This window comes from Pseudonocardia sp. EV170527-09 (assembly GCF_008369905.1).
Classification (GTDB): domain Bacteria; phylum Actinomycetota; class Actinomycetes; order Mycobacteriales; family Pseudonocardiaceae; genus Pseudonocardia.
The window spans coordinates 1-57102 of the sequence record NZ_VRMC01000026.1; the positions used below are offsets into that span (position 1 = coordinate 1).

51 protein-coding genes, 1 tRNA gene and 2 pseudogenes are annotated in these 57102 nt (G+C 74.6%); 33 read left to right on the plus strand and 21 right to left on the minus strand.

Features of this window, described 5'->3' with window-relative positions; translation table 11 throughout:
* Positions 1-170: integrase core domain-containing protein (locus FVA95_RS10420; RefSeq protein ID WP_149664027.1), on the plus strand; the 170-nt coding region annotated here is incomplete at its 5' end.
* Here the strand turns inward: FVA95_RS10420 and FVA95_RS10425 are convergent.
* Entirely contained in the window at positions 167-853 is a 687-nt protein-coding gene (locus tag FVA95_RS10425) for an SGNH/GDSL hydrolase family protein (protein ID WP_075308440.1), read from the minus strand. The genes FVA95_RS10420 and FVA95_RS10425 overlap by 4 nt on opposite strands.
* Positions 854-925: 72 nt before the next feature.
* Here FVA95_RS10425 and FVA95_RS10430 point away from each other — a divergent pair, with 72 nt between their 5' ends.
* The 5 genes from FVA95_RS10430 (at position 926) to FVA95_RS10450 (ending at position 6469) form a co-directional block, all read left to right on the plus strand.
* Complete coding sequence (locus FVA95_RS10430) at positions 926-1783, plus strand: NAD(P)-dependent oxidoreductase (protein ID WP_149664028.1); 858 nt, start codon at positions 926-928, stop codon at positions 1781-1783.
* A gap of 77 nt (positions 1784-1860) precedes the next feature.
* Positions 1861-2556: a response regulator transcription factor gene (locus tag FVA95_RS10435; RefSeq protein WP_149664029.1), complete on the plus strand. Its 696-nt coding sequence runs from the start codon at positions 1861-1863 to the stop codon at positions 2554-2556.
* Positions 2553-4010 (plus strand): cell wall metabolism sensor histidine kinase WalK, encoded by a 1458-nt coding sequence (locus tag FVA95_RS10440; RefSeq protein WP_149664030.1) that lies wholly within the window; start codon positions 2553-2555, stop codon positions 4008-4010. The genes FVA95_RS10435 and FVA95_RS10440 overlap by 4 nt, the downstream gene beginning before the upstream one ends.
* 58 nt (positions 4011-4068) lie before the next feature.
* The gene (locus tag FVA95_RS10445) at positions 4069-5754 is read left to right on the plus strand and encodes a trypsin-like peptidase domain-containing protein (protein WP_149664031.1); all 1686 of its coding nucleotides are present in this window, start codon (positions 4069-4071) and stop codon (positions 5752-5754) included.
* Between the two features lie 223 nt (positions 5755-5977).
* Entirely contained in the window at positions 5978-6469 is a 492-nt protein-coding gene (locus FVA95_RS10450; RefSeq protein WP_370460853.1) for a molybdenum cofactor biosynthesis protein B, read from the plus strand.
* A 69-nt stretch (positions 6470-6538) separates the two neighbouring features.
* Here FVA95_RS10450 and FVA95_RS10455 read toward each other — a convergent pair whose 3' ends face one another.
* Positions 6539-6958, minus strand: a complete 420-nt coding sequence (locus FVA95_RS10455; protein WP_075332959.1) for an antitoxin — start codon at positions 6956-6958, stop codon at positions 6539-6541.
* A 167-nt stretch (positions 6959-7125) separates the two neighbouring features.
* Here FVA95_RS10455 and FVA95_RS31490 point away from each other — a divergent pair, with 167 nt between their 5' ends.
* The gene (locus FVA95_RS31490) at positions 7126-7293 is read left to right on the plus strand and encodes a hypothetical protein (RefSeq protein ID WP_164514850.1); all 168 of its coding nucleotides are present in this window, start codon (positions 7126-7128) and stop codon (positions 7291-7293) included.
* A 19-nt stretch (positions 7294-7312) separates the two neighbouring features.
* Here the strand turns inward: FVA95_RS31490 and FVA95_RS10460 are convergent, their stop codons facing one another.
* The 3 genes from FVA95_RS10460 to FVA95_RS10470 are packed head-to-tail and all read right to left on the minus strand — an operon-like array spanning position 7313 to position 10474.
* Positions 7313-8677 carry a DNA-binding protein gene (locus FVA95_RS10460; protein WP_149664033.1) on the minus strand — a complete coding sequence of 455 codons (1365 nt, stop codon included), beginning with the start codon at positions 8675-8677 and terminating at the stop codon, positions 7313-7315.
* Positions 8677-9981 (minus strand): acyl-CoA dehydrogenase family protein, encoded by a 1305-nt coding sequence (locus tag FVA95_RS10465; RefSeq protein ID WP_149664034.1) that lies wholly within the window; start codon positions 9979-9981, stop codon positions 8677-8679. The genes FVA95_RS10460 and FVA95_RS10465 overlap by 1 nt, the downstream gene beginning before the upstream one ends.
* A 22-nt stretch (positions 9982-10003) precedes the next feature.
* Entirely contained in the window at positions 10004-10474 is a 471-nt protein-coding gene (locus tag FVA95_RS10470) for an Rrf2 family transcriptional regulator (RefSeq protein WP_149664035.1), read from the minus strand.
* Positions 10475-10787: 313 nt separating this feature from the next.
* Here FVA95_RS10470 and FVA95_RS10475 point away from each other — a divergent pair, with 313 nt between their 5' ends.
* Positions 10788-12098, plus strand: a complete 1311-nt coding sequence (locus FVA95_RS10475; RefSeq protein WP_149664036.1) for an acyl-CoA dehydrogenase family protein — start codon at positions 10788-10790, stop codon at positions 12096-12098.
* A gap of 63 nt (positions 12099-12161) precedes the next feature.
* On the opposite strand, the gene FVA95_RS32810 is transcribed toward FVA95_RS10475, so the two are convergent.
* The 4 genes and pseudogenes from FVA95_RS32810 to FVA95_RS10490 all read right to left on the minus strand — a co-directional run bounded on the left by FVA95_RS32810 (position 12162) and on the right by FVA95_RS10490 (position 14011).
* The gene (locus tag FVA95_RS32810) at positions 12162-12422 is read right to left on the minus strand and encodes a hypothetical protein (RefSeq protein ID WP_240051404.1); all 261 of its coding nucleotides are present in this window, start codon (positions 12420-12422) and stop codon (positions 12162-12164) included.
* 122 nt (positions 12423-12544) lie between these two features.
* Positions 12545-12811, minus strand: a pseudogene (locus tag FVA95_RS32815) (SAF domain-containing protein); the annotation flags it as partial.
* A gap of 100 nt (positions 12812-12911) precedes the next feature.
* Positions 12912-13256 (minus strand): FmdB family zinc ribbon protein, encoded by a 345-nt coding sequence (locus tag FVA95_RS10485; protein WP_149664037.1) that lies wholly within the window; start codon positions 13254-13256, stop codon positions 12912-12914.
* 107 nt (positions 13257-13363) lie between these two features.
* Positions 13364-14011, minus strand: coding sequence for a 5-formyltetrahydrofolate cyclo-ligase (locus tag FVA95_RS10490; RefSeq protein WP_149664038.1), 648 nt, complete (start codon positions 14009-14011; stop codon positions 13364-13366).
* 36 nt (positions 14012-14047) lie between these two features.
* Between FVA95_RS10490 and FVA95_RS10495 the strand changes: the two genes are divergently transcribed.
* The 10 genes and pseudogenes from FVA95_RS10495 (at position 14048) to FVA95_RS10540 (ending at position 22382) form a co-directional block, all read left to right on the plus strand.
* Positions 14048-14950: a UTP--glucose-1-phosphate uridylyltransferase gene (locus FVA95_RS10495; RefSeq protein WP_149664039.1), complete on the plus strand. Its 903-nt coding sequence runs from the start codon at positions 14048-14050 to the stop codon at positions 14948-14950.
* A 2-nt stretch (positions 14951-14952) separates the two neighbouring features.
* Positions 14953-16173, plus strand: a complete 1221-nt coding sequence (gene glp / locus FVA95_RS10500) for a gephyrin-like molybdotransferase Glp (RefSeq protein WP_149664040.1) — start codon at positions 14953-14955, stop codon at positions 16171-16173.
* A gap of 5 nt (positions 16174-16178) precedes the next feature.
* Positions 16179-16836, plus strand: a pseudogene (locus FVA95_RS10505) (GNAT family N-acetyltransferase).
* Positions 16837-17038: 202 nt separating this feature from the next.
* A complete protein-coding gene (glpR, locus tag FVA95_RS33900) occupies positions 17039-18289 on the plus strand; it encodes a gephyrin-like molybdotransferase receptor GlpR (RefSeq protein WP_149664041.1) in 1251 nt (416 codons plus the stop codon).
* 52 nt (positions 18290-18341) lie between these two features.
* Positions 18342-18417, plus strand: a tRNA-Ala gene (locus FVA95_RS10515).
* Positions 18418-18806: 389 nt separating this feature from the next.
* The gene (locus FVA95_RS10520; RefSeq protein WP_149664042.1) at positions 18807-19766 is read left to right on the plus strand and encodes a ketopantoate reductase family protein; all 960 of its coding nucleotides are present in this window, start codon (positions 18807-18809) and stop codon (positions 19764-19766) included.
* A 45-nt stretch (positions 19767-19811) separates the two neighbouring features.
* Positions 19812-21011 carry a cytochrome P450 gene (locus tag FVA95_RS10525; protein WP_149664043.1) on the plus strand — a complete coding sequence of 400 codons (1200 nt, stop codon included), beginning with the start codon at positions 19812-19814 and terminating at the stop codon, positions 21009-21011.
* Positions 21008-21199 carry a ferredoxin gene (locus FVA95_RS10530; RefSeq protein WP_149664044.1) on the plus strand — a complete coding sequence of 64 codons (192 nt, stop codon included), beginning with the start codon at positions 21008-21010 and terminating at the stop codon, positions 21197-21199. Before FVA95_RS10525 ends, FVA95_RS10530 begins: the two co-directional genes overlap by 4 nt.
* A 51-nt stretch (positions 21200-21250) precedes the next feature.
* Positions 21251-21832: a TetR/AcrR family transcriptional regulator gene (locus FVA95_RS10535; RefSeq protein ID WP_149664045.1), complete on the plus strand. Its 582-nt coding sequence runs from the start codon at positions 21251-21253 to the stop codon at positions 21830-21832.
* Positions 21833-21836: 4 nt separating this feature from the next.
* Positions 21837-22382, plus strand: coding sequence for an N-acetyltransferase (locus tag FVA95_RS10540; RefSeq protein WP_161992262.1), 546 nt, complete (start codon positions 21837-21839; stop codon positions 22380-22382).
* 76 nt (positions 22383-22458) lie between these two features.
* Here the strand turns inward: FVA95_RS10540 and FVA95_RS10545 are convergent, their stop codons facing one another.
* From FVA95_RS10545 to FVA95_RS10555, 3 genes are all read right to left on the minus strand, one after another.
* Positions 22459-23514 (minus strand): CopD family protein, encoded by a 1056-nt coding sequence (locus tag FVA95_RS10545; protein ID WP_149664047.1) that lies wholly within the window; start codon positions 23512-23514, stop codon positions 22459-22461.
* Positions 23445-24011, minus strand: coding sequence for a copper resistance CopC family protein (locus FVA95_RS10550; protein WP_240051399.1), 567 nt, complete (start codon positions 24009-24011; stop codon positions 23445-23447). Before FVA95_RS10550 ends, FVA95_RS10545 begins: the two co-directional genes overlap by 70 nt.
* Positions 24012-24074: 63 nt before the next feature.
* On the minus strand, positions 24075-25670 hold the full coding sequence (locus FVA95_RS10555) for a dolichyl-phosphate-mannose--protein mannosyltransferase (RefSeq protein WP_149664048.1): 1596 nt from the start codon (positions 25668-25670) through the stop codon (positions 24075-24077).
* 25 nt (positions 25671-25695) lie between these two features.
* Between FVA95_RS10555 and rsmI the strand changes: the two genes are divergently transcribed.
* On the plus strand, positions 25696-26571 hold the full coding sequence (rsmI, locus tag FVA95_RS10560; protein WP_164514851.1) for a 16S rRNA (cytidine(1402)-2'-O)-methyltransferase: 876 nt from the start codon (positions 25696-25698) through the stop codon (positions 26569-26571).
* Positions 26572-26666: 95 nt separating this feature from the next.
* Here rsmI and FVA95_RS10565 read toward each other — a convergent pair whose 3' ends face one another.
* Together FVA95_RS10565 and FVA95_RS10570 are read right to left on the minus strand one after the other, a co-directional pair.
* The gene (locus tag FVA95_RS10565; RefSeq protein WP_149664050.1) at positions 26667-27842 is read right to left on the minus strand and encodes a cation:proton antiporter; all 1176 of its coding nucleotides are present in this window, start codon (positions 27840-27842) and stop codon (positions 26667-26669) included.
* Between the two features lie 16 nt (positions 27843-27858).
* Entirely contained in the window at positions 27859-28341 is a 483-nt protein-coding gene (locus FVA95_RS10570) for a cation:proton antiporter regulatory subunit (protein WP_020627555.1), read from the minus strand.
* Between the two features lie 94 nt (positions 28342-28435).
* On the opposite strand from FVA95_RS10570, the gene zwf reads away from it, so the two are divergent.
* A complete protein-coding gene (gene zwf, locus FVA95_RS10575) occupies positions 28436-29851 on the plus strand; it encodes a glucose-6-phosphate dehydrogenase (RefSeq protein WP_149664051.1) in 1416 nt (471 codons plus the stop codon).
* Positions 29848-31677, plus strand: a complete 1830-nt coding sequence (locus FVA95_RS10580; RefSeq protein WP_149664052.1) for a glycoside hydrolase family 15 protein — start codon at positions 29848-29850, stop codon at positions 31675-31677. The genes zwf and FVA95_RS10580 overlap by 4 nt, the downstream gene beginning before the upstream one ends.
* A gap of 3 nt (positions 31678-31680) precedes the next feature.
* On the opposite strand, the gene FVA95_RS10585 is transcribed toward FVA95_RS10580, so the two are convergent.
* Entirely contained in the window at positions 31681-32253 is a 573-nt protein-coding gene (locus FVA95_RS10585) for a TetR/AcrR family transcriptional regulator (protein WP_149664053.1), read from the minus strand.
* A gap of 113 nt (positions 32254-32366) precedes the next feature.
* On the opposite strand from FVA95_RS10585, the gene metG reads away from it, so the two are divergent.
* The 9 genes from metG to FVA95_RS10630 all read left to right on the plus strand — a co-directional run bounded on the left by metG (position 32367) and on the right by FVA95_RS10630 (position 43902).
* Positions 32367-34157, plus strand: coding sequence for a methionine--tRNA ligase (gene metG / locus FVA95_RS10590; protein WP_149664054.1), 1791 nt, complete (start codon positions 32367-32369; stop codon positions 34155-34157).
* A complete protein-coding gene (locus FVA95_RS10595; RefSeq protein WP_149664055.1) occupies positions 34154-35017 on the plus strand; it encodes a TatD family hydrolase in 864 nt (287 codons plus the stop codon). Before metG ends, FVA95_RS10595 begins: the two co-directional genes overlap by 4 nt.
* Positions 35018-35282: 265 nt before the next feature.
* Positions 35283-36194, plus strand: coding sequence for a resuscitation-promoting factor (locus FVA95_RS33685; RefSeq protein WP_149664056.1), 912 nt, complete (start codon positions 35283-35285; stop codon positions 36192-36194).
* Positions 36195-36321: 127 nt separating this feature from the next.
* Positions 36322-37194 carry a 16S rRNA (adenine(1518)-N(6)/adenine(1519)-N(6))-dimethyltransferase RsmA gene (gene rsmA, locus FVA95_RS10605; protein ID WP_217695651.1) on the plus strand — a complete coding sequence of 291 codons (873 nt, stop codon included), beginning with the start codon at positions 36322-36324 and terminating at the stop codon, positions 37192-37194.
* Between the two features lie 34 nt (positions 37195-37228).
* Positions 37229-38752 (plus strand): DHA2 family efflux MFS transporter permease subunit, encoded by a 1524-nt coding sequence (locus FVA95_RS10610; protein ID WP_149664057.1) that lies wholly within the window; start codon positions 37229-37231, stop codon positions 38750-38752.
* A 264-nt stretch (positions 38753-39016) separates the two neighbouring features.
* Complete coding sequence (locus tag FVA95_RS10615; RefSeq protein WP_149664058.1) at positions 39017-40006, plus strand: 4-(cytidine 5'-diphospho)-2-C-methyl-D-erythritol kinase; 990 nt, start codon at positions 39017-39019, stop codon at positions 40004-40006.
* A 23-nt stretch (positions 40007-40029) separates the two neighbouring features.
* Positions 40030-41829 (plus strand): ABC-F family ATP-binding cassette domain-containing protein, encoded by a 1800-nt coding sequence (locus tag FVA95_RS10620; protein ID WP_149664059.1) that lies wholly within the window; start codon positions 40030-40032, stop codon positions 41827-41829.
* A 289-nt stretch (positions 41830-42118) separates the two neighbouring features.
* Positions 42119-43078 (plus strand): ATP-binding cassette domain-containing protein, encoded by a 960-nt coding sequence (locus tag FVA95_RS10625; RefSeq protein WP_149664060.1) that lies wholly within the window; start codon positions 42119-42121, stop codon positions 43076-43078.
* The gene (locus tag FVA95_RS10630; protein WP_149664061.1) at positions 43075-43902 is read left to right on the plus strand and encodes an ABC transporter permease; all 828 of its coding nucleotides are present in this window, start codon (positions 43075-43077) and stop codon (positions 43900-43902) included. Before FVA95_RS10625 ends, FVA95_RS10630 begins: the two co-directional genes overlap by 4 nt.
* Before the next feature lie 4 nt (positions 43903-43906).
* On the opposite strand, the gene FVA95_RS10635 is transcribed toward FVA95_RS10630, so the two are convergent.
* The 3 genes from FVA95_RS10635 to FVA95_RS10645 are packed head-to-tail and all read right to left on the minus strand — an operon-like array spanning position 43907 to position 48708.
* Positions 43907-46984 carry a BTAD domain-containing putative transcriptional regulator gene (locus FVA95_RS10635; RefSeq protein ID WP_149664062.1) on the minus strand — a complete coding sequence of 1026 codons (3078 nt, stop codon included), beginning with the start codon at positions 46982-46984 and terminating at the stop codon, positions 43907-43909.
* 49 nt (positions 46985-47033) lie between these two features.
* A complete protein-coding gene (locus FVA95_RS10640) occupies positions 47034-47858 on the minus strand; it encodes an LLM class F420-dependent oxidoreductase (protein WP_149664063.1) in 825 nt (274 codons plus the stop codon).
* 46 nt (positions 47859-47904) lie between these two features.
* Positions 47905-48708 (minus strand): IclR family transcriptional regulator, encoded by an 804-nt coding sequence (locus FVA95_RS10645; RefSeq protein ID WP_149664064.1) that lies wholly within the window; start codon positions 48706-48708, stop codon positions 47905-47907.
* A gap of 105 nt (positions 48709-48813) precedes the next feature.
* Between FVA95_RS10645 and FVA95_RS10650 the strand changes: the two genes are divergently transcribed.
* A complete protein-coding gene (locus FVA95_RS10650) occupies positions 48814-50376 on the plus strand; it encodes a DASS family sodium-coupled anion symporter (protein WP_149664065.1) in 1563 nt (520 codons plus the stop codon).
* 41 nt (positions 50377-50417) lie between these two features.
* Positions 50418-52454, plus strand: coding sequence for an MmgE/PrpD family protein (locus FVA95_RS10655; protein ID WP_161992263.1), 2037 nt, complete (start codon positions 50418-50420; stop codon positions 52452-52454).
* Between the two features lie 18 nt (positions 52455-52472).
* Here FVA95_RS10655 and FVA95_RS10660 read toward each other — a convergent pair whose 3' ends face one another.
* Positions 52473-53840, minus strand: coding sequence for a dipeptidase (locus FVA95_RS10660; protein WP_149664067.1), 1368 nt, complete (start codon positions 53838-53840; stop codon positions 52473-52475).
* 89 nt (positions 53841-53929) lie between these two features.
* Here FVA95_RS10660 and FVA95_RS10665 point away from each other — a divergent pair, with 89 nt between their 5' ends.
* Positions 53930-55612 carry a fatty acyl-AMP ligase gene (locus FVA95_RS10665; protein WP_149664068.1) on the plus strand — a complete coding sequence of 561 codons (1683 nt, stop codon included), beginning with the start codon at positions 53930-53932 and terminating at the stop codon, positions 55610-55612.
* A gap of 57 nt (positions 55613-55669) precedes the next feature.
* On the opposite strand, the gene pth is transcribed toward FVA95_RS10665, so the two are convergent.
* Complete coding sequence (pth, locus tag FVA95_RS10670) at positions 55670-56263, minus strand: aminoacyl-tRNA hydrolase (protein ID WP_149664069.1); 594 nt, start codon at positions 56261-56263, stop codon at positions 55670-55672.
* Positions 56260-56952, minus strand: a complete 693-nt coding sequence (locus FVA95_RS10675; RefSeq protein WP_149664070.1) for a 50S ribosomal protein L25/general stress protein Ctc — start codon at positions 56950-56952, stop codon at positions 56260-56262. Before FVA95_RS10675 ends, pth begins: the two co-directional genes overlap by 4 nt.
* Positions 56953-57102: the final 150 nt, after the last annotated feature.

A 57102-nucleotide genomic window follows, 5' to 3' on the forward strand; every position in this document is an offset into this window, starting at 1 on the left:
GGACCCTGGCCGACGGCTGGGCCTACGCCCGACTCTATGAGTCGACCCGCCAACGCAACGACGCCCTACCCGGCTGGATGCACTTCTACAATCACCACCGCGCTCACTCCGCCATCGGCGGCCAGCCACCAGTCACCAGGCTGACCAACCTCCCTGGACATCACACCTAGCGACCCGCTCGGCGCAGTGCCTCGGAGAACACCTCGGCGATGGCGGCGTAGCCGCGGTCGTTGGGGTGGAACCGGTCGGAGGCCAGCTTGCCGCGCCAGTGCCGGGTCCGCGGGTCCCGCAGCTCGGCCAGAACGAGCCCGCGGTGCCGCACGGCGTCGTCGATCAGGCCGTTGACCTGCAGCGCCGCCGCGAACGTGCCCGGTTGGTTCCCGATGACGGTGCCCGGGGGAAGCCGGTCGACCAGCGCCGCGTACCGGTGTCCGACACCGTCCTGGTGCCGTGGCTGCATCAGGTCGTTGGACCCGACCAGGCACAGCAGCAGCTCGGGGTGCAGTCCCTCGGCGACGGGGAGCTGGGCGTCGAGGACGTCGTCGACGCGGGCGCCGTACTGCGACAGGTTCACCAGCCGCCACCCGGGCAGCCGCCCGATCAGCTGCCCGGCCCACCCGCGCTCGGGGTGCGAGGCGCCGATGCCCTGGGCCATCGAGTCGCCGAGGACGACGCAGAGCGGGCCGGTCCGGGACAGCTCGGTGCGGTTGCGTTCCTCCCAGTGCGCCGCGTACGGCTCGATCTGCTGCTGCACGCGGCGGATCCCGGGCACGAACCGGGACACCGCGGTGATGATCCGGCCCGGCGGGCGCCCGGTCCGGTTGGAGAAGACGGGCTCACCCGTGTCGGCCACGGCCCCAGTGAAGCAGGTTCCGCGGCGCCGGTGACCCGGCGGGACCACGGGCGCGGATCTACCGTGGACGTCATGACGACCGTTGCACTGCTGGGGACCGGGATCATGGGCGCCGGGATGGGGCACAACATCCTCGCTGCCGGTCTGGACCTGCGGGTCTGGAACCGGACCGCGGCCAAGGCGCAGCCGCTCGCCGACGCGGGCGCGGCCCTGTACACCGACCCGTCCGACGCCGTCCGCGGCGCCGACGTCGTCGTGACGATGCTCGGGAACGCCGACGACGTGACCGCCGTCCTGGAGCAGGCCGCCGACGGTCTCGCGCCGGGCCAGGTGTGGCTGCAGACCACCACCGTCGGCGTCGAGCCGTTCGACGGGCTCCGTGCGATCGCCGAGCGCCACGACCTGACCCTGCTCGACGCGCCGGTGCTCGGCACCCGCGCGCCCGCCGAGGCCGGGCAGCTGACCGTGTTCGTCGCCGGCGACCCCGCGGCACGCCCGGTCGTCGACCCGGTGCTCGACGCCGTCGGCCGGCAGACCGTCTGGGTGGCCGAGGACTGCAAGTCCGCGCAGGCGAGCCGGCTCAAGCTCGTCGCGAACAGCTGGGTGCTGGCGATCACCGCCGCGACCGGGGAGTCCGTCGCGCTCGCCCAGGGGCTCGGGGTGGACCCGCAGGCCTTCCTCGCCGCCGTCGCCGGCGGCCCGCTGGACCTGCCCTACCTGCAGAACAAGGCGAGGGCGATCCTCGACGACGACTTCACCCCCAGCTTCACCGTGGACAACGCGGCCAAGGACGCGGGACTGATCGTCGCCGCGGCCCAGGCCTCGGGCACCCGGCTCGACGTCGCGCCCGCGGTGCGGGACCGGCTGCTGCGGGCGTCGGAGCGCGGCCACGGCGGCGAGGACATGGCCGCCGCCTACAAGGCGTCCTGACCGCCGGGCCCTGATCACCATCCGTCGATCAGGGCCTGCTCAGGTTCCTCTCAGAGCCGTCGGCGAGACTGGTGCCCATGCGCATTCTGGTCGTCGACGACGACAAGGCGGTCCGGGACTCGCTGCGTCGTTCGCTGGCCTTCAACGGCTACCAGGTCGACCTCGCCGAGGACGGCCAGGTCGCGCTGGACAAGATGCTCACCGACCGGCCGGACGCGCTCGTCCTGGACGTGATGATGCCGCGCGTCGACGGTCTGGAGGTGTGCCGGCGGCTGCGCAGCGCCGGTGACGCGCTCCCGATCCTCGTGCTGACCGCCCGCGACGCGGTGTCCGACCGGGTCGCCGGGCTCGACGCCGGCGCCGACGACTACCTGCCCAAGCCGTTCGCGCTGGAGGAGCTGCTGGCCCGGCTGCGCGCGCTGCTGCGCCGCCGCACCCCCGACACCGACGACGACGCCGGTACCAGCCCCGCGCTCACCTTCGCCGACCTGACGCTGGACCCCGACACCCGCGAGGTGTCCCGCGGCGGACGGCCGATCAGCCTCACCCGCACCGAGTTCTCCCTGCTGGAGCTGCTGCTCGCGCACCCGCGCCGGGTGCTGACCCGCGCCCAGATCCTCGAGCAGGTGTGGGGTTACGACTTCCCGACCAGTGGCAACGCCCTGGAGGTCTACGTCGGCTACCTGCGCCGCAAGACCGAGGCCGAGGGCGAGCCGCGGCTGATCCACACGGTGCGCGGTGTCGGCTACGTCCTGCGGGACACCCCGCCGTGACCCAGCCGCTCCCGCTCGACGAGGAGCGGGCCGAGCGCTGGTCGCGCCGCGGGCCCGCGGCCGAGCCGGACCGCGAGCGGTTCACGCTGCGCGCCCGGATCGGGGTGCTGGCCGCACTCGTCGCCGCCGCGATGGTGCTGCTCGTGTCCGCCGCCGCGTTCCTCGTGGTGCGACAGAACCTCACCAGCTCGCTGGACGAGACGCTGCGCCAGCGTGCCTACGCCGCCGCGCAGAGCGACCTGATCGACCCGCGGCTGCTCGCCGCGCTCCCGCCCGACGTGCTCGGCGCCGCCGACCTGCACATCGCGCTCGTCTACTCCTCGGGCATCGCGACCTCGGCCGACGAGTCGTCGCGGCCGCCGCTGGGGGAGCCGGAGGTCGCCGTCGCCCAGGGCGGGCCGACCCAGCCGGGACGCACCGCCGATCTCGACGGCGTGCCGTACCGGATCGTCGCCGTCCGGGCCGGGGACGGCCGTGCGCTGGTGCTGGCCCAGCGGCTCGACACGATGACCCGGGTGGTGACCCGGATGGGCACCGCGCTGCCGATCGTCGGGCTCGGCGGTGTCGTCCTGGCCGCACTCGCCGGGGTCGCGGTCGCCCGGACCGGGCTGCGGCCGGTGCTGCGGCTCACCGCGGCGACCGAACGCGTCGCCAAGACCGGTGACCTGCGCCCGATCCCGGTCTCCGGGTCCGACGAGCTCGCCCGGCTCACCCAGTCGTTCAACACGATGCTCGGCGCGCTGGCCGCGTCGCGGGAACAGCAGCGCCGGCTCGTCGCCGACGCCGGGCACGAGCTGCGCACCCCGCTGACCTCGCTGCGCACCAACCTGGAGCTGCTCGCCTCCGCCGACCGGCCGGACACCCCCGACCTGCCGGCCCAGGACCGCACCGAGCTGCTCGACGACGTCCGCGCCCAGGTCGAGGAGCTGTCCCACCTCGTCGGGGACCTCGTCGAGCTCGCCCGCGACGACGCCCCGACCATGACGAGCGAGGCACTGGAGCTCACCGAGATCGTCGACCGCGCCCTGGACCGGGTGAAGCGACGGGCGGGTGAGGTCGAGTTCGAGGTCCACCGCACCCCGTGGATCCTCGACGGCGACGCCAGCGCGCTCGAACGTGCCGTGCTCAACCTGCTCGACAACGCCGTGAAGTGGAGCCCGCCCGGCGGCACCGTCCGGCTGTCGATGGTGCCGATCTCGCCGGAGTGGCTGGTGATCGAGGTCGCCGACGAGGGTGACGGGATCGCCGCCGAGGACCTGCCGCACGTGTTCGACCGCTTCTACCGGGCGGACACCTCGCGGACCATGCCCGGCTCCGGGCTGGGGCTGTCCATCGTCGCGCAGGCGGCGGCGCGGCACGGGGGAGAGGTGCGGGCGGGGCGCGCCCCGGAGGGCGGCGCGCTGCTCTCGATGGCCCTGCCGGGCCGGTACGTGGCGAACCCGGACAGCCCATAACCTGGTGCGACACCCCGTGACGGGGTGGTGCTCCTGTGAGACGACGGACGGTGGACGCATGACTCAGGACAACCCGCCCGACGAGCCCACCCGCACCGGAGCGGGGACGTCCGGCGGGGACTCCGGGGACGTGGCCGCGAAGGACGGGTCCGCCGACGCTCCGGCCACCGGCTCACCGGGCGCTGCCGGGGACGGTGTCGACGCGGGCCCGGCCGATGGCACCGCCGCGGCCGGTCCGGGTGGGGAGTCCGCGACCGCACCTGCGGCCCCCGACGGCGGCGCGTCCACCGGATCCGGGGCGACCGCTGCGTCGACGGCCGGCGCGACCGGCGTCTCCGGAACGGCCCCCGCGTCACCCGGCACCCCGGCCGACGAGGACGCCGCCCCGCAGCCCGACCACGGCATCGACCACGGCCCCGACACCGAGGCCGTTTCCACCCAGGACCCGCCCACCGACCGCTGGGCCGTGCCCGCCAACCCGTGGGCCCGCCCCGGCTCCACCGCCGCCGACGCGCCCGCCGCGGGCTCCGGCGGCGCCGCGCCCGACGCGGACCCCCGGGACAGCCCGACGGACACGACGCCGGTGCCGGCGGACGGCACCCGGGAGCTCCCGGCGCACCCGGACGCGACCGGCGCACCGGCCCCCGCCGAGGCCACCCCGCCCCCGTGGGCGGTCGGCGCCCCACCCGCTCCGCCGCGTCCGCCCGGCCGCGGACGCCGGGGAGTCGTCCTGGTCGCGGCCGGTCTGCTCATCGCACTGGTCGCGGGTGCCCTCGGCGGTCTGGTCGGCGCGCGCCTCGCAGGTGGGTCCGGGGGTACGGCAGCGGCCGGATCGATCGAGGCCGTCGCCGAGAAGGTGCTGCCCGCCGTCGTCCAGATCAGGGTCGACGGCGGCGCGGGCAACGTCGGTGACCGCGGCGAGGGTTCGGGCATGATCGTCGGCAGCGACGGCCTGATCCTCACCAACAACCACGTCGTCGCCCCGGCGGCGCAGGGCGGGACGCTGCGTGTGGTGCTGCAGGACGGCCGCTCCGCCATCGGGTCGATCGTCGGGCAGGATCCGCAGTCCGACATCGCGCTCGTGCGCACCGACCTGCCGGGCCTGAACACGGTCGAGCTCGGCGACTCCGACCGCGTCCGGGTCGGTCAGCAGGTCACCGCGTTCGGGTCGCCGCTCGGGCTCGGCGGTTCGGTCACCACCGGCATCGTCTCGGCCGTCGACCGGGCCGTCGGCATCCCCGCCGACTCCGGTGCGCCGGGGGCGAGCGACACGGTGCTGAACGCGATCCAGACCGACGCCGCCATCAACCCCGGCAACTCCGGGGGCCCGCTGGTGGATGCCGACGGCCGGGTCGTCGGCATCAACTCCGCGATCGCGACGGCCGGGCCGGGCGGCGGCTCGATCGGCGTCGGCTTCTCGATCCCGATCAACCAGGCCCGCCGCATCGCCGACCAGCTGCGGTCCGGCGGCAAGGCCACGCACGCCGTGCTCGGCGTGACCGTCGGCAACGACCCGCAGCTGCGCGGCGCGGTGATCCAGGAGGTCACCCCGGACGGCGCGGCCGCGAAGGCCGGGCTGCGTCTGCAGGAGATCGTCGCCCGGCTGGGTGACCAGCGGGTCACCACCGGCACGGACCTGCAGGCCGCGGTGCGCTCACAGCCGCCGGGCAGCGTCGTCCAGCTGGAGGTCCTCGACGCGGGCGGGGCGACCCGGACCGTCGAGGTGACGCTGGGCGAGCAGTGACGGCCCGCCCGGGTGGACGTCGCCCGACCGGACGGGGCCGTGCGGGTGGTGCGAACGGCAGGTCGTTGACGGGTGAAGAACCGTCGTGATGGGGTGGTTCGGCATTCGGTGGTGCCCCATCGAATGCGCCCGGAGTGTCGTGCCGGTGCCGGTCCCCCCTCCCAGCACCGGCACGGCCTCCCCCGGGGCGGCCCCGGGCCGGCGCTAGGGTGACGGCATGGAGATGTCGGGTCCGCAGATCGGCCGTGCTCTCGTGGTGATCGTCGACGACCGGGTCAGTGCGGGTGAGCGGTCCGACGGCACCGGTCCGCTGGTCACCGAGCTGCTGGAGGAGGCCAATTTCCTCGTCGACGGCGTGGTCTCGGCCCCCGGCGAGGTGGTGGCCATCCGCAGCGCGCTGAACACCGCCGTGATCGGCGGCGTCGACCTGGTCGTGACCGTCGGCGGAACGGGCGTGTCACCCCGCGACGTCACCCCGGACGCCACCACCGGTGTCCTCGACCGGCCGGTACCGGGCATCGCCGAGGCCATCCGCGCCTCCGGTCTCGCCGCCGGAGCGGTCGACGCCGGAGTGTCCCGTGGGGTCGTCGGCGTCTCGGGCAGCACGCTGGTGGTCAACCTGGCCGCGTCCCGCGCAGCCGTCCGCGACGGCATGGCGACGCTGACCCCGCTCGTCCCGCACGTCATCTCGGAGCTGTCCGGCCTCGACGACTGACCCGGACGCACGACCGGTCCCACGACGGGAACGGGCCCCGGCCGATGCCGGGGCCCGTTCGCCGTGTGGTCAGCTCGCCGGGGGCACCGGCGGGACGCCGCCGTCGTCCTTGCGCTCCGGCGGAACCGGCGGCACGGCCGGCGGCTGCTGCGACGCAGCCGGGTTGCCCTGCGGCTTCAACGCGTCACCGCCGGGCGGGGCGGGCGGCACCGGCGGGACGGCGTCGCCGTGCGTGCCGGCGCCGGGAGCGGCCGGGTCGTGGTGCCCGAGTGCACCCTCGACCTTGCCCTTCACCCCGTCGATCTGCTCCGAGTACTTGCCGCCGGTGGCCTGGTCGACCTTCTCCGCGGCCTTCCCGACGAGCGGGCCGGCCTTCTCCTTGGCCTTCTCCAGGTGCGGGCCCGCCTGCTCCAAGGCCTTGTCCAGGTGCGGCTTCGCCTTCTCGATCGCGTTCTCGGCAGCCTCGCGTGCCTTGTCCAGGAACCCCATGAGCGGTCCACCTCTCCTGTCGCCGCCCGGGGACCCCGGGCGGATGCGTACGGCTGCCTCCATGGTGGCACCCGGACGCGTCGTCGTGGGGCCTCGCGAGCCCGGCACGGCACGGTGACGCGGGATCGGTGTCCACCCGCGCCGCCCGCGCACGGCACCATGGAGCCATGAGCGAGCCCGCGGACCGGATGCACCGACGGATCGAGGAGATCTTCGGCGACGACCCCTCGACCACTGCCGACGAGCGGGCCGACTACGGCGCCGCCGACGAGCGCGACTCCGCGGACCCCGACCGCTGGTTCACCGAGAACCGTCCACCGCACCACGGCGGCTGACCCCGCCGGACCCGGCGGCTCACAGACCGAGGGCGGCCCGCACTGCCGGGACGGCGCGGCGCGACACCGGGATCCGTTCGGCGCCGGCCCGGTCGGTGGCCACCGTCATGCCGTCCGGTCCGCGGTGCACGCTCCGGATGCGCGCGGCGTTCACCAGGTGCCCACGGTGCACCCGGAGGAACCCGGCGGGCCCCAGCTCGCGGGCCAACCGGTCGATCCCGCGGTGCGCTGCCCGCAGGACGCCGACGTCGGTGACCAGCCAGACGTCGTGGCCGTCGGCGCGGGCGTGCCGGACGTCGTCGCAGGCCAGCAGGTGCAGCCGCCCGCCCCGTCCGACCGCGGCGACCCGGTCCGGCGCGTCCGCGGCGGGGGTGGGATCGGGGACCGGCAGCACGTCGTCGGTGCCCGTCCCGGCGCCGTCGGCGACGGCGAGGAAGCCGACCGGACCCGCGTCGCCGGGTACCGGGCGCAGCCGGAACACCCAGGGGTCGGTGCCACTGGCGCCACTGGTGCCACCGGTGCCGCCCGTGTCACCTGCGGCGCCGACGACGACCGTCCCCGACCAGGTGTCACCCCCGCAGGCCCGGACCAACGCCGGTGCGACGGCCCGGCCGAGCGCGCGACCGCCGTCGGAGCGGGGGAGCAGGCCCCGCCGGCGGGCCGCCGAGTTCGCCGCGACGACCCGGCCACCGCAGTCGAGGGCGAGCAGCGGCCGTCGTTCACGCCGGTCCAGGTCGACGAAGGCACCCGCCAGCACGGCGCTGGAGCGGGCTGCGGCATCGCACAGCACGCGGAGCGCGGGGCCGGTGGCGAGGAGCAGGTCGTCGGGGCGGACCGGCAGGCAGTGACCCCGGGTGGAGACGGTCAGCGCCGCCACCGCCGTGCCGAGCACCGGGTCGCACACCGCCGTAGACACACAGCTGTGGTCGTGCAGCGCCGAGCTCCAGTGCTCCGGCCCCCGCACACAGACCGCCCGCGGGTGGGCGAGCGCCGTCCCGGCACCGTTGGTCCCGGCCCGTGCCTCGGCCCAGACGCTGCCCGGGGCCGGGGCGCACTCGCCCGAACCGCGTGCCGCCCACGAGGCCAGCACCCGGCCGTCGCCGTCGGTGACCGCGGCGACGCACCCGTCGTGCCTGCCGGCGATCCCCGCCGCGACGGCGCCGAGCATCGTGAACACCGAGGCGTGCTCCCGGCGGTAGACCACGTCGTCCCGCACGGGCGCCTGCACCGGCGCCAGCGGGTCGAGCCGGTGGCGGTCCCGGCAGCGCAGCCAGGACAGCGCGATCGACAACGGCACGTCCGCGGGCACCTCGTCGCCCGCCGCGAAGCGCTCCCACGCGTCCCGGGTGCGGGTGAAGGCCGGTGAGCCGTCCCGGTCGGGCATCAGCGCACCCCCGGAACGGTGCCGATGCCCTCCATGGATCGGGTGAAGGGGAGCGGGTCGCCGTCGGCGAAGACGTCGGGGCCGTAGCCGGGGTCGGTCATGACGCCCCAGGTGCGACGGCGCTGCATGGCCAGGTTGCCGGCGTCGTAGAGGGGGAAGACGGCGGCCTCGCGGTAGAAGCGCTCCATCGGGAACCGGCGGTCCAGGGCGTTCACCCCGACCACCCGCATGCAGTCGTTCACCACCTGGCTGACGAGCTCGGTGCAGAACGTCTTCGACATCCCGGCGAGCGCCTGACCCTGCCCGTCGTGCCGGTCCAGGTAGTGCGCGGCCTTCCAGCACAGGTAGCGGGCCGCCTCGATCCGCGCCGCGACGTCGGCGAGCAGGCTTCCGACCGCCTGGTGCTCGATCACCGGCGCCGAGCCGCCGCCGGTGAAGGTCCGCGCCCATTTGAGCGTGAACTCGAAGGCGGCCCGCGCGACGCCGACCGCGGCGATCCCGGCGATCGGGCCCGACCAGGTGAAGGCCCGGTTGATGAGCAGGTCCCCGTCGCCGTGGGCGAAGACGTTCTCCTCGGGGACACGGACGCCGCGGAAGGTCATCGTCACGTTCTGGCAGGTGCGGTGGGCCATCTTGTCGATCACCTCGAACGACAGCCCCGGCGTGCCCCGCTCGACGACGACGGCGCTCAGTGCCGAGGTCCCGCCCGCAGTGCGGTCGGTCCGCACGATGCAGACGCTCAGGTCGGCGCCCCGCAGGTCCCAGCCGCCCGCGTTGCACGGCCAGTGCTTCTCCCCGTGCAGGACGTACTCGCCGCGGGCGCGGTCGTGGGTGGCGACGAGCTGGATGCCGGCCCGCCGGTCGGGGTGGTCGAAGTTCGCGGTCCCGCCCCGCTCGCTCACCGCCCACCCGGCCAGGAAACGACCGGTGGGGTCACCGGTGGCGCGCCGGATCCACCGGTCCCGCAGCTCCTCGGGGGCGGCCCAGAGCAGCGGCTTCAGGGCGAGGCCGTTGACGAGCAGGGTCGTCGCGAAGCCGGGATCGACCGCGCACAGCTCCTCGACCGCGATCAGGAAGTCCACCTGGGACAGCCCGCCGCCGCCGAGCTCGCGGGGCAGGAACAGCGTGGTCAGCCCGGCGGCGTAGGCGGCCTCGTAGGCGGGTCGGGTCGCCCGGAACGCCTCCTGCGGGTCGGGCAGTGACTCGGCCCGCTCGACGACCGGGCGCAGCACCTCCCGGGCGAACTCACGAGCCCGGCGCTTCAGGTCGCGTTGGGAACGGGAGAGCGTGAAGTCGACGGCCATCGGTCACCTCCTGCGGCTCCGGTCACCGGGGGGAGTCGGGCCCGTGGCCGCGGAAGCCGGTCCCGGTGAGCTCGAGGGCTCCGCGCAGCCCGATGTCGTTGTCCGCGATGTCGTCGAGGGTCGCGGCGTCGAGTACCGCGAAGTAGGCGTCCAGCGCATCGGAGAACACGTTCCGGGCCCCGCACACCCCCGCGATCCGGCAGTAGCGCGCCGGCCCCAGGCACTCGACGACGGCGAAGTCGCTCTCCATCGCCCGCATCACCGCCCCGACCGTGATCGACGACGGCCGCGCGGCCAGCCGCACACCGCCGCCCCGCCCGCGCGAGGTCGCGACGAGCCCGGCGGCGGCGAGCCGCTGGACGACCTTCTCCAGGTGGTGGCGGGAGACGCGGTGGGCGTCGGCCATCTCGCCGACCGAGCCCCGCCCGCCTGGGGCGACCCGGAGGTACAAGAGGACACGGAGGGCGTAGTCGGCGTGGCTGGTGTGTTTCACGGGCGAGTGTGCTCCTCGTCGCCGGGGATGAAAGCAGTATTCGATCTACCGGTTACCGCTGTGTTTCCCCAGGTGAAGCTCGTGTGGCGGCCCTCGGAGCGGTGCCGTCGACGCCGCCGTGGCGCTCCCGGGCGCTGCACGAGGGTGTCGCGACGCCGCACGTGACCGAGGTGGCGCCGCTCGTGACACGGACCTTTCGTCGACGGCGCCCCGGGCCCGATGGTCGGCGGCCACCGAGCCAGTTCCGAACCGGTACGCCGGATACCGGTTCCGGCTCGGTGCCGTCCCCGATCCCGATGCGAAGGGAAGCGCCATGCCTGTCGACTTCACCTTGTCCGACGAGCAGCGCAAGCTGCAGCACGACGTCCGTGCGTTCTCCGAGAACGTCCTCCAGCCGGTCGTCGCGGCGGCGGACGCCGAGCCCGACCCGCTCGAGGGCTTCCGGATGACCAAGGGCGCCTACGTCGAGGCGTACAAGGCGGGCATCGCCATGTGCATGCTGCCCGCCGAGTACGGCGGCGGAGGGGTCTCCTGCGTCGACCTGGTCATCGCCGCCGAGGAGATCTGCGCGGTCGACCCCGGCTTCGCCTGCACCGTGCTCTGCAACGGCCTCGGCCTCATGCCCATCGCCTGGTACGGCAGCGACGAGCAGAAGGAACGCATCCTGCGGGCCGCCACCTCCGACCCGACCGGCACCTACTTGGGCGGGTGGACCGCGAGCGAGCCGCCCGGCAACCCGGCCGGCACCGCGAACTTCGACATCCCGCTGCCGCGCCCGGCCGGCGTCGGACTCACCGCCGTCCGCGACGGCGACCACTTCGTCGTCAACGGGCGCAAGTACTGGCCGTCCTCGGCGGGGTGGGACGAGACCGGCGTGAACGCCGGGACCCTCATCGTCCGGACCGACTCCGAGGCGGGCGGCACCGAGGGACTGTCCGCGCTGATCCTGGAGGGCGGCACGCCGGGCGTCACCTTCCGCCACCTCGACAAGATCGGTCACCGGCTCGCGTCGAACGCCGAGATCGTGTTCACAGACGCCCGGATCCCGGTGGCGAACCTCCTCCCCGGCGCCGAGGGCAACGGCGACCTCGTGATCAACCGGAACTTCGCCTGGTCCGGGCCGGTGGCGGCGATCGCGGCGGTGGGCATGGCCCGCACCGCCTACGAGACGGCCCTGGACTTCGCCCGCAACAACACCGCGGGCGCCCTGAAGCCGATCATCGAGTTCCAGAACGTCGGCTACGTGCTCGGCGACGTCGCGTCGAAGATCGAGATGGCGCGCTACTTCTGCTGGCGGGCCGCCGACTACCTGGACAAGCACGACCAGCACGCCGAGCTGGTCGGCGCGATGAACAAGATCCAGGTGACCGAGATGATGATCGACTGCGTGTACAAGTGCATGCAGATCGTCGGTGTCAACAGCCTGGAGACCGCCAACGGCTTCGGCAAGCTGCTGCGCGAGGTCGCGGTGCTCCCGATCTACGACGGCGGCAACATGGGCATGCAGCGCCGCCGCGTGCACGGCATCCTCGCCGACCCGCTGTTCAACCCCCGGGCGATCATGGACGATGACATGATCGTCTTCGGCAAGCAGCACGAGTCGATCGGCACGATCGCCGGCTGACCGACCGGGTGCCCGGCTGCGTGCCGGGCACCCGACGCCGGCGGTCCCGCGGTGCCGCCGCGCTCATCGCAGGGTCACCGTGACCTCGCCGGCCAGCGTCGCCGCCGCCACCGCGGTCGCCTCCGCCTCCGGCAGCGCGACCAGCACCAGCGGTCCTGGGTCCGCCCGCGCTCCGGCGGCCCCTGCGGCGGGCGGCAGCACCGCCACCACCCCGGCCCGGGCGGCCAGCACACGCGCGCCGTCCGGGCCGCCCGCCACGACGTCCACCCGGGAGCCGGGGGACAACAGCGCGGCCACCGCCGGATCGGCCGGGCGCAGCGGCACCGCCGAGGCGCCCGGCCCCCGGTCACGACGGCGAGCGCGGACCCGACCAGCCGCAGCTCGCCGATCGGCTCGCCCGCGGCCACCGGTCCGGCGAGCAGCCGCCCGGCCACGGCGGCGGGCGCGGTCAGCGCACCGGCAGGGGCGAGGGCGGGCGGCCAGGCTGCCGCGACCACGTCGGCCGGGCCCAGCGCCGTGCCGGGGGCGAGGTCGCGCGCCGCGACCAGCACCGGGACCCGCTCGTCACCCGCGGCGGGGAGCAGCGCCACCACCACGGCCGCGACCGCGAGGGCAGCGGCCAGCACTCGGCGGGCCAGCAACGCCCGTGACCAGGAGGGCCGCCGCAGCAATCGATCCCACGGGCGGTCCGCCCGCTGTGTCTCCTCCGCCATGACCGTCCCTCCGCCGTCGTGGTTCCGACGCTAGGGCGGGACGCGGCTCAGGACGGGCCGATCCACCGGCCTGTGGACAACTCGGCCGGTTGTGGACGGATCAGGAGGCGGCGGCCTTCGAGGACGAGGCGGTGGACGACGTCGAGGACGACGATCTGCCCGAGTCCGAGGAGGACGAGGAGCCCGACGAGGAGGAGTCCGAGGACGAGCTCGACGAGGAGCTGTCGGACTTCGCCGACTCGGAGGACGACCCGCTGCTGACCGAACCCGAGCGGGAGTCGGTGCGGTAGAAGCCGCTGCCCTTGAAGACGATGCCCACCGAGGAGAAGACCTTGCGCAGCTTCCCGCCGCAGTTCGGGCAGGTGCTGAGGGCATCGTCGGAGAACGACTGCACCGCCTCGAAGCGGTGGTCACACGCGGTGCATGCGTACTGGTAGGTCGGCACAACATCCTCCGGACGAACTGGGGCGGTGCCCGCCCATGGGCTGGCACTCGACGAGAGCGAGTGCCAGCATACTCCGCGGCAACGGTCGGGCCGACCCGTCCACACGGTCAGGGCGAGAGATGCACCACCCCGTCACGGGGCAGGGCGACCGCTCCCACCGCCACGTCGTGCTCCTCGGCCGGGACCTCGTCGCGCAGCTCGCCGTCGTACAGCGGGACGACCAGCAGGGCGCCGGGCTCGGCGAGCGCGAGCGTCCGGTCGTAGAAGCCGCCACCGCGGCCCAGCCGTCGTCCGCGCCGGTCGACGGCCAGCGCGGGCACCACGACCAGGACCGCCGTCGCGAGCGCGGCGGGTCCGAGCCGGGGACCGGTCGGTTCGACGACCCCGAGCGGCCCGGGCGCCAGGTCGTCCGGCCCCCGGTAGACGGTCCAGTCCAGCGGCCCCGGCTCGTCCGGCACCACCGGGGCGAGGACCTCGTGGCCGGCGGCGACCAGGGCGTCGGGCAGTGACGGCACGCCCGGCCCAGCCCCGCCGGGTTCGGTGCCGATCGGCAGGTAACAGGCCACCGGGCCGGGCGTCGCGGCGGCGAGCGCGCACAGGTGCGCCGACAGCGCGGTGGTCGCCGCGGCCCGGTCGGTGACCGGGCGACCGCGGCGCTCCGCCAGCAGCGTGCGCCGCAGTGCCCGCTTGGCCTCACCGGGTCGTCCACCCTGATCAGGCGACGATCCACCCCCGTCCCCCGCGCGAGCCGTCACGGCTCCAGGCTAGAGCTGTGGCTAGGCTCGCCGACCATGAGCGTGCAGACGTCCAGCGGCACCGGGGCCTTCCGCACCGCCGTCGTCCCGGCGGCGGGTCTGGGCACCCGGTTCCTGCCGACGACCAAGGCCGTGCCGAAGGAGCTGCTCCCCGTCGTCGACACGCCCGGGATCGAGCTCGTCGCCGCGGAGGCCGCCGAGGCCGGCGCACAGCGGCTGCTGGTCGTGACCTCCCCGGGCAAGGACTCGGTCGCGGCCTACTTCCGCACCGACGACGAGCTGGTCAAGACCCTGGAGGGCCGGGGCAAGGGCGAGCTGGCCGACAAGGTCCGCCGCGCCCCCGGCCTGCTCGAGGTCGAGTCGGTGTACCAGTACGAGCCGAAGGGCCTCGGCCACGCCGTCGCCCAGGCCGGCCCGGCGCTGGCCGACGACGAGCAGGCCGTCGCCGTCCTCCTGCCCGACGACCTGGTCCTCCCGACCGGGGTCCTCGCCCGGATGGCGCAGGTCCGAGAGGAGCACGGCGGCAGCGTGCTCTGCGCCTTCGACGTGCCGCGCGAGCAGATCTCGGCCTACGGCGTCTTCGAGGTCTCCGACACCGGCGCCGACGACGTGAAGCAGGTCCACGGGATGGTCGAGAAGCCCGCCCCGGAGGAGGCGCCGTCGACCCTGGCCGCGGCCGGTCGCTACCTGCTCGACCGAGCGATCTTCGACGCGCTGGACCGGATCACCCCCGGCGCGGGCGGTGAGCTGCAGCTGACCGACGCCGTCGCGCTGCTGATCTCCGAGGGGCACCCGGTGCACGTGGTCGTGCACCGCGGCGGGCGTCACGACCTGGGCAACCCCGCCGGGTACGCACGGGCCTACGTCGACTTCATGCTGCAGCACCCGGAGTACGGCGAGGATCTGCGGACCTGGCTGAACGAGCGACTGAAGGACTGAGAGTGCGCACGGTCACCGATCACCTGTCCCGGATCCTGGACGTGGCGGTGCGCCCGGCCCCGGTGCGCGTCGCGATCACCGACGCGCAGGGGCTGCGCAGCGCCGAGGAGGTCGTCGCGGCGCGTCCGCTGCCGGTCTTCGACCAGGCGGCGATCGACGGCTACGCGGTGCGCAGCGTCGACGTCGCCGGGGCCAGCGACGCCTCCCCGGTCACCGTGCCGGTGGTGGGCGAGATCGCCGCCGGGTCGCGCCAGCCGCTGCGGCTGCAGCCCGGCCAGGCCGTCCGTGTCGCGGCGGGCGCGCCGCTGCCGACCCTCGCCGACGCCGTCGCCCCGCTCGGGTGGACCGACGGCGGCGCCGCGCGCCTCACGATCCGCCGCGGCGTGCCGTCGGCGGGCTTCGTGCGCCGGGTGGGGGAGGACGTCCAGTCCGGTGACGTCGCCGTCCGCGAGGGTGACGTGGTCGGCTCGGCCCAGGTCGCGATGCTCGCCGCCGCGGGCCGGGACAAGCTGCTCGTGCACCCGCGGCCGCGGGTCTCGGTCGTCTCGGTCGGCGACGAGCTGGTGGAGGTGAGCCGCTCGGCGGCGTCCGGGCAGGTCGCCGACGTCTGCTCGCACGCGGTGGTCGCCGCCGCCCGTGAGGCGGGCGCGGAGACCAACCGGCCCCGCACCGTCGGCGGCAGCGCCGCGGAGATCCGCGGTGCCGTCGAGGACCTGCTGCCGGCGTCGGAGATCGTCGTGGTCTGCGGGGCGGGTGGCGGGACGCCCGCGGCCGAGGCCAAGAGCGGGCTGGCCGACCTCGGCGGCATCGACGACACCCGCGTCGCGATGCACCCCGGCTCCGCGCAGGGCTACGGCCGGCTCGGCCCGGACGCCGTGCCGGTGTTCCTGTTCCCGTCGCACCCGGCGACCGCGCTGGTGCTGTTCGAGGTGTTCGTCCGGCCGCTGATCCGGCTGGCGCTGGGCCAGGAGCCGCTGCGGCGCACCTGGACCGCGCGGCTGACCTCGCCGATCGTCTCGCCGGCCGGGCGGCGGTCCTACATCCCGGCGCGGCTGCTGCGGTCCGACGACGACGGCGAGCTGCTCGCCCAGCCGCTCGGCGCGTCGGGCACCCACCTGCTGGCCGTGCTGTCCGAGGTCAACGCCCTGGCGGTCATCGACGAGGACGTCACCGAGATGACCGTCGGTGAGCACGTCGAGCTCGTCCCCCGCGGGCGGAACTGAGCCGAGTGCCGCCGCCCGTCGTCCCCGAACCGCCTGGCGGCCACCCCGGCTGGCCCGCCGTGCTCGGGCCGCTGCGGGCACGAGGTGGGGCTGCGCCCGGTCCGGCTGCGCGACGGCGGTGACTGGGCCCGGATCCGGGTCCGTGACGAGCACTTCCTGCGCCCCTGGGAGCCGACGACCTACGGCGGGTGGGCCCGCCGCAACTCCGGTGTGGAGTGGCCCGGCCGGTGGTGGCTGCTGCGCGGGGCCGCACGACGCGGGCTGTCGCTGCCGTTCGCGATCACCGTCGACGGGGCGATGGCCGGGCACGTCATGGTCGGCAACGTCGTGCGGGAACCGCTGTTGTCGGCCTACGTCGGCTACTGGCTGGACTCGACGCTGGGCGGGCGCGGGATCACCACCGCGGCGGTCGCGCTCGTCCTGGACCACTGCTTCGGTCCGGTCCGGCTGCACCGCGTCGAGGCCACGGTCCGCCCGGAGAACGCGGCCAGCATCGCCGTGCTCGCCCGGCTCGGGCTGCGCCGTGAGGGACTGCTGCAGCGCTACCTCGACGTCGACGGCGCCTGGCGCGACCACTACGCCTACGCCGTGACCGCCGAGGAGGTCCCGCCGGGTGGTTTCGCGGCCCGGCTGGTGCGCCACGGCCGCGCGTCGCGGCCCTGACCCTGCGCAGCGCCCACACCTCGTTCGATCACTCACCGGAGTCACACGTGTACCGCACGTCTCTGGTTTCGCACCGTCCGTCCGAGGGACCACGGCGCGTCGCGGCCCGGGTACGGGCACACGCCCGATTACGGTGACCGGTGGTGGCGCGGGTCGGGGCCGTTCCACCGGGTGGACTGCGCCGGTCGGGGAGGAGGCAGCCGTGCCCAGCTCTGTGATCTTCGTGGGTCTGGTCGTGCTCTGGCTGCTGATCCTCGTTCCGACCGTCGCCCGGCGCCAGCAGGAAGTGGCCCGGCTCAGCCCGGCGCTGCTGTCCGGGCGGGTGCTGGAACGTCCCGCGCGGCATCGACACCCGGAGGTTCTTGTGACACAGCGATCCGGTCCGACCACGGTCGGCGAGCTGGCGGAGGCGCGGGACGACGTCCCCGCTCCCCGTGGGCGCTCCGACGAGGCCGACCAGTACGCCTACGACGACGCCGAGGACGTCTACGACGACGCCGAGATCGACGACGACGGCCGGGTCCGCGGTCCCGGGGGCGCCGATCTCGACGACCTCGACGACCATCTCGACCGCGCCGATCTCGACCGCGACGACGACCACGCCGATCTCGACCACGACCTCGTGGACCACGACCTCGTGGACCACGACGACGCCGGCCTCGACGATCGGGTCCGGTCGGACCGGGAGCGCGACCCCCGGCCCGACCACCTCGCCGACCTCGTCGACGCCGACGACGAGCACGGCTCCGACGCCGACGGGATCGGCGAGGTGGACGAGGACGGCTGGTCCCGCCCGCCGGCCCGCTACCGTCCCGGCCGCGGGGGTTTCGATCCGGAGGCCGCCGCCGCGGCCGCGCACGCCAAGTACGCGTTCCGCCAGCGCGTCGTCCTCGGTCTGCTCGTGCTGCTGCTCGCCGCCGGGGCGGCCGCGCTGCTGGTCTCGACGGTGTTCTGGTGGGTCACCGGCGTCGTCGGCGCCGGCCTGGTCGGCTACCTGACCTACCTGCGTCGCCAGGTCCGCATCGAGGAGGGCATCCGGGCCCGCCGTGCCGCACGCCTGGCCGGCACCCGGCAGTCCCCGGCCGCCGACGACCCCGAGCTCGACGAGTGGGCCCACCGCGGCCGCGAGGCCTCCACCGGGCGGGCCGACGACGAGATCCGCGCGACCGCCGCCCCCGACACCGCGGGCACCGACGAGGACGACGACTGGACCGCCGACGACGGCGAGCCCACCCGCGTCCGCGGTACCGGCGAGCCGCTGGGCGTGCTCCCGGCCCGCGGGCGCACCGTCGAGGGACCCGTCGGGACCGAGCACGAGTCGTCGCTCCCGCGCCTCGCCGCGGCCCCGCCGCCGCCCGTCCCGGCCGGGACGTCGCTGGTCGACGTGGACGCCGAGGAGGAGCCCGACGAGTTCGACGCGGGTACCCCCCACCGGCGTGCGGTGGGGGAGTAGGGGTCTGTTAGGGTTCTTCAGGTCAGCCCGCGAGGGCGGGCCTGATACACCTGGGGCTGTAGCGCAGTTGGTAGCGCGTCTCGTTCGCATCGAGAAGGTCAGGGGTTCGATTCCCCTCAGCTCCACCATCATTGTGTGACCCACACCCCGATCTCGCGCAGAGGTCGGGGTGTTGTCGTATACCCAGGTCGGGCCGGCCCTGTGTCATCCGGTTCGCCGTCTCTCGTGTCCTGGCCGCCGTGGCCGTGTCCCGGCAGGTCCGTGAACCGCTCCTCGTCGATCCACCGCGTGCGGAAGAAGCCCTGATCGATCGGCCGCCGGACCCGGTCGGGCGTACCGACGTGGCGTCGACCCGTTCCTCCGATGGTCGCGGCGCTCTCCCGGTGTCGGGGGACGGCTCGATCCTCGGCCCCCTCGGTCGGCTGCTGTCGTACGGCTCCCGTCCGCGTTGACATCTGGAGATCGTCTCCATATCGTGAGAGAGTGGAGATTGTCTCCAGATAAGCGGAGGTGCGGTGTGCGGATCCTGATGTTCGGCCGCGGTGTGATCGCGTCGGTCTACGGCCGGGTGCTGGAACGGGCCGGGCACGAGGTCGAGTTCTACGTCCGCCCGGGTCGCGCCGCGACGTACGGGGACGCGGTCGACCTCGAGCTGACCGATATGCGACACGGCCCGTGGGGACGGCGCGTGGTCGAGCGGTGGCCGGTACGTCTGCGGGAGGAACTCGGGGCCGACCACGACTTCGACCTGATCGTGCTGAGCGTGGGCCACCACCGCCTCGCCGAGGCCGCCGCGTTCCTGGCGCCCCGGGTCAGCCGGGCGACCGTGCTGGTCTTCGGCAACATCTGGGAGGAACCGCTCGCCGCGATCGGCGACCTCCCCGCCGATCGGGTCGCCTGGGCTTTCCCGCAGGCGGGCGGCGGCTTCGGCGCGGACGGCGTGCTGCGCGCGATGATGCTGCCGTCGGTCCTGTTCGGCACCCTCGGCGCAGCGCCCACCGGACGTGAGTCGGCCGTCCGCACGATCTTCCGCGAGGCCGGTCTGCGGATCCGCGAGCAGCCCGACTTCCGTGGCTGGCTGTTGATCCACTTCGCGGCGGACGCCGGGATGCACTCGCAGGGGCTGCGGCGGGGCGTGCTGGCCGACCTCGTCGGGGCACCGGGGGACCTGCGTGCGGCGATGCTGACCGGCCGTGAGCTGCTGCCGGTCCTCCAGGCACGCGGTGTCGACCTGAGCCGCCATCGGGTCGGGCTCCTCCCGTTGCGTGCGCCCGCGTGGGCGGTCGGCGGCGCACTCGCCATGGCGACCGTCGCCTTCCCGCCCGCGCGCCGCAGCTTCGAGGCACACGCCGATCCCGCGGTCGAGGAGCCGCGTGCGGTCTGCCGGGACGCCCTCGCCGAGGCGCGTCGGCTCGGCGTCGCGACCCCCCGCCTCGAGGCGGCCGAGCACCTCTTCGCCCGGGCGGGAGCCGGCTGATCCCCACCCCGCCCGCCACCCACCACCCACGTCCCGGAGGACAGCATGACGACCGTCGACGAGTTCCCGCAGTCCCGTACCTGCCCGTTCGCTCCGCCACCGGCGTACGCGAGGATCCGCGAGGAGGAGCCGGTCGCCCAGGTCCGGCTGCCCGACGGTGGGCGTGCGTGGGTGGTCAGCCGGCACGAGGACGTCCGCACCGTGCTCAACGACCGCCGGTTCAGCTCCGACCGTCGGCATCCGGACTTCCCGGAGCTGACGGCGGGTGCAGCCGCGGCCAAGCGTCCCGACGAGGAGCCCACGCTGATCAGCATGGATGCGCCCGAGCACTCGGTTGCCCGCCGAGCGGTGCTCGGCGAGTTCACCGTGCGCCGGACCGAGGCGCTGCGGGCACGGGTCCAGGAGATCGTCGACGAGCGGATCGACGCGGTGCTGGCCGGGCCTCGGCCCGCCGACCTGGTCGAGGAGCTGTCGCTGCCGATCCCGTCGCTCGTGATCTGCGAGCTGCTCGGCGTTCCCTACTCTGCGCACGCGTTCTTCCAGGAGAGGTCGACCGCGCTGATCGCCCGGGGGACGCCACCGCTGGAGCGGGCCGCCGCCCTCTCCGCCCTGCGCGACTACCTGGGCGAGTTGATCGCGGAGAAGGAGACCGACCCGCCGGACGACCTGCTCGGGCGGCAGATCCGCACCCTGCGCGAGCAGGGCTCCTACCGTCGGCCGGCCCTGGTGGGCATGGGAATCCTGCTGCTCGTGGCGGGGCACGAGACGACGGCGAACATGATCTCGCTGTCGACGGTGGCGTTCCTGCGTGATCCCGAGCAGCTCGCGTTGATCCGCGCCGATCCCACCAGGACCGTCGCCGCGGTCGAGGAGATGCTGCGGTACTTCACGATCGTGGACGCGGCGACGGCACGGCTGTGCGTCGAGGACGTCGAGATCGGCGGGCAGCTGATCCGTGCGGGCGAGGGGGTGCTGGCGCTGACGTACTCGGCGAACCGCGACCCGCGGGCGTTCACTGACCCCGACGAGCTGGACATCGAACGCGGCGCCCGCCACCACGTCGCCTTCGGGTTCGGGCCACACCAGTGCCTGGGGCAGAACCTGGCCCGGATGGAGCTGCAGATCGTGTTCGACACCCTGTTCCGCCGCATCCCCACCCTCGCGCTCGCCACCGACGTCGACGAGCTGCCCTTCAAGGACGACGCGGCCATCTTCGGTCTGCACCGGCTCCCGGTGACCTGGTGACGAAGATCGTCGCGGACACCGACAGGTGCGTCGGCGCAGGCCAGTGCGTACTCACCGCGCCCGCCCTCTTCGACCAGGACGACGACGGGATGGTGATCGTCCGGGTGCCGAGCCCGGACCCCGGCTCGGTCGAGTCGGCTCGTGCGGCGGCGCACCTCTGCCCGGCCCAGGCTCTGTCCTGTGAATGAGGGGTGGGGCACGATGGGAAGACGATCTCCACCCTCGACGTGAGGTGCCGTGTGACCATCGAGAAGCCGCTGCGCGCCGACGCCCGGCGGAACCGCGAGGCGATCGTCGCCGCAGCTCGCGAGGTCTTCGACGCCGGCCGGTTCTTCGACATGCGGTTCGACGATCTCGCCGGGCTGGCCGGGGTCGGCACCGGCACGCTCTACCGGAACTTCCCCACCCGCGAGGCGTTGGCCGAGGCGGTCTACCACTCCGAGATCGCCACCCTGAGCTCCCGGGCTCGGCACCTGCTGACGACGCGGTCCGCGGATGAGGCGCTGGCGGTGTTCCTGCGGGAGATGATCGACCACATCGACGCCCACCACGGTCTGGCCTGCACGCTGGCCACGCTCATATCCGCAGACTCCGGCAGCCCCGCCGCGAGCGGGCGCGAGCTCGAGATCGCCGTGGCCGAGCTGGTGGCCGCCGGCGTGGCGGAGGGGTCCCTGCGCGACGACGTCGATGCCGGTGCGGTGATGATGGCGCTGCACGGCATCGGCGCCGCCCATGCGCGTCCCGGGTGGCGGGTCGAGGCCGACGGCGTCGTGACCCTCGTGCTGGACGGGCTACGTCGGCGTGACCCGTCGGGCGGGTGAGGTCGTGGCCCGCAGCCCCCGGCACGTGATCCGCGCTGCCGTCGCTGCCGACGCGCCCGGTATCGCCGACGTCTGCACCCGTGCCTACCGGGCCACCTACCGCGACCTGCTGCCGTCGTCGTTCGTCGAGGACGTGATCACCCGCTTCTACGACGAGGACCGCGTCCGGTCCGAGGTCGCCCCCGCCCCGCCGCACTGGCTGGGTTACGTGGTCGCCGCCGCGGGGTCTCCGGGCGAACGCGGCTCGGTGCTCGGCGCGGCCGGCGGCGCGATCACCGGCGAGGGCGTCGGCGAGCTCTACGTCCTCTATCTCGATCCGGACCGCCGGGGCGAGGGGATCGGCACCCGGCTGCTCGACCACGTCACCGTGCAGCTGCGTGACCACGGAGCCCGTGAGATGTGGGTGAGCGTCGCGGAGGGCAACGACCGGGGTGTCCCCTTCTACCGGGCGCGGGGGTTCGTCGAGCGTGGCCGCGTCCCGATGCACACCTCGGAGGTGTCCGACGGGCTGTGGTCGCTCCGGATGTTCCGGCCCCTCGGCGGCGGGTGAGCCGGTCGGGCCGATGCCGGGGGCCGCGTGCTGCACCTGCCCGTCACGGTTCCTGTCCCACGGCGGCGCGCCGACCTCAGGCGGTGTGGGTGAGGGTCGCGGCGACCCCGTTCGCCGCGGCCAGAACGAGCACCTCCACCGCAGCCCAGCCGAGTACCGGCAGCCGCCCCGCGCGCAGCCGGGCCCGCGTCGCACCGCCCAGCAGGGCGGCGCCGGCCAGCAGCGCCATCTTCACCCCGACGAGCCCGCCGTAGGCCGTCGTGACCAGGTCGACGGGCGAGGAGAGCCGCGCGGTCGCGGCGAGCAGCCCGGACACCCCGAGCACGACGACGGCACCGAGCGCGAGCCGGGAGAACCGGGGCAGTGCGGCGGTGCGCACGCCGGGGTCGCGAGCGGTGACCAGCAGCGCGCCGAGCCCTCCCACCCACAGCAGCGCCGCCGCGACGTGGGCGACGACCGCGGGTACCGCGTACGCGGCGACCGTCGACGCGGCGGTGTGCCCGGTCGCCGCGGGCGCCGCCGCCGCGACGACGACCACGACCAGGGCCAGCACCGCGGGTCCCGGGCCGGCACCCGGCCGGGCCGGCCGTGATCCTGCGACGCCGATCAGCGCGAGCAGCGCGGCCAGCGCCACCAGCTGACCGGTCCCGGCGCGCGGGCCGGTCAGGAACTCCAGCAGGTCCGGCCCGCGCACGTCGGCGAGCCCGCGCCCGGACACGACCGCGCCCCGCACGAACGTCTCGACCAGCAGCACCCCGAGCCACAGCGGGGCGACCGTCGTGAGCACCCGGTCGGCACCGGGGACACGGTCCGGTGCGAGCAGCGTGAGCAGTGCCGCCCCCGCCGCGACGACCGCGGCCAGGTCCGCCGCGGCCCGCACGACGGTCTGTGCCAGGTCGAGCGCGATGCCGTCCGGCCCGATGCCGCCGGCGGTCCCGGCGACCACGACCGCCGCCCCCACCAGCACCGCGACCCACCCGGCGACCGCGGGCGCGGGTTCGCGCGCCGGGTCGCGGGGGCCGCCGCCGGGCGGGGTGTCGCCGGGGGAGACGCCGTCGATGGTCAGGCCCGCGACCGGCGCAGTGCGAACACGGCCCCGCCCCCGACCACGACGACCGCGAGCACCACCCACGGCCAGACCGGGGCGCCGCCGTCGTCGGCCGCGGTGGGGGCGTTCTGCGGCGTGGTGCCCGGCGCGGGGGCCGTCGGTGCTCCGGCGGTGGGCGCCGCGGTCGTGGCGGCCGCGCCCGGCCCGGCGGAGGTGAGGGTGAACGGCACCGTGCCCGAGACGGGGTGGCCGTCGTCGGAGACCACCCGGTAGGTGATCGTGTAGCCGCCGGCCGCACCGAGCGGGCGCAGCGGCACGGTGAGGGTGGCGCCGTCGCCGGTGGCGGGGCCCGCCGCGTAGTCGGTGCCGCCTGGGCCGGTCACCGAGACGGTGGCGTCGGCGGCCGCGATCTCCTCGGAGAAGGTCAGCGACACCGACGTCGGCGCGGTGCCGACCTGCGCGTTCGCGGCGGAACTGCTGGACTCGAGCTCGGTGTGCGCCCAGGCCGGCGCGGCCCCGACGACGAGGGCGAGCAGCACGGCGGGGAGGGCGACCGCGAGGCGGCGCAGAACGGGGCTCACGCCCGGTCGGTCGTCGTACCGGCCGCGACGGTTCCCGATGTCACCCGGACGGAGCAACAGCGGTCAGCGCCAGGACGGCAGCCACAGCTCGGCCTGCCAGTGCGCCGCGGTGATCGGGTCGCCGACCAGGATCGGCCACAGCCACACGAAGTTGACCCCGATCAGCGCCACCCACGTCGCGACGACGAGCAGCCCGTTGCGGCGCCGGCGCGCGCTCATCCGGGAGTGGCCCAGCATCTGCCCCATCGCCAGCACGACACCCAGGACCAGGAACGGCACCACCGGCATCATGTAGAAGAAGTACATCTGCCGGTCGATGTTGAAGAACCACGGGACGAACCCGGCGCCGTAGCCGACGAGGACCGCGGCCCACCGCCAGTCGACCCGGGTCACCGCCCGCCACAGGCCCCAGAGCAGCACCGGGATCGCCGGCCACCACAGCGCGGGGGTGCCGATCAGCATCACCGCGGAGACGCAGTCGGTCTCCCCGCAGCCGGTCGCGTCGTCGGCGTAGCGGTAGAGCATCGGCCGCAGCCCCATCGGCCAGGTCCAGGGCTTGGACTCCCACGGGTGCGCCCCGGCGGACTGGGTCGTCAGGTTCTCGTGGAAGGCGAGGACCTGACCGTGGTAGTACCAGAGCGACCGCAGGGCGTCGGGCACCCAGGCGAACGCCCCGCCGGTGCCGATCTCCCGGCCGACCTCGTGGCGGTCGATGCCGGTCTCGCTGCCGAACCACGCCCACCAGGACCCGAGGTAGGTCAGCGCCGGGATCAGGACGAGCGCCCACAGCGCGGGGGCGACGTCGCGCACCATCGTCCCCACCCACGGCCGGGCGACCCCGGCGCGGCGGCGCACCGAGACGTCCCACAGCACGCACAGGAGGCCGAACGCGGCGACGTAATAGGCGCCGTTCCACTTCACCGCGCACGCCAGGCCGAGCGAGACACCCGCGGCCACCCGCCACCAGCGCACACCCCAGCGCGGGCCCCACACGGTGTCGTCGACCCGCCCCTGCGCGACGACGCGTGCCATCCGGCCGCGGACGTCGTCGCGGTCGGCGAGCAGTGCGGCGAACGCGGCCACCACGAACAGCGCGGAGAAGACGTCGAGCATCCCCATCCGCGACTGCACGTGCGACAGCCCGTCGGCGCACAGCAGCAGCCCGGCGAGCCCGCCCAGCGCCGTCGAGCGGGTGAGGCGCCGTCCGGCCCGGACGACGAGCAGCACGGTGAGCACCCCGGCCAGCGCGGCCGAGGCCCGCCAGCCGACGCCGTCGTAGCCGAAGACCATCTGGCCCAGCGCGATCAGCTGTTTCGCCAGCGGCGGGTGGACGATCTTCTCGTAGCCGGGGTTGCTCTCCACCCCGCCGTTGCGGACCATGTCCCAGGCCTGCGGGACGTAGTGCTTCTCGTCGAAGACGGGCGTTCCGCGGTCGGTGGGCTCACCCAGGTCGTAGAAGCGCAGCAGTGCCGCGACCAGCACCACCCCCGCGGTGACCAGCCAGCCCCGCAGCCGGTCCGACGGCGGCGGGGCGCCGAGCCGCGCCACCGGGCCGGGATCGGCGCGGCGCAGCGGTGGCGGGGTGCCGCGCGGGGTCAGACCGGGTTCGGGTGCCGCTCCGGCGACCCGGCTCCCGGCATCGGCGCTCGTGGTGGCCATCGCGTCCGATCGTAGGCTGGCCGACGTGACTCCCGCCCCCGACTCCACGCCCGACACGGCCACGACGACCGGTCGCCTGGTCCTGGCGGCGACCCCGCTGGGCGACCCGCGGGACGCCTCGCCGCGGCTGCGGGAGCTCATCGCGACCGCCGACGTCATCGCCGCCGAGGACACCCGCCGGTTCCGGACCCTCGCCGCGGCGCTGCCGGTCACCTACACGGGCCGGATCGTCAGCCACTACGACGCCGTCGAGGCCGAGCGGCTGCCCGGCCTGCTGTCCGCGGTCCGTGACGGCGCGACCGTGCTGGTGGTGTCCGACGCCGGCATGCCCGCCGTCTCCGACCCGGGCTACCGCCTCGTCGCCGCGGCCGCCGCGGAGGACCTGCCGGTCACCTGCGCGCCCGGCCCGTCCGCGGTGACCACCGCGCTGGTCCTGTCCGGGCTGCCGTGCGAGCGGTTCTGCTTCGACGGCTTCCCGCCGCGCCGCTCCGGCGAGCGCCGCCGGTGGCTGGAGACGCTGCGCGACGAGCGCCGCGCCGTGGTGTTCTTCGAGTCCCCGCGGCGGACCGCGGACACCCTCGCCGACGCCGTCGCCGTGCTGGGGGAGACCCGCCGTGCCGCGGTGTGCCGGGAGCTGACCAAGACCCACGAGCAGGTCGTGCGCGGCACCCTGGCCGAGCTGCACGCCTGGGCGACGTCCGGCGACGTGCTCGGTGAGGTGACCGTGGTGCTGGCCGGTGCCGAGGCCCGCGAGGCGCCGCCGGTGGAGTCCCTGGTCGACGCCGTCCGCGAGCGCACCGACGACGGCGAGCGCCTCAAGGACGCCGTCGCCGCCGTCGCCGAGGCCGCGGGCGTGCCGAAGCGGGACCTCTACAACGCGACCCTCGCCGCCCGGGACTGACGCCGCACTCCGCGCGCGGTCACCGCACCCTCCGCGGCGGGTGCGACGCCCCCCGGTGGGGTGCGGCAGCGGGCCGGGAAGGGCGGGGCGGGCGGTCAGGCGGTCGCGGGGGTGCGCGTCGGGATCGCCCGCATGACCGGCTCGACGTAGCGCGCGGCGATCGGGCCGAGCACCGCCATGATCAGCACGTACGCCGTGGCCAGCGCGGACAGCTCGGCGGGGACGGCCGCGTAGCCGACGGCGAGCCCGGCGATGACGATCGAGAACTCGCCGCGGGCGATGAGCACCGCACCGGCGCGGGCCCGGCCCATCCGCCCGATCCGCGCCCGCTTCGCCGCCCACCAGCCCGTCGCGTACTTGGTGGCCGTGGTCGAGACGGCGAGCACCAGTGCCCAGCCGAGCACCGGCGGGATCGCCCGCGGGTCGGTCGAGAGCCCGAACACCACGAAGAACACCGCGGCGAACAGGTCGCGCAGCGGTTCCAGCAGCTTGGTGGCGTTCTCCGCGGTCGAGCCGGAGATCGCGATGCCCAGCAGGAACGCGCCGACCGCCGCCGACACCTGCATCGCCTGGGCGAACCCGGCGACCAGCAGCGCGGCACCGAGCACCTTGAGCAGGAAGACCTCGCGGTCGTCGGAGTCGACGACCGCGGAGACGTAGCGGCCGTAGCGCAGCGCGACCACCAGCACCACGGAGATCACCGCGAGCGACACCGCGACGGCGCTGACCCCGCCCCAGAGCGTCACGCCGAGCAGCAGCGCGGTGAGGATCGGCAGGTACAGCGCCATCACGAGGTCCTCGAACACGAGCACCGACAGCACCACCGGCGTCTCCCGGTTGCCGAGGCGGCCCAGGTCCGACAGGACCTTCGCGACGATCCCGGAGGAGGAGATGTAGGTGACCCCGCCCAGCACCATCGCCCCGACCACGCCCCAGCCCAGGATCAGCGCGACCGCGACGCCCGGCGCGGCGTTGAGCACGATGTCGACGATCCCGGCGGTCCAGGACCGCTTCAGCCCGGTGACCAGCTCGACCGCCGAGTACTCCAACCCGAGCAGCAGGAGCAGCAGCACGACGCCGACCTCGCCGGCGAGCGAGGTGAAGTCACCGATGTCGCCGAGCGGGATGATCCCGCCCGCGCCGAACGCGAGGCCGCCGAGCAGGTAGAGCGGGATGGGGGACAGGCCGATCCGCTGGGCGAGCCTGCCCAGCAGGCCGAGCCCGAAGAAGACGGCGCCGAGCTCCAGCAGTTCCAGTGCGGTGTGGTCCACGGCTTGCGAGGCGGCCTCAGCCGTGGGCGAGGATGTCGGCGGCCTGCTCCAGCTTCTCGGCCGTGCCCACGGCGATCACGATGTCCCCGGCGGCCAGCACGTGGGCCGGGGTCGGCGACGGGATCACCTGGCCCGCACGCATGATGGCGACCACCGAGACCTGGGTGCGGGTGCGCAGCGCGGTGTCGCCCAGCGGGCGGCCGTCGAACGGGCTGTTGAGCTTGATCGGCATCTTGCGGGTGGTGATGCCCGGCACGTCCGCGTGCTCGTCCTTCAGCTGGTTGACCAGCTGCGGGGCGCCGAGCAGGTTCGCCAGGGCGCCCGCCTCCTCGGTGGTCAGCGGCAGCTCGGCGACGCAGGCGTCCGGGTCGTCGGCACGGGAGAGGATCAGGTCGACCTTCCCGTCGCGGTGCGCGATGACCCCGACCCTGCGGCCGTTGCGCAGTTCGATCTCCTTCCGCACCCCGATCCCGGGCAGCGGCGTCACGTCGACGTTCACACCTGCAACGGTACGCCGCGCGGACCGGCCGGTGGAAACACGCTCGTGACCGGGCCGCCGAATGGCCGGGCCCGGGCGGGGGTAGCCCGGGACCATGCCTTCGGACCTGCCCCCACACGTGATCGTGCTGTTCGGCGCCACCGGCGACCTCGCGAAGCGCAAGCTCTTCCCGGGTCTGCTCCACCTGCAGAACGAGGGGCTGCTCCCCGAGGACTTCCGGGTGATCGGGTCCGGTCGGCACTCGCCCGGCTCCGACGACGAGTTCCGCGACCGCATCCGCGGCGCCCTGCCCGACGACACCGGCTGGGACGACTTCGCGCCCCGGCTGAGCTTCGTCGTCTCCGACGCCGACGACGGCGCCGACCTCGCCGACGCCGTCCTCGCCGCCGAGAAGGAGCTGGCCGGTGGCGGCGCCGACGTCCGCCGGCTCGTCTATCTGTCCGTGCCGCCGACGGCGATGACCCCGATGGTCGCGATGCTGGGGAAGACCGGCCTCGCCGAGCGTTCCCGGCTGGTGCTGGAGAAGCCGTTCGGCACCGACCTGGAGTCCGCGAAGGAGCTCAACGCGGGCCTGAAGGACGTCTACGACGAGGCCGACATCTTCCGCATCGACCACTTCCTGGGCAAGGAGTCGGTGCAGAACATCCTCGCGCTGCGCTTCGCCAACGGCCTGTTCGAGCCGGTCTGGAACCGGCAGAACATCCGCTACGTGCAGATCGACGTCCCCGAGGAGATCGGGATCGAGGGCCGGGCGTCGTTCATGGAGTCCACCGGCACGTTCCGGGACATGATCTCCACCCACCTGTTCCAGATCCTCGGGTTCGTGGCGCTGGAGCCGCCGTACGAGATCGCTCCGGACGCGCTGCACGCGGAGAAGGCGAAGGTCTTCCACTCCGTCCGGCGGCTCGACCCGTCGCGGGTGGTGTTCGGCCAGTACGCCTCCTACCGCGACGAGGACGGGGTCGCGGACGACTCGGAGTCCGAGACGTTCGTCGCGCTGGAGGCCTACGTCGACAACTGGCGCTGGTTCGGGGTCCCGTTCTTCCTGCGCACCGGGAAGAAGATGGGCGCGACCCGGCGCACCGTCACCATCGGCTTCGACGAGCCGGCGCTGACGATGTTCCCGGGCGGCTCGTTCACCGGCGCCGCCACCGGCAGCGCCCCGACCGAGCTGGTCGTCGAGCTGGCCGACCAGGTCACCGCCGAGCTCGACGTGCGGGCGAAGGTGCCCGGCCCGGAACTGAAGGTCGGCCGCGGCCGGATGCGGCTGGACCTCGACGGCGTCGGCGACCCCGACGACGCCCTGGAGGCCTACGAGCGGCTGCTCCTGGACGTGATGAAGGGCGACCGCACCCTGTTCACCACCACCGAGGAGGTCGAGCGGCTCTGGGAGCTGTGCGACCCGGTGCTCGCCGACCCGCCCCCGACCCAGACCTACGACGACGGCTCGTGGGGCCCGCAGGACGCGCTCGAACTGCCCGGCCCTCGTGGCTGGCGGGTGCCGGAGTGAGTCCCACGCGCTCCGGCGACCAGCTGCCGATCGCCGAGCACGGGATCGTCGGGGACCTGCGCTCCGCGGCACTGGTCGGCACCGACGGCACCGTCGACTGGTTCTGTCCCGGCCGGTTCGACGCGCCCAGCGTGTTCGCCTCGCTGCTCGACGCCGGCCGCGGCGGGCACTGGCGGCTCGCGCCCTGCGTCGACGAGACCGAGCTCGCCAGCCAGCAGCAGTTCTACTACCCCGACTCCACCATCCTCATCACCCGGTTCCTCACCTCCGACGGCATCGTCGAGGTGCAGGACTTCATGTCCCTGCTGCGCCCGCACGACCCGGACCACCGCCAGCGCCTGGTCCGGCGGGTCACCGGCGTCCGCGGCTCGGTGCCGATGGCGGTCGAGGTCGTGCCCCGGCCGGACTATGCCCGCGAGACCCCGAAGGTGGAGACCGCCGGCGCCGGCATCCGGTTCACCGGCAGCGGCGTCACGCTGGACCTGACGTCGTCGGTGGAGCTGGAGATCACCGACCACGCCGCGGGAGCGGAGTTCCGCACGGCCGAGGGGCGCACCGAGGTGTTCGTGCTGGAGGTCGACGCGGCCGAGGAGCCCACCGCCTGCGACGACGCCGCGGAGGCCCTGTTCACCGGGACGGTCGCGTTCTGGAAGGACTGGCTGGCGCACTCGTCGTACACCGGGCGGTGGCGCGAGCGCGTGCACCGCTCCGCGCTCACCCTCAAGCTGCTCACCCACGAGCCGACCGGCGCGGTGATCGCGTCGCCGACGATGGGGCTGCCCGAGCAGCTCGGCGGCGAGCGGAACTGGGACTACCGCTACGTCTGGATGCGCGACGCCGCCTTCACCCTCTACGCGTTGCTGCGGCTCGGGTTCACCGAGGAGGCCGGCGCGTTCATCGCGTGGCTGTCCGGACGCTTCGGGAGCACCCGCGACGGCGACCAGGGCCCGCTCCGCGTCATGTACACGATCGACGGCGACGAGACCCCCGACGAGGTGGAGCTCGACCACCTCGAGGGCTACCGCGGCTCGCGCCCGGTGCTCGCCGGCAACGGCGCCTCGGCGCAGCTGCAGCTCGACATCTACGGCGAGATCATCGACTCGGTCTACCTGTACGACAAGTACGGCGACGGCGTCGGCCACGAGGACTGGACGAACCTCTGCACGATCCTCGACTGGCTGCGCGAGCACTGGGACTCGCCCGACGAGGGCATCTGGGAGACCCGTGCCGGCCGCCAGGACCACGTGTTCTCCCGGCTCATGTGCTGGGTCGCGGTCGAGCGGATGATCCGGATGGCGCGCCGGCGCGGCCTGCCCGGCGACGTCGGGGCCTGGACCGCCACCCGCGACGAGATCTACCACCAGATCATGGACCGTGGCTGGGACCCCGACGTGCCGCCGCGCGGGTCGTTCGTGCAGCGCTACGGCGCCCGCACGCTGGACGCGGCGGTGCTGCTCATGCCGATGGTGAAGTTCTGCGCGCCCACCGAACCGCGGTTCCTCGCGACCCTGGACGCGATCAACGATGACCTCGTGGTCGACACCCTGGTGTTCCGCTACGACGTCGAGGACTCGCCCGACGGCCTCGACGGCGAGGAGGGCACGTCCTCGATGTGCTCGTTCTGGAACGTCGAGGCGATGACCAGGGCGGGGCGCCTCGAGCAGGCCCGGATCGCGCTGGAGAAGATGTTCTCCTACGGCAACCACCTGGGTCTCTACGCCGAGGAGATCGGCCTGACCGGGGAGCAGCTGGGCAACTTCCCGCAGGCGTTCACCCACCTGTCGCTGATCAGCTCCGCGATCAACCTGGACCGGGCGCTGGGCTGAACCTCAGCGGGTGGTCGCGCAGGCCTCGAGCAGCTTGGCGCCGTGCTCGATGGCCCGCTCCCGGTCCACCGGACTGTCCGGGTCGACGCAGGCCAGGACGATCTCGGCGAGCCCGCCGATGACGAAGTGCCCGGCCAGGCGCAGGTCGTCCGGCTCGACGCCGTCGCCGACCGGCTGGGAGGCGACGATCTCGGCGAACCCGCGGTTGGCGCTGCGGCGCCGCGCCACCAGCGGCGCGCAGCCGACCGCGTCGGCGAGGACGACGGCGCGGCGCGGGTCCCGGACGACGTCGTCGAGCATCACCGTCGTCATGACCCGGAACCGGTCGATGGGGGAGCTGCCGGCGGCGGCCGCCTCGGCGAAGGACTGCAGCATGTTCGCCGAGCGTTCGTCGACGATGTGGTCGAACACCGCGCAGACGAGCTCGGCGCCCGAGGTGAACTCGGCCGCGCAGGAGGCCGGGACCCCCGATCGGCGCACGGCCTCCCGCGGGTCGACGGCCGTCCAGCCGCCGTCCGCCCACTGCTGCAGGGCCGCGTCGAGGAGTGCCTCGCGCTCCTGTTCACACCGGTCCATGGGCGCCACTATGGCACCGCCCGGCCCCCCGACCTCCGGATACGGGGTCTATCCCCATCTTTGGTGATGTGCCGCCGCAGAACGTGGTGGCGTCGATGAATACGCTGGAGGGCATGAGCAAAGCCGTGCTGACCGCCGTGGCGTGGCCCTACGCCAACGGCCCCCGGCACATCGGCCACGTGTCCGGCTTCGGTGTGCCCTCCGACGTGTTCGCCCGGTACCGGCGGATGGCGGGGGACCGGGTGCTGATGGTGTCCGGCACCGACGAGCACGGCACCCCGATCCAGGTCCAGGCCGACGCCGAGGGGCTGACCCCGCGCCAGCTCGCCGACAAGTACAACGACGTGATCACCGACGACCTGCAGGGTCTCGGGCTGAGCTACGACCTGTTCACCCGGACCACGACGTCGAACCACTACCGCGTCGTGCAGGACATGTTCACCGCGCTGTACAAGAACGGCTACGTCGTCCCGAAGACCCAGCTGGGCGCGATCAGCCCGTCCACCGGCCGCACCCTGCCCGACCGCTACATCGAGGGCACCTGCCCCATCTGCGGCTACGACGGCGCCCGTGGCGACCAGTGCGACAACTGCGGCAACCAGCTCGACCCGGCCGACCTCAAGAACCCGCGCTCGCGGATCAACGGGGAGACGCCGAAGTTCGTCGAGACCGAGCACTTCTTCCTCGATCTGCCCGCCTTCTCCGAGGCGCTCGGGAGCTGGCTGTCGACCCGCACCGACTGGCGTCCCAACGTGCTCCGGTTCTCCGCCAACCTCGTGGAGAACCTCAAGCCGCGCGCCATCACCCGCGACCTGGAGTGGGGCGTGCCCGTGCCGCTCGACGTCTGGTCGGACAACCCGCTCAAGAAGATCTACGTCTGGTTCGACGCCGTCATCGGCTACCTGTCCACCTCGGTGGAGTGGGCCCGCCGCGGCCCGGACCCGGACGCATGGAAGCAGTGGTGGACCGACCCGGCCGCCGAGGCCTTCTACTTCATGGGCAAGGACAACATCACCTTCCACTCGGTGATGTGGCCGGCGATCCTGCTCGGGCAGAACGGCGCGGGTGACCGCGGCGGCGAGCCCGGCCCGTACGGGACGCTGGACCTGCCCAGCGAGGTCGTGTCCTCGGAGTACCTGACGATGAGCGGGTCGAAGTTCTCGACCAGCCGCGGCACCGTCATCTACGTCGGGGACTTCCTGCGCGAGTTCGGACCGGACGCGCTGCGCTACCACATCGCCGTCGCCGGGCCGGAGAACCAGGACGTCGACTTCACCTGGGACGAGTTCGTCCGCCGGGTCAACTTCGAGCTGGCCAACGAGTGGGGCAACCTGGTCAACCGGTCCATCTCGATGGCCCACAAGAACGTGGGGGCGATCCCGACCCCGACGGCGCCGCAGCAGGCCGACGCCGACCTGCTCGCGTACTCGAAGGCGGGGTTCGACACCGTCGGCGGGCTGCTCGCCCGGAACCGGTTCAAGCAGGCCGCGGGCGAGGCGATGCGGGTGGTCACCGCCGCGAACCGGTACCTGTCGGACCAGGAGCCGTGGAAGCGCAAGGACGACCCGGAGCGCCGGGACACGATCCTGCACACCGCGCTGCAGGTCGTGCAGGACGCGAACACCCTGCTCACGCCGTTCCTGCCGCACGCCGCGCAGAAGGTGCACGAGGCGCTCGGCGGCACCGGGGTGTGGGCCGCGCAGCCGGAGAAGACGACCGTCGACGACCTCGGCGACGGTCCCGCCTACCCGGTCCTCACCGGCGACTACGCCGCCGAGCAGGCCCACTGGGGCTCCACTCCGATCGAGGTGGGGCGCCCGCTGGCCAAGCCGTCGCCGATCATCGCCAAGCTCGCGCCCGAGCTGGGGGAGACCGGGCCGGAGTGGGCCCCGGTCCAGAAGTGAGCTCCGCGACGGGCGGGGGCGCCGACCGCCCCCCGGCAGGCAGGCGTCCCCGCCCCGAGCCGCCCGAGCCGCTCGCCGCCTCCACGATCGACAGCCACACCCACCTCGACGCGTGCGGCTGCGAGACCGACGCCGACGTCGTCGCCGCGATGGACCGGGCGGCGGCGGTCGGCGTCGTCGGCGCGGTCACCGTCGCCGACGACCTCGACGGCGCCCGGTCCGCGGTCCGGGCCGCGCACGCCGACGACCGGGTGTGGGCGGCCGTCGCGCTGCACCCCACCCGGACGGCGCGGGTCACCGCCGCCGACCTCGCCGAGATCGAGCGGCTGGCCGCCGACGAGCGTGTCGTGTCGATCGGCGAGACCGGCCTGGACTACTACTGGGACCACAGCCCGCCCGCCGCGCAGCAGGACGCGTTCCGCTGGCACATCGGGCTGGCCAAGCGCACCGGCAAGCCGCTGATGATCCACGACCGGGACGCCCACGAGGACGTCCTGCGGATCCTCCGTGAGGAGGGCGCCCCGGAGACGGTGGTCTTCCACTGCTTCTCCGGCGACGCCGCGATGGCACGGGAGTGCGCCGACGCCGGGTACGTCCTGTCCTTCGCCGGCCCGGTCACCTTCACGCGCAACGACGAGCTGCGCACCGCGGCGGCCCTCGTCCCTGCCGGGCAGTACCTCGTGGAGACCGACGCGCCGTTCCTCACCCCGCACCCGCACCGCGGCCGGGCCAACGAGCCCTACGTGCTGCCGTGGACCGTGCGCGGGGTCGCCGCGACCCGCGGGGAGCCCGAGGCCCTGGTCGCCGAGACGGCCCGCCGCAACGCCGAACGGATCTTCCGGCTGCGCACGACCGATTGACGCCGTCCGCCGTGATGAGCGGCGGGGTTGTCGTCACTCACCGTCGATCCCCGGCCGCTCGTCGCCACGCGCGCGTCGGACACGCTGCTCCGGGTCACGGTCCGCTAACGTCCGTCGTCGTACCCGCCGGGACGGGGTCGCTCCCCCGACCCGCGGGACGACGACCGGTCCGCTCCCCAGCGACGGTTCCGCTCCCCGGCACCGCGCCGGTCGTCGTTCCCGCAGGTCATGACTCCGTCCCGGACAGCCGAGCCCCCGGGAAGTCATGTCTTCGCGTCACGCCGCACCGCTCGCCGACGACGAGCTCACGCGACCGCTCCCCGCCGTCGCGCCCGCCGGTCTCGCCGGCGACGAGGCCGGGTTCGTCACCTACGAGGGCCGTCACCGCACGGCCGCCGCCCGCTCCCGGGCCGGGGTCCGGACCGCCGCCGCGGCCGCGCTGTTCTCGGTCCCGACCGGTGGCCTCGCGGCCGCGGTGCTCTCCGCCCCCGCCGAGCAGCCCGCCCAGGAGCTCCATGCGGGGCTCGCCGCGAACGCCACCGATCTCGGCACGGCGTCGATGAACCTCGACCGGGCGTCCTCCCCGGCGTCGTTCGCCCCGGTCGCCGCCCCGACCACCGGCTCGGACATCGTGAACGCCCAGATCGTCGAGTCGCAGAAGCTCCCGGTGCCGGAGCAGGAGGTGCAGGACCCGTCGCTCGACGAGGGCACCCGCACCGTCGTCGACCCGGGCCGCGAAGGCGCCCGCAGCATCATCTGGCGGGTCACCTACGACCAGGGCCGCGAGGTCGCCCGCGAGCGCATCGGCGCCGGTCAGGACACCCCGGCCCTGCCGCGCGTGGTGAAGGTCGGCACCAAGAAGAAGGTCGAGGAGATCGTCGAGAAGGCCGGCGCGAAGGCGAAGTCCTCGGCGCCCGCCGTCTCCAACGGCGCGACCTGGGACAAGCTGGCCAAGTGCGAGTCCGGCGGGAACTGGAGCATCAACTCCGGCAACGGCTACCAGGGCGGGCTGCAGTTCAACAAGCAGACCTGGCAGGCCTACGGCGGCGGGCAGTACGCCCCGACCGCGGACAAGGCCTCCCGCGAGGAGCAGATCGCGGTCGCCGAGAAGGTCAAGGACGACCGCGGCGGGTACAGCGCCTGGCCGTCCTGCTCGTCCAAACTCGGCCTGAGCTGATCCCGCACGCACCCCGCCCGGGGTGCCCCGCGAGAATGGTTCCGTGAGCGACCAGGGGACCGACGGCGGCCGGAGCCGGAGCATCGACGCCGACGGCGGCCGGAGCCGGAGCACCACCACCGCACGCCTGCTGGGCCCGGCCGACGTCCGGGTGCTGGCCGAGCGGCTCGGTCTGCGTCCCACCAAGAAGCTCGGGCAGAACTTCGTCCACGACGCCAACACGGTCCGCCGGATCGTGAAGTCGGCCGGCGTCGACGGTGACGACGTCGTCCTCGAGGTCGGCCCCGGGCTGGGCTCGCTCACCCTGGCACTGCTGCCTGTCGCGGCCCGGGTGCACGTCGTCGAGATCGACCCGGTGCTGGCGGGGCTGCTGCCCGAGACCGTCGCCGAGCGTGCCCCCGGGCTGGCCGGTCGCCTCACCGTGACCGGGGCCGACGCCATGCGGGTCGGCGCGGACCGGCTGGCGGCCGACGCCGGTCCTGGCGCGTCGCCGCCCACCGCGATCGTCGCGAACCTGCCCTACAACGTCGCGGTACCGGTGATCCTGCACCTGCTCGCCGAGCTGCCGTCGCTGCGGACCGGGCTGGTCATGGTGCAGGCCGAGGTCGCCGACCGGCTCGCCGCGGGACCCGGCTCGCGCGAGTACGGCGCCCCCAGCGCCAAGCTCGCCTGGTACGCCGCGGCCCGCCGCGCCGGACCGGTGCCGCGCGCGGTGTTCTGGCCGGTCCCCGGCGTCGACTCCGGACTGCTGGCCTTCACCCGGCACGACCCGCCCGCCGACGCCGACCGGGCGGCGACCTTCGCGGTCGTCGACGCGGCGTTCGCCCAGCGTCGCAAGGTGCTGCGCGGGGCCCTGTCGGGCTGGGCGGGTTCGGCCGCGGCGGCCGAGCAGGCCCTGCGCGCCGCCGGCGTCGACCCCACCGCGCGCGCCGAGACCCTCGCGGTGTCCGACTTCGCCCGGATCGCCCGGAACCGCCCGGCAGGGGACCCTCCCGCCTGAACCGACCGGCCCCGGGGCAGCGCATGATGGCGTGGTGACACGGTCGAGGGAACAGGTCGTCAGCGCCGACGGGACGAGCCCGTGGCCCGCGTTGTGGGCCCTGGTGATCGGGTTCTTCATGATCCTGGTCGACGCCACGATCGTCACCGTCGCGACGCCCGCGCTGCTGACGTCGCTGGACGCCGACGTCAACTCCGTGGTCTGGGTGACCAGCGCCTACCTGCTCGCCTACGTCGTCCCGCTGCTGGTCACCGGCCGGCTGGGGGACCGGTTCGGGCCCAAGCGCGTCTATCTCTGCGGGCTCGCGGTGTTCACCCTGGCCTCGCTGTGGTGCGGGCTCACGTCGACCGTCGGCGCCCTGATCGTCGCGCGGATCGCCCAGGGTCTCGGCGCCGCGATGATGACGCCGCAGACCATGGCCGTCATCACCCGGACCTTCCCGGCGGCCCAGCGCGGACGCGCGATGAGCCTGTGGGGCGCCGTCGCCGGCGTCGCGACCCTCACCGGGCCGATCGTCGGCGGGCTCCTCGTCGGCGGCCTCGGCTGGGAGTGGATCTTCTTCGTGAACGTGCCGGTCGGGGTGATCGCCTTCGTCGCGGCCTGGCGGCTGGTCCCCTCGCTCGAGACCTCGCGCCGCCGGTTCGACGTGGTCGGCGTGGTGCTGTCCGCCCTGGGCATGTTCCTGCTGGTCTTCGGCATCCAGGAGGGGCAGAAGTTCGGTTGGAGCGTCGGCATCTGGGCGCTGATCGGCAGCGGTGTCGTCGTGCTGGTGGCGTTCGTGTGGTGGCAGCGGGTCACCACCAGCGAGCCGCTGGTCACGCTGCGCCTGTTCCGGGACCGGAACTTCTCGCTGGCCAACATCGCGATCTGCACCGTCGGCTTCGCGATCACCGCGCAGGGCTTCCCACTGATGATCTACGCGCAGAGCGTGCGCGGCTTCACCCCCACCGAGGCGGCACTGCTGCTCGCGCCACTGGCGATCTTCTCCGGCGCACTCGCCCCGTACACCGGGCGATTGACCGACCGCGTCCACCCGCGGCTGATCGGCGGCTTCGGGATGGCGACGTTCGTCATCGCCCTGGTCTGGCTGGCGGGGGTGATGGGCCCGGACACCCCGGTCTGGCAGCTGCTGCTGCCGCTCACCCTGCTCGGGATCTCCAACTCCTGCGTCTGGGCACCGATCTCCACCAGCGCCACCCGCAACCTGCCGATGGACCAGGCCGGATCCGGGTCGGGCGTCTACAACACGACCCGTCAGGTCGGCGCGGTGCTCGGCAGCGCGGGCATCGCGGTGCTCATGGAGTCGCGGATCGCCGCGCTCGTCCCGGGCGCGTCGACGACCGGCGGTTCCCCGGAGGTCGCCGCGGCCGGCGGCCCGCTGCCCGAGGCGCTGCGCGATCCCTTCGCGACGGCGATGGCCCAGTCGATGCTGCTGCCCGCGGCGGTGCTGGTCATCGGTGTCGTGGCCGTCGCCTGCTTCGCGACGCCGCGCCACCTGTCCGAGCGCCGCGCCGCCGCCGCGGAGCGTGCCGTCTCCGAGGACTCCCTCACCCGGTAGGCGGCAGGCAGCACTGTCGTGCCGTTCGCCGGGAACGGGCGTCGGCATGGGCCGGGTCGCGGCGCGGGCCGGGCGCCGGTCCTACCGGGTGCCGGTTCTCCGAGTTCGCTTACCGGGTAAGCGAACTCGCCTGAGGAGGGTGCTCGTGGCGGGCCGGCTCGCCCCTGCCGCCGGGTCGGGGCGCGTCGCCCGGAACCGGTGAGCCCGGCCACCCCGAGCGCCGGGCGGCGGCGGTGCGTCCCGTGCTGCCCGTAGGGTTGAGCAGTGCTGTCCGCCGTGCCGCGACCGGTCACCGTCCGGGTTCCCGCGAAGATCAATCTGCACCTCGCCGTGGGCGGGGTGCGGCCGGACGGCTTCCACGACCTGGTGACGGTCTTCCACGCCGTCAGCCTGTTCGACGAGATCTCGGTCGAGCCGGCGCAGGAGCCCGCGTTGGAGGTGCACGGCGACGGCGTGGCCGAGGTGCCGCTGGACGCCACCAACCTGGCCTGGCGGGCGGTCGAGCTGCTCGCGGAGCGGGCCGGGCGCGCCCCGGACGTGCGGGTGACCCTGCGCAAGGGCATCCCGGTCGCGGGCGGGATGGCGGGCGGCTCCGCCGACGCGGCGGGCACGCTCGTCGCGCTGTCGTCGCTGTGGCGGCTGGAGCTGGGCCGCGACGATCTGTCCGAGCTGGCCGCGGAGCTCGGATCGGACGTCACGTTCGGTCTGCACGGCGGCACCGCGCTCGGCACCGGCCGTGGCGAGAAGATCATCCCGGTGCTCGCCCGGCACCGGCTGCACTGGGTGATCGCGCTGGCCCGTGGTGGGCTGTCCACCCCGGCGGTGTTCTCCGAGCTGGACCGGCTGCGCGGCGACGGCCCGATCACCGAGCGGCCGGTCGAGCCCGTCCTGGAGGCACTGTCCTCGGGTGACCCACGCCGGCTCGCGCTGAACCTGGGCAACGACCTGCAGGTCGCCGCCGTCTCGATGGCCCCGGACCTGCGCCGCACCCTGCGTGCCGGGGTCAACGCCGGAGCGCTCGCCGGTCTGGTGTCCGGCTCCGGGCCGACGTGCGCGTTCCTGTGCGCCGACGCCGACTCCGCGGTGGAGGTGGCGACCGAGCTCGCCGGCATGGGGGTGTGCCGCACGGTGCGGGTCGCCCACGGCCCGGCCGGCGGCGCCCGCATCGTCGACACCTCGGAGACGGGCGGCGACCACCCCCCCGACCGCGGCGGCCCCTCGAGCTCCGGCTCATGGCCCCCGGTCCGTGCCTGACCTTCCCGACGGTGGAGACGTAGTTGCCCGAGAACCTGCTCAACCTGGAGAACGTCACCGCGCACGTGCCCGGTGACGCCTCCCGCGTCCTGCTCGACGGCGTCTCGCTCGGCGTCGAGCGCGGCGACCGGATCGGTGTCGTCGGCCTCAACGGCGGCGGGAAGTCGACCCTGCTCGACGTGATCACCGGCGACCGCCCGGTCGAGGGCGGCCGGGTCAGCCGCCTCGGCGGCCTGCGGATGGCGCACCTGGTGCAGCACGACCGCTTCCCCGCCGGGTCGACGGTGCGCGACATCGTCCTCGCCGAGTACGGCGCCGACCACGAGTGGGCCGCCGACGCCCGGGTCCGCGACGTCCTCGACGGGCTCGCCATCTCCGACATCGAGCGGCCCACCGACGGCCTGTCCGGTGGCGAGAAGCGCCGGGTCGCGCTCGCCGCGGCGCTGATCGGGGAGCTCGACCTCGTCGTCCTCGACGAGCCGACCAACCACCTCGACGTCGAGGGCATCGGCTGGCTCGCGACGCACCTGACGTCGCGGCGGATCGCACTCGTCGTCGTCACCCACGACCGCTGGTTCCTCGACACCGTCTGCACCCGCACCTGGGAGGTCGCGAACGGCCGGGTCGAGTCCTACACCGGTGGCTACGCCGACTGGGTCTACGCCCGGGCCGAGCGCGGCAGGCAGGCCGACGCCGCCGAGCAGCGCCGCCGCAACCTGGCCCGCAAGGAGCTGGCCTGGCTGCGTCGCGGCCCGCCCGCCCGGACGTCGAAGCCCCGGTACCGGATCGAGGCCGCCGAGGCCCTGATCGCCGACGTGCCCGCGCCGCGCGACACCGTCGAGCTGATGGCGTTCGCGACCAACCGGCTCGGCCGCACCGTGCTGGAGCTGGAGGACGCGACCGTCTCCGTCGCCGGGCGCACCCTGCTCGACGGCGTGACCTGGCGGCTCGGCCCGGGCGACCGGGTCGGCATCGTCGGGATCAACGGCTCCGGCAAGACGACGCTGCTGCGCGCCCTGTCCGGGGAGCGCGCGCTCGACTCGGGCAGGCGCATCCAGGGCAGCACCGTGAAGATGGCGCAGCTGTCCCAGGAGCTCGTCGACCTGCCCGCCGAGATGCGCGTGCTGGAGGCCACCGAGGCCGTCGCCAAGTACGTGCGGTTCGGCAAGCAGGAGATGACCGCGTCGCAGGTGCTGGAGCGGCTCGGCTTCCCCGCGGCCCGCCAGTGGACCCCGGTCGGACGCCTGTCCGGTGGCGAGCGACGGCGGCTGCAGCTGACCCGGCTGCTGATGGACGAGCCCAACGTCCTGCTGCTCGACGAGCCCACCAACGACCTCGACGTCGACACCCTCGCCGGGCTGGAGGACCTCCTCGACGGCTGGCCGGGCACGCTGGTGGTCGTCAGCCACGACCGGTACCTCACCGAGCGCGTCTGCGACCAGGTCGTCGCCCTGTTCGGCGACGGGCGGCTCACCCACCTGCCCGGCGGGATCGGTGAGTACCTGACCCGCCGCGCCGCCATGGGCCGTGGGCCGGGGGCCGCACCGACCGCACCGGTCACTGCGGGAGCGCCCGTCGCGCAGGCGGCCGGGCCGAAGGCGAGCGCCGCGGAGCAGCGGGCCGCCCGCAAGGACGCCCAGCGCCTGGAGCGGCGGATGGGGCAGCTCACCGCGCAGGAGGAGAAGCTGCACGCCAAGCTGGCCGAGGCCGCGACCGAGCCCGGCCGGCTGATGGAGCTGGACCGGGAGCTGAAGGCCGTCGTCGCCGAGCGCGAGAGCGTCGAGCTGGAGTGGCTCGAGGCCGCCGAGCGCGCCGAGGGGTGAGGGGTCTCTCCTACCCTGGTAGGAGAGACCCCGGGTAAGAGATCGGTAGTTCGACCGATCCGCGGCCCCTGGCGTGCCGATACCGTCGTACTCGCGTCACGGCGGGCTGGGGAGCCTCGCCGGAGGCGCGGGGGGATGGACGGGCCGGTTCCGTCGCCACGGTCGGGGGGTGGCGACGGGACCGGGCCCGTGCCGATGCCGCCCACCGCCCACCGCCCACAGTCCGCGGCCGCAGCCGTGTCAGCGCCGTACCAGGTCCGTGTCAGCACCCGGGCGCACGCTCGGCGGCATGAACACTCCCGCAATCGAGGTCGACGGGCTGGTCCGGACCTTCGGTGAGGTCCGCGCCGTCGACGGGATCTCCTTCTCCGCCGGGCGCGGACAGGTCCTGGGCCTGCTCGGCCCCAACGGCTCCGGCAAGACGACGACCGTCCGCATGCTGGCCACGCTGCTCCCGCCGTCGGCCGGCCGGGCGGCGGTGCTCGGCCGCGACGTCGTCGGCGACGCCGCCGGGGTCCGCTCCCTGATCGGCCTCACCGGCCAGTACGCCGCCGTCGACGAGGCCCTGACCGGCCGCGACAACCTCTACCTGATCGGCAGGCTGCTCGATCTGCCGCGGGCGGCCGCCCGGGCCCGCGCCGCCGAGCTGATCGACCGCTTCGGGCTCGCCGACGCCGCCGGGCGCCGTGCCGGAACCTACTCCGGCGGCATGCGCCGCCGGCTCGACCTGGCCGCGAGTCTCGTCGGACGCCCCGAGGTGCTGTTCCTCGACGAGCCCACCACCGGACTGGACCCGCTGCACCGCAACGAGGTGTGGGACGCCGTGCGGCGACTCGCCGAGGACGGTGTCACCGTCCTGCTCACCACCCAGTACCTGGAGGAGGCCGACCAGCTCGCGCACGACCTCGTCGTCCTGGACCAGGGGCGGGTCATCGCCTCCGGCACGGCCGCCCAGCTGAAGTCGCGGGCCGGCGGCCGACGCCTGCACGTCCGTGCCGAGCTGCCGCGCGAGGTGCCGCTGGTCGCCGCCGTCGTCGCCCAGGAGACCGGCGCCGAGCCGACGGTCGAGCCGTCCGGGGAGGTCACCGCGGCCGTCGCCGACCACGGCGCGCTGCGCCGCACCGAGGACCGGCTGGTCGCCGAGGGCGTCGCCGTCGCCGAGATCGGCCTGCGGCTCCCCAGCCTCGACGACGTCTTCCTCTCCCTCACCGGCCACGCGGCCGAGACCACCTCCGGAGGCCCCCGATGACCGCCACCCTCGACACCCCGCCCACCGCCCCGAGCTCCGGCCGGGCGTCCACCTCGGCCCCGCTGCTGCCCTCGACGCTGCGGCACGGGCTGTCGCTGGCCCGCCGCGGGATCGTGAAGACGATCCACTCGCCGGAGGCACTGATCGACGTCACCCTGCAGCCGGTGATCTTCCTGCTGCTGTTCGTCTACGTCTTCGGCGGCGCGATAGCCGGCAACAGCACGGAGTACCTGCACTACGCCCTGCCCGGTGTGCTGCTCCAGACGGTGGTGTTCGCCTCCGCGGGCACCGGCGTGGGATTGGCCGAGGACCTCAAGACCGGGATCTTCGACCGCTTCCGCAGCCTGCCGATCTCCCGCGCCGCCCCACTGGTCGGCGCGATCGGCGCGGACCTCGTCCGCTACCTGACCTCCGGGGTGATCATGCTGGCGTTCGGGTTCGCGCTCGGCTACCGCACCCCGTCGGGTCCGCTCGGGATCCTCGCCGCGTTCGGGCTGGTCGTCGCGTTCGCGTTCGGCCTCTGCTGGGTGTTCACCGCACTCGCGATGGTCGTGAAGCAGCCCCGCTCGGTGCAGGGACTGTCCGCGCTGATCATGCTGCCGCTGACCTTCGCCAGCTCGGTGTTCGTCCCGACCCAGACGATGCCCGGCTGGCTGCAGGGCTTCGTCGCGGTCAACCCGGTCTCGCGGACCGCGGACGCCGTGCGCGCCCTGCTCGACGGCGCGCCGGCGGGAGGCGCGGCGACGGTGTCGTTGCTGACCTCCGCGGGCCTGGTCGTGGTCTTCGCGCCGCTGGCCGTGGCGCTCTACCGCCGCCGCACCTGAGCGCTCACGGCACCGGGGGTGCGTCCCGGCTCCAGGCCCGGCCACGGTCGACCGCAGCGTCGGCCGCGGCCGGGCCCAGCCGCGCGCGGACCCCCTCCAGCGTCGCCACGACCTCGGGCAGCCCCAGGTGCAGCGCCCCACGGCGGGCCAGGGCGACGCCGAGCAGCTCACCGGCCCGCTCCGCGTCCCCCGCGTCCAGGGCCCACCGAGCGGAGGTCTCGGCGACCACACCGAGGACCGGCCCGTCGTCGGCGGCGACGGCGGCCTTCCCGGCCTGCTCCAGCCGCTCGCGGGCCTCGTCCGGGCGGCCGAGGGCCATCAGTGCCGACGCGATGAGCGTGTGGGTCGCGGCCTCCCGCTGGAACCGTCCGGGGCCGGGCAGGACCGGCACGTCGCACTCGCGGAGCAGCTCCAGGGCCTCGTCCGGATTCCCGAGCCGCAGCTCGACCTCGGCCCGTCCCCACCGCAGGCCGAAGCCCGCACGGAGGTCGTCGGGGATGTCCTGGGCGAAGGCCAGGCGCAGGTGCTCGCGGGCCACGATCTCGTCGCCGTGGCGGGCGGCGAGCCGGGCCAGCTGCAGGTGGAACTGCGGGACGTCGTCGGCGTTGCCGAGCTCCGCGGACAGCGCCACCGCCTCGGACCAGGCCCGGCGGGCGGCATCGGTGTCCCCCGCGTAGTCCTCCAGCTCGCCGAGTGCGAACGTCGTCATCCCGAGCCCGAAGCGGTCCCCGGTCCGGGCGAACAGGTCGTGTGCGTCCCGCAGCCGGACTCGCTGTGTGCCGAGGTCGCCGGCGTTCTCGGCGTGCGCGGCGATGATCTGCGACGCCGTCGCCCGCAGCCAGGTGTCGCCGTCGCCGTCGGCGATGGCCGCGAGCGCGGAGCGGTCCCCTTCGCCGAACAGCAGCCCGGTGGGCGGTGCGAGCTCGACGATCGGGTGCCGCGGCTCGGGCAGCTCCGACCACAGCGCGACGACGGCGTCCAGCTCGGCCTGCGCGGCGCCCGGATCGTCGCCGAACCCGATGTGGACCGTCGCCCGGATCGTGCGGGTGACCGCGACCGCGGCGGCCGGTGTGGTCGCCGGGACCGTCGCGACCCGGTCGGACCAGCGCTTCAGCGACCCGAGGTCGCCGCGGATCATCCAGCTCCAGGCCAGGGCCGCGAACAACCGGTGCGCCCGGGGGCCGTCGCCGGCGTCGACGGCGCGGTCCAGCGCGCGGACGGCCTCGCCCTCCGTCCGCCGCACGACGGCGAGCTGGTCGAGCTGGTCACCGCCGCGCAGCCGCGGCTCCCCGGGCTCCAGCACCGCGAGCAGGTGGTCGGCGTGCGCCGCGGTCACGGCGTCGTGGTCCGGCGCGTCGGCCAGCCGTGCGGCCGCGTACTCGCGGATCGTCTCCAGCATCCGGTAGCGGGTCGCACCGTCCTCCGCCCCGTCCACCGGGACGACCAGCGACTTCTCCACCAGTGCCGGGAGCAGGTCGAATGCGTCGTCGCCGCAGACGGCCTCGACGGTGCCGGCGTCGACCGGGCCGGCGAACACCCCGAACCGGGTCGCGAGCGCCCGCTCGGCGGGGGAGAGCAGGTCCCAGCTCCAGTCGACGACCGCCCGCAGCGTCTGGTGGCGGGGTAGCACGGTCCGGGCACCGGACACCAGCAACCGGAAGCGGTCGGCGAGCCGGTCGGCGATCTCGGCCGGGCTCATGCTGCGCACCCGGGCCGCCGCGAGCTCGATGGGCAGCGGCTGACCGTCGAGACGACGGCAGATCTCGGCGACGGCCGGGGCGTGGTCGGCCGGGTCGAGGTCCGGCCGGACGGCGACGGCGCGCTCGGCGAACAGCCGCGTCGCCTGCGCCGGCTCCAGCGACCCGAGCGGGTGCAGGACCTCGCCCGGAACGCCGAGGGGCTCCCGGCTGGTCGTCAGCACCCGCAGCCCGGGCAGCCGGGCGAGCAGCTCGTGGACGAGGCCCGCGACGTCGTCGACCAGGTGCTCGCAATTGTCCAGCAGCAGCACCAGCTCGCGACCGGTCAGCGCGGACACCAGCCGCGCCCGGGCGTCCGGCCCGTCCCGGTCCGTGACCGACAGCTCCGCCCCGCCGACGGCGTGCAGCGCGGCCGGAACCACCTGGTCACCGCCGGTCAACGCGGCCAGCTCGACCACGGCGACGGCCGAGCCGACGTCCCGGACGGCCTCCTGGGACAGGCGGGTCTTCCCGGCCCCGCCCGGCCCGACCACGGTCACCAGCCGCGCCGAGCCGAGCAGCGACCGTACCCGGGCCAGGTCCTTCTCGCGGCCGACGAACGAGGTGAGCGCCACCGGCCGGGGCCGGTCCGGCGGTGGCGCCGGTCGCCGTACGGGGATCGCGGCGGCGGGCGGGTCGTCGCGCAGCAGCTCGGTGCGGGTCCGCAGCAGCTCCGGGCCCGGGTCGACGCCGAGCTCCTCGGCCAGCGCGGCCCGGGTCCGGTCCAGCACGGCCAGCGCGTCGGCCCGCCGCCCGGCCCCGTGCAGCCCGCGGGCGAGCGCGACGGCGGTGGTCTCCCGCAGCGGCTGCTCGGCGAGGACCGCGGTCAGCGCGTCCAGACCCGCGGTGGGGGTCCCTGCCGCGAGCCCGCGGGCGGCCAGCTCCTCGGCGGCGCCCGCGCGGGCGCCGGCGAGCCGGGTGGCGGCCGGCCCGGTGAACGCGAGCCCGTTCAGCCCGCCCAGGGGCGGACCGTGCCACAGACCCAGGGCCTCGCTGAGCAGGGCGCTGGCGCGGCCGTTGTCGGGCTCGGCCGCCGCGGCCCGGCGGAGCGCGGCGAACCGCAGCGCGTCCACCGCGTCCGGGTCGACGGCGAGCAGGTAGCCGCCGGTCGCGGTCCGCACCCGCTCGGCGCCGATCGCGCGGCGCAGCCGGGTCGCCAGCGACTGGAGCGCGTTCGCCGTCGACGGTGGGTCATCGCCCCACAGCGCGTCGACCAGCGTCGCGGTGTCGACGGGGTGCCCGGCGTCGAGCGCGAGCCGGGCGAGCAGACCCCGTACCCGGGCGCCGGCGGGCAGCAGGTCACGCCCGCCGGCGTCGGTGACGGGGCCGAGCAGCCGGATCGACATCACCGGTCATTCTGCCCCGCGCCGGCGACCGGGTCTCCGCCGATCGGGGTCAGCCCGACCGCCGGACCACCTGCGCCAGCTCGTCGAGCTTCGTGAGGGTCTCGGACTCCGGCAGGGTCGGGAGCAGGAAGGTGACCCGCTCGACGCCCGCCTCGGCGTACCCGGCGACGACGTCGGGGTCGGGCTTCCCGCCGAAGACCGTCGTCGGCACGTCGGGCTTGCCGCGTTCGGCCAGGTCGGCGCGGACCCGGCGGATCTCGTCGACGGAGGTGTGGGAGCGCGGCAGCCAGGCGTCGCCGACCTCGGCGAGCCGGTTCAGCGCGGCCTCGCTCTCGCCGCCCAGGTAGATCGGCGGGGTCCGGACCGGCTTCGGCCAGCAGTACGAACGCGCGATGTCGACGTGCTCGCCGTGGAACTCGGCCTCGTCCTCGGTCCACAGTGCCCGCAGCGCGTGGAGCTGCTCGGTCATGAGCGGCCCGCGGACCCGGGGGTCGACGCCGTGGTTGCGGATCTCCTCGCGGTTCCACCCGGCCCCGACGCCGAACAGCAGCCGCCCGCCCGACACCAGGTCCAGGCTCGCGGTCTGCTTGGCGGTGTGGATGACGTCGCGCTGGGGCAGCAGCGCGATGCCGGTGCCGAGGAGCAGGTCGGTGGTCGTCCCGGCCATCGCGGTGAGCGCGACGAACGGGTCGAGCGTGCGGTAGTAGACCCGCGGCAGGTCACCGCCGCCGGGGTAGGGGGACTCGCGGCTGGTGGGGATGTGCGAGTGCTCGGCGAGGAACACCGAGTCGAAGCCGCGCTCCTCCAGCGCACGGCCCAGTGGTCCGGGGCGGATGCCCTCGTCGGTCACGAACGTGGCGATGCCGAACTTCATGACCGCGGGTACCCGCCCGGCGCGGCCCGCACGCGGGGCGCGCGCATCAGCCCGGCGACGCGGGCGGCGGACCGCTCCCGCCGAGCCGGGCGGAGAGCTCGTCGGCCGCCTCGCGGAGCATCGGGACGAATCCGACGAGCTCGTCGCGCCCGGCCCGGACGGCCGGCACCGACACCGACAGCGCGGCGACCGCACCGGTGTGGTCGAAGACGGGCACGGCCACGGCGACGACCCCGGGGACGCGCTCCTCCAGCGAGATCGCGTAGCCGTCGTGGCGCACCTGCTCGATCTGCCGGTCCAGCCGTTCCTGCGCGGAGGGGTCCCCGGCGAGCCGGCCGCGGGCCGCGGCGAGCCGACCGGGGTCGACGTGGGCGAGCAGTGCCTTGCCGGGCGCGCCCTCGTGCGGGGGCCGGGGAGCACCGAGGTCGGTGTAGATGCGGCGCAGCGGTTGCTGGGACTCCACCTGGGCGATGGTCCGGCGGCTGGGCTCGGCGTCGAGCACGTGCAGCCCGACGGTCTCCCCGGTCCGGTCGCGGAGCCTCGTCATGATCGGCACGGCCTGTGACTCCAGCGACAGCTGCTCGCGGGCGACCTCGCCGAGTCCGAGCAGCCGTGGGCCGAGGGAGTAGGCGGTCGACCCCGGCGCCTGGGCCATGAAGCCGTGGCTGGCGAGTGCGCTCACCAGGCGGTGGGTCGTGCCCCGGGTCAATCCCGTGAGCCGGGCGATCTCGGTGATCCCGGCGATCGGCCGGGCGCGGGAGAAGACGGACAGGATCGCGACGGCCCGGTCGATCGACTGGACCCCGCCCCCGGTGGCCTGCTCCCCGGCGTCGTCGCGTCGTGCCTCCACGGGGCCGGAGCTTAACGACGTCCCGCAGGGCCGACCGTTGCCCGTGCGTCCACCCGTCGTCTACGGTGCCCGTATTACGAGACACCGTTCCGAAAGGTGGGCACTATGGCAGTGCAGTCAGGGCCTCGCGCCGATGCGGCGGAGGCACCCGAGGCGGACCGGTCGACCGGGAGCAGCCGTTTCGACACCGTGCGCGCCCGGATCGGGCTGCCCGTCGGGCCGCTCGGGTTCCTCGCGGTCCTCCTGCTCGCGGACGGGCTCGTCTGGCCCCAGCGGGCACTCGCGGCGGTGTTCGTGCTGGTCATGGTCTGGTGGGTCACCGAGGCGCTGCCGCTGGCGGTGACGGCGGTCTTCGCGGTCCTGCTGTGCGTCTTCCTCGGCGTCGCCGACGAGGAGACCGTGCTCGGGGCCTTCGGGACCGACACGATCTTCGTCTTCCTCGGCGGCTTCGTGATCGCCCGGGCGATGAGCGTGCACGGGCTCGACCGCCGGATCGCCCTCCGTGCGCTCTCGGTCCCGGGCATCGCCGGATCCCCGGTGCGGACCATGATCGCGTTCGGCGTGCTGGCGGCGGCGATCTCGGCGTTCGTGTCCAACACCGCGACCGTGGCGATGCTGCTGCCGATCGGGATCGGCATCGTCCGCTCGGTGAGCACGGTCAGCACCCGCGAGGGCGGCCCGGACCTGTCGCGCTCGCGCTGGGCGACGTCGGTGATGCTGATGATCGCCTACGGAGCGTCGATCGGGGGTCTCATCACGCCGGTGGGCGCACCGCACCAGCTGATCGGCCGCGACCTGATCGAGTCGCAGACCGGCCGCACCATCGGCTTCGTCGAGTGGGTGACGATGTTCCTGCCCATCGTGCTGGTCATGTTCGTGGTGCTGGCCGTGCTGCTGCTCCTGCTCAACCGGCCCGAGGTCACCCGGCTCGAGGGCGCCGCCGAGTTCGTCGCCGAGCAGCGGGCGTCGCTGGGCGGTGTGACCCGCGGGGAGAAGAACACCGTCGTCGCGTTCGGTGTCGCCGTCGTGCTCTGGACCACCCCGGGTGTCCTCGGGGCCGTGATCGGCGAGGACACCGCGCCCGTGCTCTGGCTCACCGAGCACGTGACGGAGGGGGTCGCGGCCGTCTTCGCGGCCACCCTGCTGTTCCTCCTGCCGGCGCGGTCCGCGAACGGTGGTGGCCTCGTCCCGACGCTCACCTGGGCCGAGGCGGTGAAGATCGACTGGGGGGTGATCCTGCTCTTCGGCGCCGGCACCGTGCTCGGGTCGATGTCCTCGGAGACCGGTCTCGCGCGGACCTTCGGCGACGGCATCGCCACCGGGCTCGGGGTGTCGTCGCTGGTGGCGGTGACGGTGCTGGCGGCCGTCATGGCCCTGCTCGTGTCCGAGACGACCAGCAACACCGCGAGCGCCGGGATCGTCGTGCCGATCGTGGTCCCGATCGCGGTCGCCATCGGCGTCGACCCGCTGATCCCCGGGCTCGTCGCGACCGCCGCGGCCGGGTACGGGTTCATGCTCCCGGTCTCGACCCCGCCCAACGCCATCGTCTACGGCTCGGGCCTCGTCCCCCTCACGAAGATGATCCGCAGCGGCGTCGTCTTCGACATCGTCGGCGTGGCTGTGCTCGTCGTCGGAGTCCTGCTCATGGCCCCACTGGTCGGACTGTGACCGGCCGCCCCACCCCGCACCCCACGACCCAGGAGAGAACCGTGTCCCACCCCCTGCAGACCCTCGTCCGGCGGATCCTCGACCGGACCGGTCCGCTGCCGGACGAGGTGCTCGCCGCCGCCCGGCGCACCGTCGCCAACGTCGTCGCCACCGCCGTCGGTGCGGCCGGCGCCCCGGCCGTGGACGCGGTCGTCGCGGCGTCGGTCGCGATGGCGCCGGGCGGTGACGCGGTCGTCCCCGGCCGTCCCGAGCGGCTCCACCCGCTCGACGCCGCCCTGGCCACCGGGCTCGCCGCGCACCTCGACGACTTCGACGACACCCACCTGCGCACCGTGATCCACCCCGGCGCCGTCGAGCTGGCGACGCTCGTCGCCCTGCAGGACGGGCCGGCGGCCCGCGACTCCGACGAGGTGCTCACCGCCGTGGCCTGGGGCGTCGAGGCACAGCTGCGGCTGGGCAACGCGATCTCGCCCGAGCACTACGACGCCGGCTGGCACATCACCGGCACCTGCGGCCCGGTCGGCGCCGCGGTCACGGCGGGCCTGCTGCGGGGGCTCGACGCGGACCGCCTCGCCGTCGCGGTGGCGCTCGCGGCGGGCGGCCCGGTCGGCAACCGGGAGGGCTTCGGGTCGATGACCAAGCCGTTCCACCCCGGGCAGGCGGCCGTCGTCGGGCTGCGTGCGGTGCAGGCCGCCGTCGACGACGCCCCGTGGCCGGGTGACGTCCTCACCGGCCCGGCGGGACTCGCGACCCGGCTCGCCGCCGGGGTGTTCCGGCCCGGCGAGCTCCTCGACGACCTCGGCACGCGGTGGGAGCTGTGCGCGAACACCTTCAAGCCCTACCCCTGCGGCATCGTGACCCACCCGGCGATCGAGGCCGCCGAGGCCCTGCACACCGGGTTCCCGGGCGGTGACACCCACGCGATCGAGGAGATCGAGCTCGTCTGCCACCCGCTCGTCCCCGAGCTCACCGGCAACCCCGACCCGGCCGACGGACTGCAGGCCCGCTTCTCCACCGCGCACGGCATGGCGGCCGGTCTCCTCCTCGGGCAGGTCGGCCTCCCCGCCTACGACGACGACCTGGTGCGCAGCGACGAGGCCGTCCGGCTCCGCTCGCTGGTCCACTTCGACGCCGTCGACGACTGCGCCCGCGACGCCGCCCGCCTGCGGATCCGGGTCGAGGACGCATGGCTGCAGCACACCGTGGAGCACGTCCGGGGGAGCCTGGCCCGCCCGATGACCGACGACGACCTGGCGGCGAAGGCCCGCGCGCTGGTCGAGCCGGTCCTGCCCGGGCGCGCCGCGGAGCTGGAGCGGGCGTGCCGGGCCACCGGCCCCGGCTGGGTGCCCGCGCTGCTGGCCGCGACCACGCCCGACCGGGAGCCGGCCCGCCGGGCACCGGAGTCCGTGGTCCCGGTCGCCGGGGCCGACCCGGCGCTGGCGCAGCTCGTCGCGGAGCGCGCGGTCCGGCCCGGTCCGCGGGCAGCGGAGCTGCTGGGTCACCTGGCCGACCGGGGACGGTCCGCTCTGGACGACACCCCGCACGAGGCCGACCCGCGCCGCCGGGCCCTGGTGGTGGCGCGCGCGCTGGGGAGCGAGCACGATCCGGCGGTCACCGCGGCGGTGGCCGCCGCCCTGGCCTGCGGGGACGGCGCCGACGCGGTGGCGCCCGCCGTCGCCGGGGCCGGCGTCGCCCTCGACCTGGCGCGGGTGCTGGAGGTGCCCTCCCGCGCGGTCGTCCGGGTGGCCGCGGCGCTGGCCGCCGCCGTCGCGGCGGCCTCGTCGCCCCGGGTCGTGCTGCACGCCCTCGGGCTCTCCGCCACCCAGGTCACCGGGGTGGCGGGCGACGCCGGGGGCGCCGCGCTGCACGCACGGTCCCAGGCCGACGCGGTGGTCGACGGCGTCGCCGCGGCCCGGCTGGCCGCGGCCGGGGTCACCGGCCCGGCGCAGCCGTTGCACGGCAGGCGCGGCGTGCTCGCCCTGCTGGGTGCCGGGGACGCGGGGCAGTGGGAGCCGACCGCGGCGACCGCGTCGGCGGCGCTGGAGACGGCGGCGTCGCCGGTCGCGGCCCCGCTGTGACGGGTCCGGGCGCGGCTCTCAGCCGCGCCCGCCCAGCCGCGCCAGCAGCAGCGCCTCGGCCAGCACTCCGCGCCCGAACATGCCCAGGTGCAGGCTCTCGTCGATCCCGTGCCAGCGGCTGGCCGGGTCCCCGACGCCGGTGACCAGCACCGCCGCGCCCGGGAACGTCCTGGCGAACTCGGCGATGAACGGGATGGACCCGCCGATGCCGGTCTCGACCGCGTCGTTGCCGTAGGCGGCCGAGAACGCGGCTCGGGCGTGGTCGTAGACCTCACCGGTCGAGGACAGGCTGAACGGCTCCGCGACCCCGCCGCCCGGGGTCACCGACACGTGCGCGCCCCACGGCACGTTGCGCTCCAGGTGCCCGGCGAGCGCCTGCTGTGCCTCGCGGGCGTCCTGGCCGGGGGCCAGCCGCATGCTGACCATCGCCCGGGCCCGGGGGAGCAGCACGTTGGCGGCCTCGGCGACCTTCGGCGCGTCGATCCCCAGCACCGCGACGGCGGGGGCGTGGTTGACCCGGTCCGGGATCGACCCGGTGCCGAGCAGCTCGACACCGTCGAGCAGGCCGGCGTCGGAACGGTAGGTGGCCTCGTCCGGGTCGGGTGCGTCGGAGCTGCCGCGCACCAGGCCGGGGACGGCGACCTCGCCCTTGTCGTCGTGCAGGGTGGCCAGGGTGCGGCACAGCGCGGTGAGCGCGTCGCCGACCGGGCCGCCGTAGACCCCGGAGTGCACCGGTCGTTCCAGCATCGACACCTCGACGACGACGTCGACCAGACCGCGCAGGCTGGTGGTCAGCGCCGGGACGTCGACGGCCGGGTTCGCGGCGTCGGCGATCACGATGACGTCGGCGGCCAGCTTCGCGTGGTGCTCGGCGAGCAGCGCGGTCAGGGTGGGGGAGCCGGACTCCTCCTCGCCCTCGATGAACAGCACGACCCCGACCGGGGGCTTCCCGTCGTAGGCGCGCAGCACGGCGAGGTGGGTCATCACGCCGGCCTTGTCGTCGGCGGCGCCGCGACCGTAGAGCCGGCCGTCGCGCTCGGTCGGGGTGAACGGCGGGCTGGTCCACTCGTCGTCGCCGCCGGTGGGCTGGACGTCGTGGTGGGCGTAGAGCATCACCGTGGGCGCGCCCTCGGGCGCGGGCCAGTGCGCGACGACGGCCGGGGCCCCGCCGTCGGCGGAGAGGACCTCGACCGATGCGGCACCGGCGTCGCGGGCCAGCGCGGCGACCGCGTCCGCCGAGCGCCGGGTGTCCTCGGCGTGCGCCGGGTCGGCCCAGATGCTCGGGATGCGGACCAACGCCTCGAGGTCCGTGCGCGCGCCCGGCAGGACGGCGTCGACGGCAGCGGAGAGCGCTGCGGGAGCGGGGTCGGTCTGCGGCTCGGCCATGCGGTCGGATGCTACGCGGGCGCGGCAGGGCCGCACCGGTCGCCGATCGTGCCGCCACGCACGGGCGGTTCGTCGCTACATTCGGGCGCATGTCCCGATTCCTGGCGACGTTGCTGGAGTCCGCGACCGGCCCCGACGGGTCCGCCCGCGGGATGACGACGGGGGAGCCGCGCGAACCCGTGCGGCGTTCCTGGGCGGAGGTGCACGGGACGGCTCGCGGGATCGCGGACGCCCTGCGACGCCCCGGCGACGACGGTGGCCCGGCCCTCCCGTTCGGCGGCGCGGTCGGGGTGCTGGCCGGGGAGCCCGCGGCGATCGCCCCGGCCGCGCAGGCGGTGTGGCTGTGCGGCGGCAGCGTGACGATGCTGCACCAGCCGACCCCGCGCACCGACCTGGCCGAGTGGGCCGCCGACACCGTCGCCACGCTGACGATGATCGACGCCGCGATGGTGCTGATCGGCCCGCCGTTCGACGCCCTCGCCCCCGTCCTGACCGAGCGCGGCATCCCGTTCCGGATGCTCGACTCGCTGACCGGCGACCCGGCCGCGTTCGTCGCGGACGCCGCCGTCGCCGACGAGGGTGACACCGCGTTGCTGCAGCTCACGAGCGGTTCCACCGCGGCCCCGAAGGCGGTGCGGATCACCCACGCGAACCTGCACGCCAACATCGGGGCGATGGTGACCGCGTCCGCACTGGACGTCGCGAGCGACCGGATGGTGTCGTGGCTGCCGCTGTTCCACGACATGGGCATGGTCGGGTTCCTGACCGTCCCGATGACGGTCGGGCTGGACCTGGTCACCGTCACCCCGGCGGACTTCCTGGGCCGCCCGCGACTGTGGGCCGAGCTGATCTCGTCCTACGGCGGGACCGTCACCGCGGCCCCGAACTTCGCCTACGCCGTGCTGGCCCGCCAGCTCGCCCGGGTCGACGACGGCGCGCTCGACCTGTCCACGTTGCGCATCGCCCTCAACGGCGCCGAGCCGGTCGACCCGGCCGCGGTGGCGGCGTTCACCGACGCCGGCGCCCGCTTCGGGCTCCGGCCGGAGTCGGTGCTGTGCGCCTACGGGATGGCCGAGACCGCGCTCGGGGTGTCCTTCGCGCCCGTCCACACCGGACTGACGGTCGACCGGGTCGACGCCGAGTCGCTGGAGGCGCACCGGCGTGCCGAGCCCGCGGGCGCCGGTCCGGTGCGGGAGTTCCCCGAGCTCGGACCGCCGCTGCCCGGGATCGAGGTGAAGGTCGTCGGCAGCGGTGGTCGCGTGCTGGGACCCCGGGAGGTCGGGGTGCTGCACCTGCGCGGCGACGCCGTGACGCCGGGCTACCTCACCGTCGACGGCCCGGTGGCCACCCAGGACCGGGACGGCTGGTTCGACACCGGCGACGAGGGCTACCTGACACCCGAGGGCGCCGTCGTCGTGTGCGGCCGCACCAAGGACGTGATCATCATGGGTGGTCGTAACATCTACCCGACCGACATCGAACGGGCCGCCGGTGCGGCCGAGGGCGTGCGCGCGGGCAACGTCGTCGCGGTCCGGATGGCCGCGGGTGAGGGGCGGCACCGGGAGTCGTTCGCCGTCGCGGTCGAGGCCCGTGGGGACACCGACGCCGACACCGTGCGCAGGATCCGCGACGACGTGATCCGCCGTGTCGTCTCCGCGGTGGGGGTACGACCCGCCGAGGTCGCGGTCCTGGCCCCGGGGAGCCTGCCCAAGACCCCGTCCGGGAAGCTCCGCCGCGCCGCGACGGCGGACCTGCTCACCGCCCGCCGCTGACCCGGACGCACGAGAGCCCCGGTCCCGGCGGGACCGGGGTTCTCGTGGAGGACGGGCTCAGCCCGACAGCGGGTGGAACCGGTTCTGCGCCGCCTCCAGCCCCTCGGACAGCAGGGCCTCGGCGGCGTCCGCGGCGAGGTCCAGACCGAGGTCGAGCTCCTTGTTCTCCACACCGGAGAACCGCTTGAGCACGTAGTCCGCCGGGTCCTGACGACCCGGTGGCCGACCGATGCCGAACCGCACGCGCAGGTAGTCCTTCGTGCCGAGCGCCTTGCTGATCGAGCGCAGGCCGTTGTGCCCGCCCTCGCCGCCGCCGCGCTTGAGGCGGATCACGCCGAAGTCGAGGTCCAGCTCGTCGTGGACGACGATCACCTCGGTCGGCGGGATCGAGAAGTACTGCACCAGCCCGGCGACCGGGCCGCCGGAGAGGTTCATGTACGTCCGGGGGACGGCCACGGTCACCGGGCGACCGGCGAGCCGGCCCTGCGCGATGTCGGCGTTCGACCGCTTGTGCGCGGAGAACCGGCCGGCGCCGGCCCGCGTCGCCAGCAGCGCGGCGACGCGGGTACCGACGTTGTGCCGGGTGCCCTCGTACTCCGGACCCGGGTTCCCGAGTCCGACGACGAGGGCCGGCCCCGGCCCCGGGCTCACTTGTCGGAGGACTCGGAGTCGCCCTCGGAGTCCGCGGAACCCTCGGCGGAGTCGCTCTCGCCCTCGGCGGCCTGCTCCTCGTCGGACGGCTCCTCGATCACGCCGGCACCCTCGGTGTCGACCTCGGCCTCGAGGTCCTCCTCGGTCGGGGCCGCGACGATCTGCACGACGAGGTACTCCTCGTCGGTGCGCAGCTCGACGCCGCCGGGGAGCTTCAGGTCCTTGGCGAAGTACTGGGTGCCGATCTCGGCGTCCTCGACGGAGATCTCGATGTTCTCCGGGATGTTCAGCACGTCGGCCTCGACCAGGACGGTGTTGAGGTCCTGGGTGACCAGCGATCCGGGGGCGGCCTCGCCGGTGACGACGACGTCGAGCTCGACCTCGACCTTCTCGCCACGCTTGATGACGAGCAGGTCGACGTGCTCGATGTAGGGGCGCAGCGGGTGCACGACCACGGTCTTGGTCAGCGCGAGCTGCGGCTGCGCACCGTCGACGTCGAGCTCGAGCACGGCGTTGCGGCCCTGCTCACGGACGACCGCGGCGAACTGCAGCGACGGCAGCGACAGGTGGACGGGGTCGGTCCCGTGGCCGTAGAGGACGGCGGGGATCTTGCCGGCACGACGGGTGCGACGGGCGGCGCCCTTGCCGAACTCGGTCCGGGTCTCGGCGGGAATGCGGGTCTGGGCCACGGCTGCTTGCTCCTCGAAAGACGTTCTGCGACAGGTGCGCGCGGCGAGGAGCCGACCGGGATCGGCCCACGTCGATCACGGCGGGTCTAGGTGCACCCGCCCTCGCCGCGGAGATGCCGAGAAGAGTACGCCAGGCCCGTGGGCGTCCCG

Bases quoted from the DNA above. Each gene is read 5' to 3' on its own strand.
- FVA95_RS33685 (WP_149664056.1), top strand. From the start codon at position 35,283: ATGTCTTCGCGTCACGCCGCACCGCTCGCCGACGACGAGCTCACGCGA.
- zwf (WP_149664051.1), top strand. From the start codon at position 28,436: ATGCCTTCGGACCTGCCCCCACACGTGATCGTGCTGTTCGGCGCCACC.
- FVA95_RS10435 (WP_149664029.1), top strand. From the start codon at position 1,861: ATGCGCATTCTGGTCGTCGACGACGACAAGGCGGTCCGGGACTCGCTG.
- FVA95_RS10465 (WP_149664034.1), bottom strand. From the start codon at position 9,981: ATGGCCGTCGACTTCACGCTCTCCCGTTCCCAACGCGACCTGAAGCGC.
- FVA95_RS10585 (WP_149664053.1), bottom strand. From the start codon at position 32,253: ATGGACCGGTGTGAACAGGAGCGCGAGGCACTCCTCGACGCGGCCCTG.
- FVA95_RS10630 (WP_149664061.1), top strand. From the start codon at position 43,075: ATGACCGCCACCCTCGACACCCCGCCCACCGCCCCGAGCTCCGGCCGG.
- FVA95_RS10635 (WP_149664062.1), bottom strand. From the start codon at position 46,984: ATGTCGATCCGGCTGCTCGGCCCCGTCACCGACGCCGGCGGGCGTGAC.
- FVA95_RS10660 (WP_149664067.1), bottom strand. From the start codon at position 53,840: ATGGCCGAGCCGCAGACCGACCCCGCTCCCGCAGCGCTCTCCGCTGCC.
- FVA95_RS10665 (WP_149664068.1), top strand. From the start codon at position 53,930: ATGTCCCGATTCCTGGCGACGTTGCTGGAGTCCGCGACCGGCCCCGAC.
- FVA95_RS10445 (WP_149664031.1), top strand. From the start codon at position 4,069: ATGACTCAGGACAACCCGCCCGACGAGCCCACCCGCACCGGAGCGGGG.
- metG (WP_149664054.1), top strand. From the start codon at position 32,367: ATGAGCAAAGCCGTGCTGACCGCCGTGGCGTGGCCCTACGCCAACGGC.
- FVA95_RS10525 (WP_149664043.1), top strand. From the start codon at position 19,812: ATGACGACCGTCGACGAGTTCCCGCAGTCCCGTACCTGCCCGTTCGCT.
- FVA95_RS10625 (WP_149664060.1), top strand. From the start codon at position 42,119: ATGAACACTCCCGCAATCGAGGTCGACGGGCTGGTCCGGACCTTCGGT.
- FVA95_RS10475 (WP_149664036.1), top strand. From the start codon at position 10,788: ATGCCTGTCGACTTCACCTTGTCCGACGAGCAGCGCAAGCTGCAGCAC.
- FVA95_RS10460 (WP_149664033.1), bottom strand. From the start codon at position 8,677: ATGCCCGACCGGGACGGCTCACCGGCCTTCACCCGCACCCGGGACGCG.
- FVA95_RS31490 (WP_164514850.1), top strand. From the start codon at position 7,126: ATGAGCGAGCCCGCGGACCGGATGCACCGACGGATCGAGGAGATCTTC.
- FVA95_RS10455 (WP_075332959.1), bottom strand. From the start codon at position 6,958: ATGGGGTTCCTGGACAAGGCACGCGAGGCTGCCGAGAACGCGATCGAG.
- FVA95_RS10555 (WP_149664048.1), bottom strand. From the start codon at position 25,670: ATGGCCACCACGAGCGCCGATGCCGGGAGCCGGGTCGCCGGAGCGGCA.
- FVA95_RS10430 (WP_149664028.1), top strand. From the start codon at position 926: ATGACGACCGTTGCACTGCTGGGGACCGGGATCATGGGCGCCGGGATG.
- FVA95_RS10450 (WP_370460853.1), top strand. From the start codon at position 5,978: ATGTCGGGTCCGCAGATCGGCCGTGCTCTCGTGGTGATCGTCGACGAC.
- FVA95_RS10495 (WP_149664039.1), top strand. From the start codon at position 14,048: ATGAGCGTGCAGACGTCCAGCGGCACCGGGGCCTTCCGCACCGCCGTC.
- FVA95_RS10650 (WP_149664065.1), top strand. From the start codon at position 48,814: ATGGCAGTGCAGTCAGGGCCTCGCGCCGATGCGGCGGAGGCACCCGAG.
- FVA95_RS10640 (WP_149664063.1), bottom strand. From the start codon at position 47,858: ATGAAGTTCGGCATCGCCACGTTCGTGACCGACGAGGGCATCCGCCCC.